Source organism: Endozoicomonas numazuensis, assembly GCF_000722635.1.
GTDB lineage: Bacteria > Pseudomonadota > Gammaproteobacteria > Pseudomonadales > Endozoicomonadaceae > Endozoicomonas_A > Endozoicomonas_A numazuensis.
The window spans coordinates 315,895-357,222 of the sequence record NZ_JOKH01000003.1 but is presented as its reverse complement, the minus strand read 5'-3'; the positions used below and the strand labels follow the sequence as shown (position 1 = coordinate 357,222).

The following is a 41,328-nucleotide window of genomic DNA, read 5'->3' as shown; positions in this document are numbered from 1 at the left end:
GATTGAAGATTACCTCATGGCTTCACCTGTACTGGAAGACCTTACTCAAGCCCGGGAAGACTAATTATGTGTGGTCGTTATACTTTGATGACCGATCAAATCGACCTGGGTTGGCTTGGAATGAGCCAGCCGGTTATTAATATCCCATCCTATAATGTGGCGCCGGGTGAACAGGTGCTCATTATCAAGAATAATGAGAAAGGCAAGCCAGAGGCCTTGCGGGTTAAATGGGGGCTGGTTCCTCACTGGCTGCAGGATTTTTCCAGAGCCCAGATCAATGCAAGAATTGAAACTGCTGCAGACAAACCGATGTTTCGTGATGCGATTCGTAAACGACGTTGTCTGATATTGGCAGATGGCTGGTTCGACTGGCAGAAAACCCGGGGGCGCAGTCAGCCATGGTATATACGTCCAAAATCTAGTGGTGTATTTGCTTTCGCAGGTGTCTGGGAATCTTATCCTGTTGATGACCAACTGAGTTTTGAGTCCTGCGCTATTCTTACCCGTCCTGCCATTAGTCATATCACGCCTTTGACCGAGCGAATGCCAGTGGTGTTACCACAGAAGCAGGCAGCTGATTGGCTGGGTGAAGATTATGAGGCAGTGTTAATGCATCAGGAGAACCCTGATCAGGTGATTAGCAACCTGTCGTTTTATAAAGTAGGAAGAACGGTGAATAGTGTTGCAAATAAGGGGGCTGACTGCGTGAAAAAACTGGTTTCAACATTTTAATAAAACGGTTTTTTATTGTTGGAAAATACTATTTCTAAGTCTAATCTTTTCCAGCTTTCCAGCTTTCCAGCTTTCCAGCTTTCCAGCTTTCCAGCTTTCCAGCTTTCCAGCTTTCCAGCTTTCCAGCTTTCCAGCTTTCCAGAAAATTGTATTCTCAAAATCTGTTCTGGTTTGATGATATACTGATTGGTCTTTACTTCTGTATTTAATAACCGTCGTTTAAATGTGTACTGGACTGTAATGACTGATCCTGCTCTGTCTGATTCTGCTTTAAATGTTCTGCAAAATACTTTCGGGTTCGAATCTTTCCGTGGTTTTCAGGGAGAGGTGATCAGAGAAGTCACAGAGGGGCGAGATGCACTGGTCCTTATGCCTACCGGTGGTGGTAAATCCCTCTGCTATCAGGTGCCAGCTTTGGTTATGGCGGGCACCGCCATTGTTGTTTCCCCTTTGATCGCTCTGATGGAAGATCAGATCAGTAATCTCAAACAGATCGGTGTTCGTGCCGAGAGTTTGCACTCAGGTGTTTCATTGGAAGAACAGTACCGCATTGAGCAGGAGCTGTTCACGGGGCATCTTGATCTGCTGTATGTTGCTCCTGAGCGTTTGATGACCGAAATGATGCAGAGAAAACTGGATCAGGTTCGTGTATCACTGTTTGCCATCGATGAAGCTCACTGTGTGTCCCAGTGGGGGCATGACTTTAGACCAGAGTACCTTCAGCTTTCTGTACTGAAAACAAGGTTTCCAAATGTTCCCCGAATTGCTCTCACAGCGACAGCAGACAAGCGAACTCGTCAGGAAATCATTGAGCGATTGGGGTTGGATCAAGCCAGAGTTTTTGTTGATAGCTTTAACCGGGCTAACATTTTCTATCGCATCAGCCAGAAGAAGCAGGGAAAGCAACAGTTACTGAGGTTTCTTGAAAAAGAGCATCCGGAAGACTCTGGCATTGTCTATTGTCTTTCCAGAAAACGGGTGGAAGACACCGCTGCCTGGCTAAATGCCCAGGGGCGAAAAGCGTTGCCTTATCACGGTGGCATGACGGCGTATGATCGTAAAAACAATCAGCATCGCTTTCTGCAAGAAGAAGGCATGATTATTGTGGCCACCCTGGCGTTCGGGATGGGGATCGACAAGCCTGATGTACGCTTTGTTGCTCATCTGGATCTGCCAAGAAGTATTGAAGCATACTATCAGGAAACGGGTCGGGCTGGTCGTGATGGTCTCCCGGCGACAGCCTGGATGGTTTACGGCCTGCAAGATGTCATGTTGTTGAGACAAATCCAATCCAACTCCATGGCTGCGCCAGAAATTCAGCGAATAGAACAGCAAAAGCTGGAGGCCATGTTATCTCTTTGTGAGGTAACGGGTTGTCGCCGGCAGGTGTTACTGGAATATTTTGATGAACCGCTGAAAGAAAAGTGTGGCAACTGCGACCTTTGCCTTGAACCTGTTACCACCTGGGATGGTACTGAAGCGGCTCGAAAAGCCCTTTCCTGCGTTTACCGAACGGGGCAGATGTTTGGTGTTTCTCATCTCGTAGACGTTCTATTAGGGAAAGAAACCGCCAAGGTCAGCCAGTTCGGCCATCGGCAGTTAACGACCTTTGGGATAGGCAGTGAATTCAAGCAAAGTGAGTGGCGTTCAGTTTTCCGTCAACTGGTAGCCCGAGGGTTTATTAATGTGGATGTAGAAGGGCATGGTGCACTCAAACTGAATGAAAAGTGCCGTCCTCTTCTAAAAGGCAATGAACGATTATTGCTCCGTCAGGATCGTTACGAATACGCTACTGAAAAAGCAGCCCGCAAAACCCGAAGTGTGGATCAGGGCAGAGTTATTATTGACGACCAGGATCGTCCACTCTGGGAAGCCATGAGGTCTCGCCGCAAAGAACTGGCAGAAGAACAGGGTGTGCCTGCCTACGTCATTCTCAATGATAAAACCCTTTATGAAATGCTGAAAATTAAACCCACCAGTCTGGAGGCTTTGTCTCATATTTCCGGAGTGGGTGAGTACAAGCTGGAAAAATATGGGCAGACTTTTGTTGAGTTGATTTCCGGGTTTGTTGTTTCCGTTCATTAGTAGATTGTGATCTTTGATAGAGTCACAAAACCTTGGTTTCGATACTCCAGCTTGGTAACTCTTGTTGTAAGTTCAAGTTTTGAATTTTGTAGGGTATGTGTTCCCACGCAGAGCGTGGGAATGAGACTAGTCAGTATCAGAGCATTAGTTTTCTTTTGTAAGTTCTATTCCTAAGTGGTAACCACTGCGCCAGATGATACCGTCCTCGGATCGAAAGACATTGCTAGTAGGTCCCGATCCACCATTTTGGCCACCAATTAACCATAAAAAATTATCTGCGCTAAATAGCTCGTGATATCTTCGACCGCTGACATATAATCCCGAAGGTGTATGGCTTGTCCAAGTCAAACCATCCTCAGAAGACCAGATAGAGTTGGTGTTTCCGACTAACCATAATCTATTAGAAAGCACAGACAGCTTATGGTGGTTTACCGGTGGGAATTCAGCACTTTCCATTTCAAGGGTCCAGTTGATCCCATCCATTGATGACCAAATATCATTTTTTGTTATCCTATTGGTTAAGTCGAAGCCTCCCACATACCATAGTTTTCCATTAAAAGATGTCATAGCGGCGTAAGAGCGTTGTCCAAAGCCCGGTAAGTCTGAAGACTGCCAACTTTTTCCATCTGATGAACGCCATACTTTTGATTCGGATCCTTGATTAATGAGAAACATTTGATCTTGAAATACATAGAAATAACCTCTGTAGCTATTGGCAAAGCTAGGGGTGTCAGTCTCTAAACGCCAATTAACGCCGTCTGAAGATGACCAGATATCATTTAAGTTTGAGAGAGACTCTGTTTTTCCACCGATCAACCATAGCTTGTCATTAAACTCCTGAATGTGATGCCCATAGCGAGGAGAGAAGTTGGCTCTATCTGTTTCTAATATCCAATTTAATCCATCTTTGGATGACCAGATATCATTTTTATACTCCCCATCTTTTCCCCCAATTAACCAAAATTTTTCTTCAAAATAGAAAGCTGCGCTTTCTGTTCGAGGGGAGAAGTCTGCTCTATGAGTGGCCTGTCTCCAGTTAATTCCATCACTGGAAAACCATGTGTCGAAATGGGAAGAGCCTGGAAACCCCTCATAACCAGTGGAAAGACCACTATTTATCCAGAGTTTGTCTTGATATACGGATAGTGCGAAATCAAATCTTGCAGGAAATTCTGCATCTTCGGTAGCTAGAGACCAATTTAAGCCATCACTGGATTGCCAAACATCTGACATAGGTTTACTACTAAATGCCCGGCTGCCGCCAATTAGCCATAACTGATTTTTAAAAGATACTACCTGACTACCATATCTTGCTCCGAATGGAGCATTTTCTACTTCCATGCTCCAGTCAATACCATTATCTGAGGACCATATATCTGTTAGATGGTCGCCTTTTTCATTTTGGCCAGCAAAAAGCCAGAGCTTATCTTTAAATTGGACAATACGGTGGCCAACTCTTGCAGGAAATGCTGCTGATTCAGTTTCCTGAAACCAATTAATGCCATCGATAGAAGACCATATATCATTGCGGGCTGCTTTAGGGCCTCGTGCTCCTACACGATCACCAAACATAAATAGTTTATTTTGGAACTCTACTACAAGTGGATAAATGATGTCTGGAAAGTTATCACTTGGAGTTTCTTCTACCCAGATCATTCCATCTGAGGTGGTCTCTATTTTTCCATTGGATATTTCCCATAACTTATTGTTGAATTTTACAGCTGACCCAATACGTTTATATAAGTGATTTTTCCAGTTTATGCCATCTTTTGTAGAGAGGCCTGAAACCCATAGTCGATCCAAAAAAACTACACTATTGAGATAAAAACCACCCGCTGGGCCTATATTACTTAGCATTCTTTGGGTTTTGTAAGAGCCATGATTCAATGCAGCGAAGTTAAGAGTGTTTCTCCTGAAAGCAGTATCAAGAATCGTGTTGCCGTTTAGAATATCCGATTGTCCATTATCACAAGCAGAATAATTCGTCAGGTCACAATCCTCCTGATTACTGCGAGCATACTCGATGCCCTCTGTACCTTCTGGAAACTCAACCAGAGCATCTTCCTGACCTACCCAGGCCTTAAGAGTGAACTGGCTATCAACGACACTCAACGTATAGCTGGCGGTACCAGCTTCATACTTTGATGTTTCTTCAATTTCAGCTGTGATGAGAGTAGAGCCTGGCTTGTGAGCAGAGATTACGCCTGTTTGGCTGTCTACTGAAGCTTTACTAGGGTCGCTGGAACGATAGGTTATAGTGCCGGTGCCTTGACCACTGGCTGTATTCGTCAGTACTTCCCCAGTGATGGCAGCAACGGTTCCAGACTGGTTAAAGCCCAGAGTCTGTGGATTAAGAGCAACATTCAAAGTGTAATTAGCACTGGCTGCCTGAAATTTAGCATCCTGCTCAACAAGCACACTGATGGTTGTGGTTCCAAGACCAACAAGGCTTACCTGGCCTTGCCTATCAACTGTTGCGACTGAAGTGTTACTGCTTAGATAGGATTCATCTCCGCTGCCTTCCTTAACTACTCTATTATCTAATGTTCTATCTATATATTCATTGACAGTGCCTGATTGACGGAAGCTCAGCTGTTGTACACGACGTTCAATAGTAATTTGATAGTTGGCATCTGCCGCAAAGTACTGGCCGCTTTGGGCTATTTCTGCGGTGATTGTGGTTGCCCCAGCAATTAGCAGTGTCACTTTACCATTAGCATCGACAGTAGCTACATCGGTATTGCTGGAGCTATAGCTGATTTCCCCGCTTCCTTTTCCAGTTGCGACGTTTTCAAGTGTGTCGCCTGCTGTAGCTGTTATAGGCCCACTTTCTGAAAAAGTAATTTCCTGAATATCGCGGGTCACAGTGAGGTTGTAACTCTGGGTAGCCGACTGAAATGAACTGTCGGCTTCGATAGTTGCAGTGATCACTGCTTCTCCGGCAGAAAGGGCGCTGACAACACCGGATGAATCAACAGTAGCAATCTCGGTATCGCTGGAACTGTAGCTGATAGCTCCAGATCCCTGACCAGAGGCAGTATTCGTAAATTGCTGAGTGGCAGGCAAGTTAAGTGAGCCACTTTGTTGAAAGGTTAACTGCTGGGGCTGAGGTGAGGTGTCCTGGGCAGCATCATTGCTTCCTCCGCCACCACCACCGCAGCCTTGCAGTAATAAAAAAAGGATAAACGGAACAAAAGACGGTCTCCATGATAACATCTTAATCAATCATCCATGCTGGTTTTATTGTTAGTACGTATTTGACGCAGCTTAAAAATACATCACGTGTCTTCTAATGGCAATGACATAGATGGACCATTTCTTTGAGATAGTTTGCATCTCTATGTATACAGCGAAGCTGGTTCAGTTGAGGCTATTAATTTCATAGAGGTTGGGGGGTGTTATTCAATAGGTCGAGATAGCAAGTACTGTTCATAATCCGGTACAAGCCGCTCATGATCCCTGCTCATAAGAGGGGACGAGATGACAAATTCAGCTGTACTCTGATTGCAGGCAAAGGGGATGTTCCAGACGGCTGCAATTCTTAGCAGTGCCTTGATGTCTGGGTCGTGGGGTTGGGATTGCATAGGGTCCAGGAAGAACACCAGAAGGTCGAGTTTGTTTTCCGTGATCATGGCTCCGATCTGCTGGTCACCACCCAGAGGGCCACTGACCAGTTTACGAACAGGCAGTTGAATACGTTTTTCCAGAATGGCTCCTGTGGTTCCTGTTGCATAAAGCTGGTGTCCTTTTAAGCTTTCCCTGAACCGGTAGGCCCAGTCGACCAGTTCTTCCTTTTTTTTGTCATGGGCTACCAGAGCAATGCTCTTGATCTCGGATACGCGCTGAGTTTTATTTTCCATTGGACAACCTTGCGAATGACAGTGTCATCAGCTCTCAGGGATAATTGGATTCAGGAAAGGGTCGCTAATTTACGATGTTAAATATGAATCTAAACAATGGATTTATTTAGATTGCTTTTTATAGTAGTCGATATCAATTGAAAGAATCCCTGTATCCCCTGTCAAAAGAGAATAAGTCAGTAAATGATTGATATACCCATCGCCTTTCAAGATGCTACGTTGTTGCCAGCGTTCGCTCACCCTGATCACCTACTACTTGTAGGCTCACAGGGCTTCGCTCACTTGTCGCCTGGTAGCATCTTGAAATCCAATGGGTATATAAAAGAATTTCCATTCTTTGTCATACGTTTTTCATTGAATACATTGCCTTATAAGGTTTAACCCCATTTTTATCCGCTTCAAAATGGCGGGTTGACGGCCGATAACCCTTCCAGTTCAATTCTCTGAAAAGGAATGCAGACGTGCTCCCATCATTACCCAAACTCTATGGAACGATCCGAGCCTGGCAGAAAGATTGTGAGAAGATCGAAGGAAAAAAGCTCGAGGCAGGGCTGCCTGATGTAGGAGAAAATGGTCATCTGAGAATGCCGGAAGCTCCCTCTGGTATGTTATGGAGTGCACTCTCATCGGCAGGCCGATATGTTGGACTGGTCGTTGAGGGAGAAGCAAGGAATCTTGCACCTTTAAAAGAACATCTCACACAAATGTATCGGGCTACCAAAGGGTTGTGCGAGCAAGCTGGTATTTCGACCCGTGGGATAGTAGCCGTGACGGATGACGATTTAAGTACCTTGACCGTGCAAAGCCTGAAAGAAAAAATGGATGGAATGGTCTATTCTCCCGGTGGCCAACTGGTGAGAATGCATGAGTATCTTGATGAAATGGTTCAGACAGTCCGGGAGGGCAATCCTGAAAGTATTAAGAGAGAAATTGATGATCTCCCAGAACTTCTAAGGGAAAGTTATAAACTGTTTGCTCTGCATTCTACAGATACAAAGCTTTTCAACCAGTTTTTACAATTCTCAACCTCCATTCAGTTCTGGCTTGAAGAGAACAGGCTAGAATTGAATGCTTTCAATCAGTTGGAGGGAGAGGTAGGGAATGCCTTCACAGTGATTAAAAAGCATTGTAATGATTATTTACAAGTTATTCGGCAAGAAATGGGTATTCCTTCCGACCCGACGCCACCCCCTCCCATAATGAACCCGATTAAAACGCCCGAAAACCTTGAGCATGCCTGTCAATTAGCCTGGCAGCATATTGTGAACCCCAGGCATCATGGCCCTCAGCTTAATGAAGAGTTTCAGCATATCACTGAGGCCTTGGTGAATTTGACGCAAAACGGAGATGGGCCGGATACCGAGGATCTTACAGCAAAAGCGCGTGAACTCTATAGGAGCCTCAATAGGTTTATGAGTACAGCCGGTGCGGGGCATCCTCTAAGAGAAACAATTCGCCCCTTTTCTGCCGTCATGAACCGGTTGAATAGCAAGCTGGCAGAGAGAAGAGTGGAGCAGGTAATAGAAGAAGAGGAACCACTACGTTCCCTGCACAGTTTACCCAGTCTTAATAATACCAGTCTGCAAATGAGTTTAAGGGGCGAGCAATTACCTGAGCGGCAGCAGTATGAAGTTCATATAGCTCCCAATGGTGACAAGTTTATTCCTTTGGAAGATGACAAGCTGACCTACAACCACCTGTGTAACGAGCCCAGGTTTGCTGAGAAAGACTTTGAATATCTGCGGGATGGTAGTTACCGCATCTATACCCGCAGTGCTTATGGTCCAGCGTTCAAGCATGATCGGATTATGGAAAAAGGTACCCAGAAATGGAAAATGCACCTTTCGATCAAGCGTGAAGATATGGACAAAGCGTTTCCCATCGTTAAAGACTGGATCATGAATCCGGAAAACCGGATGTACGCTGCCAAGGTTCTGGATCAGGAAAATCGGGAAAGTCCTGATCAGATGGGTAAAGAATTCACACTCTATCTTTATGAAGACGACGAGTATGGTAACCGGGATACATTGCACTGGCAGGAAAAACTGGCTGAGTTGGAAGAATGTCTGACTAAAGCGGGTATCAGACCAGGTCCCAGGCCCGCACCAGAGCGCCACAAATTTGATCGTCAAATCGATGGCAGCCAATTCCTCCACTATCGAAATGATTTTGTCAGGGTCGAGGATGATATCAACCACACTTGGTACAGAGAGCATAGGGACGAATTGTCAGGTGTTAGATACTTCAAGAACCGATGGGCTCATGGTGATGTCATTGTATTGCAGCAAGACTTTAATCAAGTGCCATCGAATATGAGGCATAATCTTTTGCCTCAGGACAGTGCTGATTTTCTTGCAGGTGTTCAATTAGGGCGTAAACCTGGATTGGTTGTTGGGGAAGAGAATATGTCCTGGCCCCAAGAGATTCCTCCCCCTAAACCCAAAGAAGTCAAAAAGTCTGTCCCACATGTGCCTAACAAATCCGCTCCGCTCAAACCTTTATCTGCAGGTCAGAAAGCAACGTTTGACACCATGCTGGCGAATGTCAGGAAGCAACATCCTCAGTTGACTGAAGAGCGTTTGCTGGTAATGCTTAGAGACCCTGAAACAGGGGACTACAAAGGTCTTGATGGTTGGTTTCCTCCTACAGCTGCGGTCATCGGATATCTGACTCTTGAAAAGGAAAAGCCCGGCTTTTTTCCTGATGAAGACTTCCAGGCGGCCTACAACGAACTGGGAGTAAAGTTCTACTATCATGACAGAATGCCTGAAGGTGCTGCATATCAGGATTGGATCAATGATGCAGTCCATCTGGTCGTAAGAGGAAGGGAAACTCGACAGGCCATGAGTGAGTGGGAGCCCGAGCTGCAGCATTTAATGCCAGAGAGTGGCAATTTTAAGAGTTATATCAGATCTAAAGTGCCTGGTAGACGCATTCCTGAAGATATTCCTGCAGAATTATTGAATGATTACCGTAATCATGTGCGGGAGGAACTCTTCCTGCAATTCAAGGCCTTCGGTCTTGATCAGGTGAATGAACTGACCCTGAATAACATTCTCATTGACTGCTGCGAGAACCTTTTGAGGCATTTTGAGCCGAATTATTCTCGAGAAAATAGCCAGTATAATAAATTCCGATACCAGCAATTTAATTGGCTTGATCCCAGTAAACACTCATACAGGGGTAAAGATGCTATGGGCTTTTTTGCTTATGCGGATCCCCAGGCAGATGCTGATTATGTTCCACGATCCGGTTCAGGAACAGAATATGCTAACAAGTTCAGGGTAAGTATTCATCCCCACGACTATGAGAAAGCCTGGCCTTTGGTTGCAGAGGTTTTGCACCGTAATAATTGTCCATTTCCTGCCTGGAAATCAACTTATCCCTGGTCTCGAAGCGTAGGAAAGGAGCATGAGCGTTTGAATATGGGTGGGCAATTCACCCTTTATTCTCTGGATCATCCTGATGGAAACAAACTGACCCGTTTTCAGGACAGAAATATTGCCAATACTCTCAGAGAAATAGAAGAAGTGCTGAGAAAAAACAACATTCGTCCCGGTCAGCTTCCTCATACCGATGTGTATTTTGGCGATCAGCACCCTTATGTCTCCTATCGCTTTGATATGGATAAAGATCGAAAATACTATGAACCCTCGCACTTAATTGGCCATACAAGACGAAGAGAGTATATGGGTGAGCCACGCTACCAAAACGTTGGAAGACTATTAGGATAAACTCTTAAATTAAAAAGCCGGTAGCATTCCAATTGATACCGGCTGGCTTCTCATTCTAGAATGCGCTCCTTTTGATTGATTCTTCGGTTAGATATGAACGCTGAGTCCCTGCCAGTACTCGAACAACATTTACTCTCTGCCTTATCTTCTCCTCCTCAGGAAATTCGACGCCTGTTTCATGGTCGGGGGCGTTGTTGGCCTGGACTGGAGCAGCTGACGGTGGACTGGCTACAGAATCAATTACTGGTTTCTCTGTTTAAGGAGCCTGATCAGGCGTTTCTTTCTGAACTCCGGGCTATGCTCGCCAGAATGACTGAGACTGAACAGTGGCAAGCTTCTGGAGCGGTATCCATGCTGTTACATTACAGGGATCGGGATGGGAGTCCATTGGAATGCCTGTGGGGGGTTATAAATGATTATCCACAAGTGAAAGAGAATGGACACAGCTATCAGTTGGATCTGGGAAGAAAGCAGAACAATGGCTTGTTTCTGGATATGCGCAATGGACGTCAATGGGTTCATGATAATGCAAAAGGGATGAAAGTCCTGAATCTGTTTGCTTACACTTGTGGTTTCTCCGTAGCGGCAATTGCGGGTGGTGCTGATAGTGTCGTAAACCTCGATATGGCCAGGGCTGCTCTTGAACGGGGTAGAGAAAGCCATAGGTTGAATGGTCATAATTTGAATCAGGTACGATTTCTTGGGCATGATCTATTCAAGTCTTGGGGCAAGGTACGCAAACTGGGTCCTTATGATATGGTGATTATTGATCCTCCTACCTTTCAGAAAGGCAGTTTTGCTCTGACCCGAGATTACCGAAAAATTCTTCGACGGCTGCCTGAGTTGTTGACAGAAGAAGGGCTGGTTCTGGCTTGTGTCAATGACCCGTACCTGACATCCGACTTTCTGATTGATGAAATGAACGAAGAAGCGCCGGATCTTAAATTTAGTGAGCGTCTGCCCAATCCGCCAGAATTTGAAGATATCAATCCGGAGTCGTCTTTGAAGGCGATGGTTTTCAGGCGCTGACTTTTTCAATAAATTTCAAGGGCTCCCGGCACTGGGTACAGAGATAAACGGTTCCCTTTATCGCTCTGTTGTGACGGATAGTACTGAGTGGAATGGTTTTTCCTTCGCAGCTGCAACGGTACAAAAACGGTCGTTTACTGGCGTTGTTGGTGTTGTAGCTGTGGGTTCTCTGGGCCGGCAGCCGGAATACGTCTTCCATAATGAATTGCCACTCTCTGCCATGGGGGCGAATCTTTCGGCCAAACAGCTGGTGGGCTATGAGGTGAGCGACTTCATGGCCTACGGTGTGTTCCAGGAAGTGGGCCTGGTTTTCCTTAAACAATTGTTTATTAAGACGTAGCAGATTTTTTTCTGTCCAGGCCTGACCAGCTGTTTCTCCCCTTAAGTTCAGGGTGATCTGGGGGCGTGGGAATCGTTTAAGAAAATGCTGTTCCGCCAGACAGTAGAGTTTACTGACCCGTAATTCAATGGCAGGTAAATAGGGACATTGTGTATTCGACATAAACAGACTGGCCAGAAAAAAATCCATAGAGAATAGTTGAAAGGGCCTGTGTCTGTACAGTAGGGATTAGCTGTCTTGAAAATAGGGGTCTTGTAATACTTCGGTTGCTGAAGGTCTTTCACTGGGGTTAATAGAAAGCCGTTTGCTCAATAAATGTTTGAGCTGGGCATTTTCGGGCTTTTTTAAAGTCTCGTGGTTTAATCCGTTACTGACAAAGCCTTCCAGAATAGAATAGCGCTGCCCGACAGGAACAGAGGGCAACATGGGGTTGTTTCTTAAGCTGCCTCAGGAATTCCAGTTCCCTGGATTGAATTTCATTGATCGTGGTTTTTAATGCTCTGATAGGTCTGGCTGAGCTCTCACTGTCAGGCAGTACTGTGGGAAGTGCCATTCTGACCGAGCCAAAATTACCTTCGCCTTGTGTTACGTCCGATATTTCCAGATGCAGATTTTTCTACAGAGCCTGATCCAGTTGATCTTTTGATACACGATCCGGAGTCTCGTTAAAACTTTTAAAGTCAGCTATTCAAAGTCAGCTATTCAAAGTCACCTAAAGGTTGTTCCTGCTTAAAAATGACGTTTACGTAAGGTGATGTTGCCTCTGCAGCAGGGACTGCTGCTGTGCTCAGTTGAATAGGTTCACTGCCTGGGTGTTGTGATTTCAGGGATGAGGGTGTTGGCTCAAGGTAACCGTCATCTTCAGGTGTGGAGAAAGAAGGCGAATACAGGTCGTCGTCATCTGGCTCTGAGTCGACATAAGGGTTTTCATTAGGGCTCGTAGTAGAGAGTGAGACCTCAGTCTCATCGATATCGGTATAACTATGATCTTGATGAAAGGGGGCAGACAGTGCGGAGTTATCGTCTATTTCTGAATAAGGGTTATGGGTAGCAGGACGGTTGAGGTAGGTGTTTGAAGCTTCAGAGGATCTTGTCTGTAAACGCTGTTCCAGATTCCGGGTAGAAGGTTGCCTGATGAATAATTTTCCCAGAAAGCTGTTTGCAATCCGATCTTTAAGAGATCGTGAATGGCGCGGGTGGGGATTGCCCGCTTCGCCACTTAATCCTTCCGTTCTCTGAGCCTCAGTGGTTTGGACACTTCGACCGGCCTGATTGCCTCGGGAGGACTCTCTTGGTGAGGAGGACAAACATGAGAAATCCACCCTCGCAGGGTTCTGGTGATGGGATTATTGGAATAGTCAGGCATGGCTCAAGGCACCGTTCCAGATGATAGTACTTAATTCATCTGGTCTCAGGGCTGAAGCTTTAGTGTATCTGTATATACTCAGGTCCTACACCCATGCCCCAGAATATAACCGTTGTGATCATAATAGAGACCAGAACCACGAGCCCGATGCACAGTACCGAACTGGCATAGATAAATCCTTGCTCCTTAGGTATCTGCATGAAAGTCGGTAGGCCGGAGTAAAGCAACCAGGCCGAGCAGGAAGAGGCAATGGTACCGGCAACAATCGTTAGCCAGATAGATGGATAGAGACCACAGAGGCCCGCCAGGAAAAGGGGTGTCGCTGTATAACAACTAAATGCAACACTTTGGGTCAGGGTGGGTTTGCTGCCAAAGGTTTCTGCCATCCACTGAATGAAAGCCCCCATGATGGCAACACCGGCCAGTATTGCCAGCCAGGCAAAAAAAGCCATAGCAGCAGCACTGGTATCGGTTAACTTGATCACCTGATCACTGCCTGGAACAGACCAGCCTGTGCGAGTGGTTCCCACATAAGTACATAATGCCGGCAAGGCTGCCAGCCAGATGATTTGCCCCAGATAGAGGCGGATAATGCCGGGTGGGTGTTCCCGGATGCTGATCCATTCTTTGTCAGGGTGAAAGAGAAGTCCCCAAAAATGGCTTAATATCATGGTGCAACCTCCATTTAGGGCTGTACACCAGTAGCTGGTAATCCTTACATTGTGTTTAGCATTCAGCTACAAAACAGCGGCTAATATGTTGTTATTATTATTCACTGCGATAGGAGCCTGACAGGCTCCGGGCTTCGGATTCACATGATTAACATGAATCAGGCACTTCCTGTTAAACAGGATCGCTTAATAGCCTTGATTTCAGTGTGTACATATTTATTTCATGAAGTAAAGTAATACGTTGGTATTTCGAGTAACCTTCATCATCAAAATCACAAAAAGTGCAAAAGTTTGGGGGTGCGGGCCAAGTTTGGAGTGAATCGGTCTGATCAGTCAAACCGGTTGCTGCTTGGGTGAGAAGGGTAGACCGTTTCAGGTTAATGCAGCTAAGGCCGGCAGGGGGAGTTCACTGAGGCTTTATTTCTTTTAGAAAACAGCCACCACAAAGGCAACCAGATTTCATGATTCGGTGACACTGTCGTTTTCGTATGAATGAAGCAGGTATTTGTCGTTTGTAACAGGGTAGGCTCAGGAGTAGTGCTGACACTATGATGACTAGAATAGATCGTTGTTTTCTGTTGCTGCTGGCGGGGACAGTAGCTGTGGCAAGCTGGTACAACAGGGATTTTGAGGCAGTCAAGGAACCCGCCGTAGCAGAGGTGAAAAAGATCAGCAAGGAAGTCAAGGTTGAGAAAAAAGTTCAAACAGACATCCCTGACTTTGCAGCCATGATGGACGTTAAAAAGAAGAAAAGCGAATTCTTTGCGTTCATGAAACAGATGATAGAAAACGAGAACGAGCGTCTGGCCAGTATTCGACAAGAAGTTGAGCTGCTCAGGACCAAGCCCGCCCTGCACGAAACCGAAGAAAAGTGGTTGCTGGATATTGCTCGAAAATTCAGAGTGAATGAAGAGCTTAAAGTCAGTGATGAACTTTATGATGATCTCTTGAACCGGGTGGATGAACTTCCGGTTTCACTGGCTCTGGTTCAAGCAGCCAATGAATCAGCCTGGGGAACCTCAAGGTTTGCTGTTGATGCCAATAACTATTTTGGTCAGTGGTGCTTTACTCCGGGTTGCGGAGTGGTTCCGGGGGCGCGTCCTGAAGGTGCAACCTATGAAGTGAGGAAGTTTGCTTCACCGGCTGCATCCGTTCGCTCTTATATGCATAATCTCAATACCAGCCATCATTATGAAGGTTTGAGAGAGTTACGCGCAAAAAGAAGATCTGTGGGGGAACCGGTCACGGGCCCAATACTGGCTCAGGGGCTTTATTCTTACTCTATTCGTGGGGTCGACTATGTAGAAGAGTTGATTTCAATGATTGAGAGTAATGGTTTACTGAAGTACGATCTTGAGAAGCCTTTGACAGAGCTCAATGAGGGGAAAGATGACCAGAGCAATCTTCTGGCTATTGATGCTGTTTATATTGCCGACGCCTCCAGTGCAGGCAGCCCCATCCAGTGAATACTGGAAACTGTGGGACAAAAGTAATGAACAATCCCTGAAGTCGGTTGATCATTCTGCCTGGGGACAATTTCTTGAGCGTTATCTCAAGGTGTCCCCTGATGTTGAAGGGCGTGTTCTGGCTTATGGCAAGGTGTCTGCTGAAGACAGGACTCGCCTGAAGGAATATATTCAATCACTCACTAAAGTAGATCCTCGCCAATACAGCAGAGCTGTGCAAATGGCTTACTGGATTAATCTCTACAACGCTCTTACTGTAGAGCTTATTCTCGAAAACTATCCAGTTAAATCTATTACCAAGATTGGTCCCTGGTATGCCTTTGGTCCCTGGGATCAGGAGCTGACAAAAGTCGCTGGCCAATCGCTCTCTTTGAATGATATTGAGCATCGAATACTGAGGCCTTTGTGGCAGGACAAGCGGATTCACTATGCAGTGAACTGTGCCAGTAAAGGGTGCCCGGACCTCGCCTCAGAACCCTACACGGCTGTGAATCTGGAGAAAATGCTGGCAGAAGCAAGCCGACGGTTTATCAACCAGAAAAAAGGGGTAGAGTTTGTTGGTGGCAAACTGGTGCTTTCCAGAATCTATGAATGGTATGGCGAAGATTTTGGTGCCCGAAAAGACTTGCTGGTTCATTTAAAGGCTAATGCTAACGAGAAACTCAAGAAACGCCTTGAGAAGTACACAGGTTTGATTGATTACCGCTATGACTGGTCTTTGAATGATTCGAAAGGCCGTTAAAAACTGATCCTTGGAATCTCCATAAATGACAGGGTGTATCAGCCGATAATTTTTCTATCCGCGCAGGTTTGGATAACCCGGAGGATTAATGAAGTCGGTTTGGATAGCGCTCTTTTTTGCAATACCCCTCTTTGTGGCGGACCCGGTGTTGGCTGCGCCGGAGAAGGAGTACTGGGCCTTCTGGGATAAAAGTGACGAGAGTAATCGACAGGAAGTCGACCATTCCCAATGGCAGTACATCATCGACAAATACCTGAGATATTCTGAAAAAGATAAAATGTACGTGTTTGTGTATGGAGGCGTCAGTCGGGAAAACTTCGCCAGATTACAAACTTATCTAAAAGGCATGTCGGGTGTCGACCCCAGAAAACTGAGAAAGAAAGAGCAGCTGGCGTACTGGATTAACCTTTATAATGCCTTGACTGTTGAGCTGATTCTCAAAAATTACCCGGTCAAATCCATTACCCGTCTTGGCAAGGGCTGGTTCAGAACAGGTCCCTGGAAAGATAAAGTCATTCAGGTTCAGGGGCAGCCTGTCTCATTGCATGACATTGAACACCGCATTATTCGACCTCTTTGGGAATCGCCCAGAATACACTATGCCATTAACTGTGCCAGTCTTGGTTGCCCTGATCTGGCACCCAAGACTTATAAATCCAGTGAGATAGAAGCTCAACTGGATGAAGCTGGAAAACGGTTTATCAATCAAAGTAAGGGGGTCAATTTTGTCGGTGGCCGCCTGGTGTTGTCAAAGATCTTCTATTGGTATGGTGAGGATTTCGGTGGCAAAGACGGTGTAATGAAAGAGTTGCTGTTGTTTTCTGAGCCCGGGACACGCAAGCGCATTGAAAACTATCAGGGCGGTATCAGCTACCACTATAACTGGAAGCTGAATGAATACCGCCGCTGAACTGGATGTTAGAGATTGACAATATTCACAATGGAAGCCTGATCGGGCTTTTCATCTTTATCATTGTCGTCTTTGAAGCTCAGAGGCACATCCACCGGGTCAAACGCGGTGTCACCGTCCTCAACAGGCTGGCCATTAGCCGTCAGGCCTTTGAAATCAAACAATGAAGTATCTGCCAGATGAGACGGAGCGACATTTCTAAGAGCTCTGAACATACTTTCCATTCTGCCCGGAAAACGCTTGTCCCATTCCGTGAACATCGCCTTGATTGCCTGTCTCTGAAGGTTGTCCTGAGAGCCGCAGAGGTTGCAGGGGATGATCGGGAATGCTTTTGATTCGGAAAAGCGAACAATGTCTTTTTCCCGGCAGAAGGCCAGCGGGCGAATAACAGTGTGTTGGCCATCATCGCTCACCAGCTTAGGTGGCATGGCTTTCATCTTGCCCCCATAGAACATATTCAGAAACAGGGTTTCCAGAATATCATCCCGGTGATGACCCAGAGCAATTTTGGTGGCTTTCAGCTCAGTGGCTGTGCGGTAGAGAATACCCCGACGCAGGCGAGAGCAAAGTGCGCAGGTGGTTTTGCCCTCAGGAACCTTATCCTTAACAATCGAATAGGTATCTTCTTCGACGATTCTATATTCAACGCCCAGGCTTTCCAGATAGTCTGGCAACACATGTTCAGGGAACCCCGGTTGTTTCTGGTCAAGATTGACCGCAATCACGTCAAAGTTGACCGGTGCATAGGTCTTCAGGTTCAACAGAATGTCCAGTAGGGTATAGCTGTCTTTACCTCCGGACAGACAGACCATGATGCGGTCACCGTCTTTAATCATGTTGTATTCGGAGATAGCCCGACCAACCTCACGTCTCAGGCGTTTCTGCAATTTGTTGAAGTGGCTCTTTTCGCTTTTTATCTGGCTCTGCATTTTGGTTCTGTCTTGTCTCTCAAAGTTCCCGTTTTCAAATCAGATCCTGACAGGGTCTGTTAAACCGGATGACTTTCAGCTTTTTAATAGGGTTGTAACGGGCAGGAACCCGAAAATTCAGCTCATTATAATCAAAGGTGTGAGTATAGGCATCAGGGATAATGACGGGCTGAGTTATAAAAATACGATGAGACTCCATGAACGGGTTGTTAGCAGCCCTGTCGGACGGCTCTAAATAAATGTAGTAGAAGGTTTTCAGATTAAACACTGGGTTTGCCCGTTATTACCCGGGGTGCTTTGTGGCTATTGTTAACCCGTTATCGAAATATGGCTAACTGGAGCTATGCTTAGCTTATGGACAGCATGCGTATGGACTCAGCATCAAGTCGTTTATACACAGAATAATCGTCGACATTTATTCAGGGGATTTCCATGGCTGAATACGAAAAACTGAAAGACTGGTTGTTATCTCGTAGAGATGAATTAAACGTTCGTCTTGGTCGTATCAAAAAAGATGTGACTCGCAGAGCCAATGCCGACTGGTCAGAACAGGCGCAGGAAAGAGAGAACGATGAGGTTATTGATCAGTTGGGAAACGAAGCTCAGGCTGAACTTAACCTGGTTAACAAAGCGCTTGATCGTATGAATTATGATGACTATGGCTATTGCATCGGGTGTGGTGGTGAAATTGCCGAAGCCCGTCTTGCCGCTATGCCTTATGCTGATCTTTGTATTAAGTGTGCTGAGAAAAGAGATCAGGCCAGCTAAAGCCGTCAGGGAGTCTTCAGACTCTCTGACAATGACTTTTCCATTTCAATAGAATCCGTAATTAACGCCTTATAGCTATCAACAAAGCTCTCAACAGGACCTGGATGGTGCCGGTGGTAGTAATTGTGCCAGAGCTTACCCATGGCATGGACATCATCGTGAGGGACTTTGTGGATAGGCTTATCGGTACGATAATAAATCATCCATGCAATGGCTGTGGCATAAGAAAGGTTGGTTGCCAGTTCCAGGTGCGGATGGGCAAGAAATTCTCTCTGGCTGGCCAGTCCCCGAATCAAACTTGAAAGGTCAGATTTTTTAGCCAGATAATGATCCCAGATATTGCGATGCATTCTGGGTGAGATTTGATAAATCCCCAGAGCCTGATGATGTTCCTGCTTGAGATGAAAACCCAAACCAGATTCTCTGGCAGCGGTCCCCAGCAAAAGATTTTCTGCAGTGGGACTCCACATTCTCAGGTGCTTTAAGGTAGGGCGAACAACATAATGGCGCAACTCCTTTGCACAAATTCCCATCGGACTTTCCTTTGCCTTAGAGCGTTGTTTTCTTTGAAAACCCAGCTCTTCCAGGTTTTACAGCCATTTAATGTATCAGGGTGAACCGTGTTTCTGGTTCATGGCTGTTTCATTACACAGTTTATCGTAGCACCCAAAAAATTCTGAAGTACAGCAGAATTTATGTTGTTGTCTGTTTAGCGGCAGAAGAAGTGGTTAAAGTTCAGGGTGACAAGCAGGGCATGAAAGAAGGGGATTATTCCCCTTCAAACTCACACAGAGAGAAGACAGGGATACCGGCATCTTTTAATTTCCTGGAGCCACCCAAGTCTGGAAGATCCATAATAGAGGCTGCTTCAAGAGTCTGTCCACCGAGCTGGCTGACCAGCTGGCTGGCAGCAAGAAGAGTCCCACCAGTGGCAATCAGATCGTCTGCCAGAATGACTTTATCACCTTTTTGAAGGGTGTCTGCATGAACTTCCAACGTTGCAGTACCGTATTCCAGTGCATAATCCTGAGCGACGGTATGGTAGGGTAATTTACCCTTTTTTCTGAACAGGATCAGGGGCTTGTTCAAAGCATAAGAAAGCGTTGAACCCATTAGAAACCCACGAGCATCCAGTGCGCCTATTCGATCAAATTCGATATTCATATAACGGTGAATGAGGCTGTCCATGACTGCGCGCCAGGCCTGGGGGTTTTCGAATATAGTGGTGACATCCCGAAACTGAATGCCAGGCTTGGGCCAGTCAGGTACCGTCCTAATCTGTGATTTCAGAAAAGCTTCATCAACGATCATATTTACGCCTTGCTGTTCGTCCTGGCTAAAAGTGATGTCACACAACCGGAGCAGACATTGTCTGTTCCGGGGAGATTGTCATGAAAAGTATTTTGCTTGGCCATTGTTTATATTCAAGGTTGCTGCAAAATATTTTTCTTTGCCCGGGGCTGTTTATACCGAGGAGATAATCTGTTCTATGTCTACAGCCTTACCACCGGCCAGCGAGCATAATTGAACCGGGTCCCGGATTTCAATCTCTTTGCCCACGGCGTAAATCAGACCGTTTTTCTGGAATCGGGTAAACACCCGGCTGACGGTTTCAACGGCCAGTCCCAGATAGTTACCCATCTCATTGCGGGACATGGATAAACGGAATGACTGGGATGAAAAACCTCTGCGACGAAAACGACTGGCCAGATTGATCAGGAACGTCGCAATGCGTTCATCAGCGTTTTTCTTGGAGAGCAGCATCATCATTTGCTGATCCTCCCGAATCTTTTTGCTCATCAGGCGCATCATGTGACGGCGCAGTTCCGGGAAATGGTCCGACAGTGTCTCTAGCTGATCAAATGGAATTTCGCAGATCATGGTCGTTTCCATCGCCTGTGCTGAGACAGGGTAGACATCGGTATCCATACCACTGAGTCCCAATATTTCGCTTGGCAGATAGAAAGAGGTAATCTGCTCTTCGCCTTCATTGGTGGCAGTGTAGGTTTTGATTGCCCCTGAGCGAACAGCGAAGACGCTGGTGAAAGGGTCTCCTTCCAGGAACAGGTGCTCCCCCTTCTTAAGAGGGCGGCCTCGCTTGATGATGCGATCAAGCTGGTCAATGTCCTGTAGACTCAATGCCAGTGGTAGGCAGAGGGAACTGAGACTGCAATCTCTACAGGCCACATGGCTCGGCTGTCGTACATTGGGCTTGGACGTCATTGAGTGGCCTCAAAGTCGTATTGGCGGAATCGGCGCCTATTCTATTGAAAATGTCACTAAAGTGTAAGTCTGTGCTTTCCGAGACTAAAGCGTAATCCCTTAATATCTAAGGGTTTTTCGGAAATTGCTTACAGGGTTTCGATAAATTCGTGGTAAGAATGTCGCAATTGAATGGCAGACAGCCATTTAAGTACTGAGTTTATCCTCTGGTTCCGAGATGGCCATTCATCATTATCGCGAAAGAAAAATATTTTTCTCATAAAATGGTCGATAACTGTTCTGAATACATTTTCGTAAATCAAGGAGATTTACGCTATGAGCCTGCTCAGCTCAGTGACAGGGATTCTATTTACGCCGACTGTACAAGAAGCGGAACCTCGCACATTTGAGGAACTCGTTGAAACAGTAGGTCTGACTTTCGACGACCTTACTCCTCGGGAAAAACAAATCCTGATGGCCAGAAAGGGTGAGCTTGGGCTCGATGAGCTCAGGGCTCTTAAGCTTGAAGAGAGCGAGTGTGTCGAGCTTGAAGAAGGGCATCGAACGCGGCTCAAGAAAAGTTCGATCTGGGATGGCCGAAGAATAGCGGTCACCATCGCCAAGGGAACTGGTGTTTTGGTCGCCGGTGGTTTTGCCGCCGGAGCTGCTACCGTCTCTATGCCCGTTGCTGCGGGTGTAGCTGTTTGTACAGGGGTGGGCTACCTGTTTTATCTACGAGTTAACTCCATTGAGCTTGAAAAGCGTTCCAGTCAGTTGAGCGACTTTGTTGTTACCCATGAACAACCCCAGAGAATCATTCGCGAGCAGCTGGAACTAAGGGAGTCTGAACGTGCAGAAGATCTGGACAGAAGGCTTCACGAGTCTGAAGAAGCGCTGGAGTTGGAAAGGCAGCGTCAAGAAGAGCTGGCCGATCAATTGTTCCCTCAAGGGCTGGATCTGGCTATTGGCCAAGAGCATTTTGAGGAGCTGCAGGCTCGAATTGAGGTCCTTAAACAGTCAGAGCGCCAACAAAAAGAATTGGGCACCGCGTTGAGAGAACTGACTGAACAGCACCGGAGCGTCAATCTTGAGGTGGTGCGAGAGCGTGAAGAGGTAGTCAGGCTGAGTGAAGAGCTCAAGAAAAGTCAAATGCAGGATTTTGACAAGGGCAGTGAGCTTCAGCAGTTCAAAGAACAGGATCTAAGGCTGCAAGAGTCGCTTCAGCTGTCTCAGAAGAGAATAGAAGAGCTTCAGAGTGCAGCAGATGAACTGGTTGCAAAAATAGAAGAAAAAGATATTGAGATTGAGAGAGTCGGGCGTCAGAAGAATCTTCAGGCCACTGAAATACAGGCATTGATTCTGCAAAATAAAGCCGTTCAAAGAGACACGGTTAAGCCACTGGAAACAAAACTCAAAGTCGCCGAGCAGATGTTCCAGGAAGCGCAGAGCACCCAGCAAGACATTCAACAACAGTTGTTTCAGGCCCAAAAGATAATAAGAGATATGAAGGCGGAGGTGAAAATCGCTTCAGGCGAAGCCGATGTCAGCAAGCTCAATTTGGAAAAGGCTTTAGAGAGGGAGGAACTCCTTGAGTCACAGCTCAGTCTGGCTGTTCAGACTAAAGATAAAAGTCATCGGGAATATCTGGTTGTCGTTGAAGAACTCAATGCCGTTCGAATGCAACTGGAAAGAACTCAGATGCTGCAGGATGAATTAGAAGAACAGCTGGAAAAAGATAAGGCGACTCAGAGCGCCCAGGTCAGGGAGCTGAAATCCAGTCTGGGACAACTGCGAAAAGAGAAAGGACAGTTGGTCGGCAGTTCGAAACAGTTAGCTGCAGAGAATAAGTTCTATCGTGAGCAGGTGAACCTTCTTGACCAGGAAGAGAAGCTGGTCAGGGCTCGTTGGGTAGAAGCTCTAAAGTCCTCTCAGCGTTTAAAAGAAGTGGAAGATGAGCTGAAGACTCAGGGAGATCAACTCGGAGAAACTCGCAGGTATTTGCAGAAAGAGGCCTCTTCCAGAGCAGTACTGGAAGCTGAGATGAAAGGGTTGAAGCTGCAGGAAGCCAAGGTTGCGAAGGAGAAAGGTCAGCTTGAAGTGCAGATCCAAACAATTCGGGAGCAGGAAAAGGCTGACCAAGATGCGATTGTCTTGAGAGAACGTCGGCTCAGTGCAAAAGAGACTGAACTGAAATTGTTGCAGGAGAGTCAGAACCGTCTTGATGAAAAAGTCAGGTCAGGTGAGCTGTCGAACCACCAGTTGAGGGAAGAGCTGGATAGGGTGAAACAGGAAATACTGGAAAGAAACAAAGAGATTCAGGAAGTTCGTAATCTGTTGCAGGAAACACAAAGTGCTCTCGATAAAGCCCAGCAGAAGGTGCTTGATCTGAATGAAGAACACGAAGCCATTCGCAGGCAAACTATGGAGGGGACAGTAGCCAGTGCCATGACTCACATGGATCAACTGACCGCTGAGCTTGTGGGTACCAAAGAGCATCTAAGAAAAGTTGAAGATCAAAAGCATAAGCTGAATCTTCAGTTTGAAAAACTCAAAAGCATGAATGAGGCACTGTCGGAAGAGGTTGCTCAGTCAGATAAGCAGTTGGGCTGGAAGAAAAGCAACTGGCAAAAGGAAATACGACTGGCTAAGTCGGAAGCCGAACAAAGTCAGCTATTGGCTAAAAAACTTCAGGAAGAACTGATCAGTAGGAGCTCTTCTGTCGGTGAGATGACAGAGCGACTTAAGCAGGTTGAAGAAGAGTTTGGAGTAGTTTCTGAAGAGTTGAATGTCCAAAAGCAGGAAGCCAATGAGGTCTCCGTCAAGCTTGCGTCCACCAGGATAGAGTCCGAAGAGCGCTGGTTAAGACTGGAAGAAGTGGAAGAGTCCAGGGCTAAACTGCAGTCCAGTCTGGAATCCCTGACGGGTGAACTTGTAGCTATCAGATCAAAACCGGAAGGCATTGATAATGAAGTTCATCAAAGAGTAGTAGATCAGCTTAAAAAAGCACAAGGCGAAGTTGAAAGCCTGGAGGAGCAGCTGAATGACTCCGAGTTTATTCTGGAAGGGCTTCAGGCCGATGTTCAGGAATTGCCGGAGCTCAAGGAGAAGCTTGCGGAAATAGAGAAACAGCTGATATTCCTCGAGGAACGTCTGGAGCAGGAAGCCGGTGAAAGGAAAAAGTTTGAGACGCTTTCCCGTAAGGAGGATGCTAGAAATTCAGAGCTGGAGCGTGAGTTCAAATCTCAGTTGGCAAAGGCGGAAGAGACTTTCCAAAATGAAATCGGTGAAATCACTCTAGCCTTGTCTCAGCTGAAGTCAGAATGGCACCAGATGGCCGTTCTGACGGGGCAGGAGATTACCGTGCTGAAACGTCAGGTTGTACAGCTGCATGATATGAATTATCTGTTAAAAGCCGGTGAGGTGGAGAGTCAGACAAAGGTTCTGGAAACCCAGGTCAAACTGGTTGAAGCGCTCAGAGCACTCAATGAGTTACAGAAGAGCAGTGGGCCCGAATCCGCTGAAAAGTTCGCTGAGGAGCTGGTGGCTGCAGAAACCCGGCTGCAAGCACTGAAGCAAGAAACTGAAGAGTTTCAACGAACCCTCAAGTCATTGGAAAATCATCCTGTCATTCAGGTTGAAACCGACCCTGTCGCCATGGAACTGGATCAGCTGCGAGAGGAATTGTTGCTGGAGCAGCAAAAGTCAGAAGACTATGCCGGACAGATCAAAGAACTGAAAGTTTACTGTGCTCGTCAGAATTCTGAAATCAACCCTTCTGGCCTTTCTGATGACGAATATGCTCAGAATATTCTGGATGTGGTAAAAAAATACATTACCCTTGATGAAAATGAAACCCGCCCCGGTTCCGGTCTGGAAACACTCATGACCGATCCACTGGATTATATATCCCGTCTGGATGACGATGTAGATGATGACAGAAACTGGGAAGTTGAACTGGCCGGCATTCAAGCGCCAGAAAGCTGGCATCTGGCTTTGCAAGAAGAGCGGCGAAGATCGAGGGCTTATTTCAAAGAGGTGATGGCCCTGCGAACCTATCTGATTGCTGAGCTGCAGTTGCGGGGAGTCAGCTTGAAAGAAATGAAAGACTATAAAGCAGACCTGGAAGCCAGAGTGGATGAGTATCTGTTGAGTCCGGTAGAGCTGATAGAAAAATCCCAGATACGACTGCAAGAAAAAATGGACGACGTGGGTCGTAAACAGTTTACGGTGGTTGATATTGAGAAAGAGTGGACTCCCTCATCCACCACATCCACCACGTCCACCACATCCCCCATACCCTCGGCATTGAGTTATCTTCCTTCTCATAGCCTTCCGTCCAGTGGATTCCCAAGCTTACAGTGGGATGACGGGGATATCCTGGCTTCTTCTAAACCGACCGCCAAAGTGGCGACTACTCCCCCTGATCTTGAACGCAGTATCTCTCCAGATTACGATCCTACCCGACCGGATAGCCGGAACAGTCTTTCGGATCTGGTTGAGAATGCCATGCTCCGGCAGCAGCATCGTGGTCTACAAAGAGTAGAGGTAGGTTATCAGGAAGTGCTCGGTGCACTGGATGATATTTCCTTAACGACGGGCGTTGGGTCTGTCCCTCCAAGGCCGGGGTCTGATCAGGATAATGTGCTGGATGAAGAGCTGAGTGCATCTGTCAGCGATCGATCAAAATCCAGTGATGAACTGAGACCTGAAGATGGCGTGCAGGGTTTTACACAACTGAGCCAGTTGCAGCAGGGGTTCTCTTTACTTCAGTCGCAGTCACTCAGCTATCAGACGGTATTGACCGCTCTGGAGAACCTGGATGCATTAGAGCAGCAACTTGATGAAATTAATGAGGACGATATCCATTCTGTTCAGTCTTCGGCATGGGCCAAACCGTTATTCAATGAACTTGAATCGCTAAAAAAACAGTATCGCGAATGGTTTAACAAACCTGATGTTTTCAGGATGTTAGAAAATATCCAGGCTGAAATTTTTGGCAGTGATGAACAAGAAAGCCCACTCTATGGGCTGATAAAGTCGGACAACAAAGGCGATCTATTCTCAAGAGTTGTAAAGCTTAAAAATTCATTGCCTGCTTCGGTTCAGGTTAATGAGGCAGAAGCCAGATTAAAAGAAGAGAGAGAAAGGCCCGCTCAGCTCAACCCTCTGGGGCCTGTGACCAGCCACATAGCCGAGAGAATCAAGGCGCACCCTGAAACTCCCTGGAAAGAATACATCAGGAAGTTCTTTGTCAGACGATTCAGAATTGAGTCTATTTCAGGGAATAAACTGTCTGACAACTGGTATCGAGAAGAAGTGCCTGGCCACAAAAAGCTGGGAGATAACCCGGCCACTATAAAAGCCAAGGTTCAGGAAAAGGTGAAAGATATTGCTTTTGCTGAGCAACCTGGCTGGCCCGGTGCCTGCAAACTATTTGGTAAAGGGCGTATCGTCAGGCAGCTGGGTGGACGCATGGGCTATGACGTGGTGATTCCTCTGATTAATCATAAAATGGTTGATGGTTCTTCTTTTGGCGCCACCGGTGAGGAGGTATCTTCTGGAGTAACCGAATGGCTGAAGGGCGAACTGAACAGCATAGCGGATGAAGAATACCAGTTATATCTTGAATGCGTTGAAGAACTGCTCACTCAAACAAGGGGGGCGATGGGAGCTGATCTTGGAAGAATGGCAATGGGGCAGGTACCCATTGAGCAAATTACCAAGAAACAGCATGGGAAAAACCATTTCAAATACGCTCGACTTACGGCTCTCAAGGAAATCCTGACTGAAGCGACCCCAATATTGCAGCAATCGGAAGACCTGATTGATAAAAAGGTAGGCAGTATTATTACCGTTGAAGCCTCCAGTGTGGATCAGCTTCAGGAAAATGAGAGAAAAGCCATCGCAGAGATGGACGAGCAAGAAAGAAAGGCCATCTTTCATGAGGCTCAAACCTTGCTTGCAAGGCATGAAAAACTCAATAGAAATCATTTTCCTCAAGAAGTGCTGGATGAATTAGACGGTAAGAAGAAGAAACTGAACAAAATTGCCAGGAAATTTGACCAGGCCACCTGAAGAAATGGCCCGTTGAAATAACAACGTTGTTAGTCTAATCCAGTAAATAATCCGTCATAGTCCTCCCCAGGGAATTGAATCAGTACTCCGGGGGGAAAAGGACTATGGCCGGAAAATCACTCAAATTATCATTGGTTTTGGCCATGCTGCTGGCAGCCGTTGCGTTGCCTGTGCCGGTATTGGCGATTGATCCAGCCATACTGGTGACGGGTGGCACAGCTCTCTTTGGAACGGGGCTGGGTACACTCTCCTACAAACTTGGCCAATGGCTGTTCAGCCCATACTCCACCAGTGAAGATCAACCCGAACCGGTCGTGGTTGAACCCGTGTCGATCTTCAACCCTGGGGAAGACCAGCCTTATGCAGTGACCATTAAGGTGAATGAAGATGACAATGGTGGAGGCGGTGAAGACAGACCTGTCGGGACAGAGAAGAAACCTGAGCCCGGTTCCAGTGAAGGCCCGGTGAGTTCAGATACGGAAAAAGACGCTAAAAACAGGAGTGAGTCCGAAAAGGATTCTAATGAAAAATGGGTTGTTATTAAAGTTGAGAAAGGCGAGGCCAGTCGTGAATTGCAGTCACTGATCGATCAACCTCTACCTGAGGTGGGTGAAGTCATTTATCATCTTACGCCTACTGCACAGGCCAGTTTGAATGCCACCCGACATCTTGAAATGGCTTCCGCTCAGGCTTTGTTTAGTCAGCTGAGTGATCTTCGCCAGATACTTGATTTTTATCGGACAGGACAAGCTTTTATTCTAAACAATGCCGCTCTGGATCGCAGTACGCTCAAAGGTGAGCAGTCCATAAACAGCGAAAGACGTCAAAGCCATGATAATGCGCAATGGCACAGTTTTGTGCAAACCTATGGTGCCCAGTCCCACTATTCTTCGCTCCCTGGATTACAGGGTATGAATGCCAGCAGTTATGGTTTGAATGCGGGTGTTTTCAGCCAGATCAGTGAGCACTCTATTGTCGGCATGATGTTTGGTACCCGAAAAACTTCGGCCGGCTTTCAGCAAAAGCTGGGGTCAGGTCGTGTCGAATCGATTCATTTTGGGCCTTTCCTTTCCTGGCAAAAAGATCAATGGCAGTTTGATGGAGCCCTCTCTTTTGCCACCAAGCAATACAGCAGTAAGCGCAAGGATTCGGATGGAAACCGTCTGTTGGCTCATCGCTCAGGTTTCGAATGGAATGCCTATGGTGCGTTGGGTTATGACATTGATATGGATGAATGGCTGAATGGGCTTACCGTCACACCAGTTGTGGCGTTTCTTTATCATCATACTGAGGCTGGCAGCTTTAGAGAGAAAGGTGTATCCGATGAGGCGTTAGCTGTGAGTGGACAGTCATTCGACCAGTGGATTGTGAGAGTGGGCAGTGACTTTGTTGTGTTGGATCAAAACGCAGAAAGGCCAGCGGCTCTGAAGTTATCGATAGGCTGGCAGCAGCAAACAGTTCTGAGCGGTAAGACCCAATACCGGGTGATGGGGTTCGAGCAACAAGAAGCGCCTGAGTTTCATACAGATGATATCAGCGATACCGGTTTGTATGTGAGCTTTGGATATAATGCCAAAATGTCAGAGCGATCCAGTCTGAGTATGAATTATACCGCTATTCGTTCCAGTCGCAGTCGCAGTGATGGTTTGCAGCTAAGCTATCAGCGTTCTTTCTAGCCCGCAATGTTGCGGGCTAGAAAACAGACCTCTCAGATGACTTTGGAGTAGAGCGCTTGTTGCTGCTGCATCTGTTGTTTGAAGTAGCCATCAAACTGCATGCAGATATTTCTGATCAGCATCTTGCCTCTGGGTTCGACTTTAATCCCCTGTTCAGTCAAAGCAAGCAAGCCATCGTTAGCCATAGGCCTGAGTGCTTCCAGCGCATCAGAGAAATAGTCGCTGAACTTGAGTTCGTAGCGTTCTTCAACTTCAGCAAAGTCCAGCTTGAAGTGACAAATTAATTCATTAATCACAGCCTGACGGATTTCGTCGTCACGGTTCATGGTCAGGCCGCGATAAGCAGGCAGTTTACCCTCGTCTATAGCTTTCTGATAGGCGTCCATGCTGACGTGATTCTGGGTGTATACACCGCCTACTTTACTAATAGACGACACTCCCATTGCTATGAGGTCGCAGTGACTGTGCGTGGTATACCCCTGGAAGTTTCTGTGCAGTGTGCCTGTTTCCTGGGCAATGGCCAGCTCGTCATCGGGCAGGGCGAAGTGATCCATGCCGATATAGACATAACCTCGTTCAACCAGTTTTTCGGTAGCCTGGTGCAGAATGTCCAGTTTTGCCTCCGGGCAGGGCAGATCTGCTTCATTGATGCGTCTCTGTTGTTTGAACCGGTGTGGCAAATGTGCGTAGTTAAACAGTGAAAGTCGATCCGGTGCCATATTAATAATACGATCTACCGTATTCATAAATCCGTCCACTGTCTGATGAGGCAGGCCGTAGATCAGATCCATATGCACTGAGTTAAAAGCCATGGTTCTGGCTGCATCCAGAACAGATTGAACCTGTTCTTCAGGTTGTACCCGGTTGATGGCTTTCTGAACCTTTTCGTCCAGATCCTGAACTCCAATGCTGATGCGGTTGAAACCCTCATCTCGAAGGTGGGACATCATGACCCAGTCCACTTCACGGGGATCCAGCTCAATGGAAAAGTCAGAATGATTCTGGGAACCAAAGTTAAACACGGATCTTAGCTTGTCCATCACCGCAGAAATCTGATCCGGACTCAGGAAAGTCGGAGTGCCTCCACCCAGATGCAGCTGCTCTACTCTTTGATCACGACCGAACAGGCTGGCCTGCATATCGATCTCGCGAAACAGGTAGTCGAGGTACTCTTCGGCTTTGGAACGGTGTTTGGTGACGATCTTGTTGCAGGCGCAGTAGTAGCATACGTGGCTGCAGAACGGGATATGCACATAAAGCGACAGCGGGTTATTGATAGCACTGCTTCTCCAGGCACTGGATTCATAATGCTGAAGATCGAAATCCTCCTGAAACTGAACTGCAGTCGGGTAGGAGGTATATCTTGGGCCACTCAGGTCATACTTTTTAATCAGACCTGTATCCCATATGGGGGCTGTACTCATGTTAACTCTCGAATTGGTTACAGGTCATATGGCTGGATCCTAATTGTTATTATCCAGGTAAACTGCAGGGTGACCCGATTCTTCTGTTAACAGTTTAAAGATTTCGCGAGAAAATATATTTGATATATGTCAATAAGTAGGTGGCGCAATTTAAGGCGGGTTTTTTTACGAAGTGTAACGGGTGAAAGTTAATGTCTGAATTATAAGGAAGCGAAGAGGTGTGTGAAATCAGAGATTGTCTCTATAAAGCAAACTGAAACTGTAAATCGGCTTTACAATTCAATAGTATTCATACTACTGGATTTTTTATTTTTAATTCATTTGTAAACTAAAAAGCCGGTCATTATAAAATAGCAGTCGCACTCAGCTGCAGATTGTTTTTAGAACTCTTTTTTTTAAGAAGTAAAAAAGTATGTCTTCAGATAACCTTTCTTTCGGGGGAGCAACGGCAGATTCTGCTGATGCTGGAAAGAGCAGTAAATGGTCTGCATTAGGTCCGGGTATTATGGTGGCTGCCGCAGCCATTGGGGGTTCACACATTGTGGCATCGACTCAGGCCGGGGCTCATTATGGCTGGCAGCTGGTCGGTCTGGTTATTCTTGTCAATTTCTTTAAGTATCCATTTTTCCAGTTTGGAGCTCGTTATACTGCAGCAACAGGGGAGTCCCTGATGGCTGGCTATGGTCGTTTGGGTAAAGGCTGGTTGAGTCTTTTTCTGGTGCTGAACAGTTTTGCCGGTGTCGTCAATATTGCAGCATTAATGGGATTGACAGCAGCACTTTTGACCTGGGTTGCACCCGGAGTATCCAGCCTGGTTCTTGTCTCGTCCGTAGCGGCGATCAGTCTGATGATCATTCTTCTGGGTCATTATACGTGGGTGGACAGAGTCACCAAACTGATAGTGGTTCTGCTGTCAGTAGTGACCGTTCTGGCTGCCCTGCTGGCGTTTGGTCAGGGGGCTGTCGCTCCGGCAGGTTTTGTGAGCCCCAACCCCTGGACCATAGCATCGGTTGGTTTTCTGGTGGCTTTGATGGGGTGGATGCCTGCACCGATTGAAGTGTCGGCCATGAATTCCGTCTGGAGTATGAGTAAGAAAAAAGAGCGTGGTCATCTGAGTGTTAAAGATGCCCTGTTTGATATGAATATTGGTTACGTGGGTACGGCCATTCTTGCCCTGTTTTTCCTTGGTATGGGAGCCACCGTATTACACGGCAGTGGTATTGAACCGGCCGCCAGTGGTGCAGCCTTTACCAAACAGCTGGTTTCTATGTACTCCTCTTCCATAGGTGGCTGGAGTAGCTGGCTAATTATTATCGCTGCTATTTGCTGTATTTACAGTTCCACTTTGACCTGTATTGATGGCTATAGTCGAACTACGTACAGCGCTTGGTTGAATCTGCAGCAGCGGGATACGGATCAGACTGAAAAGCCGTTACTGATTTTGGTGGTGACGGGTCTGGCCCTGACGGTGGTTTTGATGTTCCCGGGCACTATGCTGTCTATGTTGAACTTTGCCATGATTGCAGCTTTTTTAACGACCCCCATTTTTGGCTGGCTTAACTATCGTCTGATCTCTTCCGAGCAGGTGCCTGAAGAACATCGTCCTGGAAAAGTACTTAACTTTTGGGCGCAGCTGGGCATGGTCTTCCTGTTTGGTTTTGCCGGGTTCTTTGTCTGGTGGCAGTGGCTGATGTAATGCTTTAATGCGGTGCAACATTAAAGTGGGTCATGAAGCTATTGCATATAAGTAGAAGTGATATCTCCCGTCGGGGATATTACTTTTCAAGTGAGCGTTTGAATCCTCTCAGGAGATCCGTCAGACTCATAAGAATTGCTGGCAAAAAATAAAAGCGAACCTGACATGACTGATCGATTCGACCCTCACACGCATCTATCACAAGCGGAGACTCATGAGGTCTTCAATCAGCCTGCGCCATTGGAGCAATACAATACTTATACCAGCGACCAGCCCCTTCAGTACTGGGTGGGTGTGTATGGTGCCGGCTGGGCTAAGAGTCAGCTGCAGAGTTTTGGTCTGCAGTGTGGAGGTGATCTGCTAGAGGCCGGTTTTATGGCCAATGAAAACAAGCCTGAATTTCATACCCATGATCGTTTTGGTAACAGGGTCGATCTGGTTAAGTTTCATCCTTCTTATCATCAACTGATGGCTGCTGCGATTGAAGCCGGCATGCACTCTTTGCCCTGGGAGCAGCCCGGCCCGGGGGCCCAGGTGGCAAGAGCGGCTATGGAGTATCAATATTTTCAGACCGATGCAGGGTCTGGCTGCCCATTGACCATGACCTTTGCGGTGGTTCCTGCTCTCAAGCACTCACCGAAGCTGGCTGAAGAGTGGTTGCCTCGAATACTTTCTCATCAATACGACGAACGTAATGTACCTTACTTTGAAAAGAAAGGTGTGACTCTGGGGATGGCCATGACCGAGAAGCAGGGGGGGTCAGATGTCAGGGCCAATACTACCCGTGCCTATCCTAAAGCCGAAGGTGGAAACGGTAGCGAATATGAAATCGTAGGCCATAAATGGTTTTGTTCAGCACCCATGAGTGACGCCTTTCTGGTGCTGGCGCAGACAGACAGTGGGCTGTCGTGTTTCCTGCTGCCACGCTGGCGAGATGATGGCAGTAAGAATCAATTCTTTATCCAACGTTTAAAGAACAAGTTAGGCAATGCTTCCAATGCGTCCTCTGAAGTTGAGTTCAGAGGGGCTCAAGCCTGGATGATAGGAGAAGAGGGAAGGGGCGTTCGAACCATTATAGAAATGGTGGCAATGACCCGTTTTGATTGCATGGTTGGGTCTTCCGCCTTGATGAGAGCGGCTCTGGCTCAGGCCATTCACCATACTTCCGGGCGATCTGTTTTTGGTAAAAATCTGCATGATCAAAAGCTGATGCAGAATGTTCTGGCTGATCTGGCCATTGAATCTGAAGCTGCTCTGGCGATGAGTATGCGAGTCGGATTTGCTCTTGATCATCTGGATGACGAACAGCAATCATTATTTGCAAGAATTACGACAGCGGTTGGCAAATATTGGATCTGCAAGCGAGCGCCACAAATGATCGTTGAAGCCATGGAGTGTATCGGAGGTGTTGGATATGTCGAAGACAATATCTTACCAAGGCTTTATCGCGAAGCACCGGTTAATGCGATCTGGGAGGGGGCGGGTAATGTTCAGTGCCTCGATGTCCTGCGGGCAATCAATAAAGAGCCTGCTGTCTTGAAGGCTTACCTGTCCGAGTTGGATAAGGCTAAAGGTCGTTATCAGGCCTATGATAATTTTCTTATGGCTCTGACCGAAGAGCTTGGGAATCATGAAACAATAGAATACCGCTGTCGAACAGTGGTAGAAAAAATGGCTCTGGCGCTTCAGGCCTGTGTCTTGATCTGTGAAGGTAATAAGGAAATTGCAGAAGCTTTTGTCCAGTCTCGAATTGCACGGCAAGCGGGCTGCCAGTTTGGCACTTTGCCCGAAGGGATAGACTGTTTCAGTATTCTAAAACGATCACAGCCTGTCATCTGAATGGAAGGGGGGCTGCCCCCCCCTCGTTACTGGCCTCTGATTTCTGTCACCGTTTTCCCTCCGATACCCCAGTTATCCGTATCAACTTCCTCTATGACGACAACGGTCGTCGCCGGATTTTTATCCAGCACATCGACCAGTAATTGAGTTACCCCTGATATAAGTTCTGCTTTCTTTTCAGGGGTGACTTGTTCATTGGTGATCTTGATATTGACGTAAGGCATGGTGTTTCCTGATGTTTTTCTTGTAGAAGAAATGGAGTGGGTTGAGGAGGCCTGAGCTGATGACTGTGCCAGCGCTGACCAGGATGAGTCCGGATATCAGTATGGAGGTTACTGGTTCAGAGAACAGGGCAATGGCTGCTGCACCAGAGATAAGAGGAACCAGTCCCATCATGGCGCCCATGTTTGACGCCCCTATCTTTTCTACTGCTTTCACAGGTTGCCCGAGAGCTGGGAGTATTCGCAAACCTGTCTGCTGGCGCAAGGGGGCTCGGACAGCAAATCTCAAGGCATTCACTGCAGTATTGGTAGCAGATTCAAATCAGGAAGCTATGATAGAAGCCAATAAAAAGTTTTTACTTAGGGTTTGTCCCAAAATAACTTCCCGAGTTTCACCCGGACTCCGTTCGCCCTGAGCTTGTCGAAGGGTTATGGCATTGGGCTTCGACAAGCTCAGCCCGAACGGATTTTGAGCAGACTTGAATAAGGACGTTATTTTGGGACTACTTCTCAATAGGGGAGAGCAGGTTTTGAGAGCTATTGGTGTTTGTGGTCTTGTGCTACTGATGATTTTTTTTAGTGCTGTCACTCGATCAGAAGAGATGACCTGGGAAGAAATCCAGTCAGACCCGCTGGATCCCCGACGAAGCCCGATTCAGCAAGAAGGTTATCTTCTTTATCTGGCTCAATTGAAACAGAGTGGGAAGTCGCCTGAAACGACTGTTCTGGAAGATATCTTTAAATTGTCTCCCGAACGAGCGCGAGAATGCAGTGATGGGCACTGCAAATTGAAAAGCAGGCTTGTGATAAGCAGTTTTTCTTATTGGCTGGAAAGGGATGTAGTTCACCTGCTGGTGTTTGTTTCCAGTAAGGACTGGCAGGAGAAATTTTTACGGGAAGAGTCAGAGCGCCTGTTGAGGGAGAAGCTGGGTGAGCTGCAAGGACAGTACTCTCTGGAGTGGCAGGTTTATGTTAATCCGCCCCATAAAAGAACCGTAGGTCTGGCTCACGCTCACATCTTTCTGAAGGGGGTCAGCTCAGAAGAGATTGCTGATCAGGTTAAACGTATTCTGCCTTTCAGCAAGCCAGGGCTGGAGCCCTGGTAACGCATTTGACTACATCGAATGACCACCATGCCCCACGGAGAGCACGGACATCACCCACATCTGATGAGGGCCGGGGATGGTATACAGGCCGAAGAGAATCATCATGATGCCGGCAATGCTTCGTGTCAGGCTGGCCTGAATGATAGAGGTCAGTTGTCTGGCAAAAAGCCCCGTCAGAAAAGTAGTGGGCAGAGTGCCCAGACCAAAGGCTGCCATTAACAGGGCTGATTGTCCGGGGTGGTTCTGGCTGGCAGACCAGATCAGGGTGCTATACACCAGTCCACAGGGCAGCCAGCCCCATAATACCCCCAGAGCAAGAGCGTTCGGGGTGTTGCGAATGGGGAGTAATTGACTGGCAATGGGCTGAATGTGTTTCCACAGATGTTGCCCCAGCTTCTCCATTTTCATCAGGCCTTTCCACCAACCGGTGATATACAGACCCATGGCAATCAGCATGGCACTGGCAATATATCGAAGTGAGATCTGCAGAGGTTCGCTGACATCTCCCAGATACCAGCCTGCCAAACCCAGCAAAAAACCAGCCAGAGCATAACTGCTGATCCGGCCAAGGTGATAAGTAAGCATCAGCCAGGTGGTTTCTGCTTGTGAGCGTCCCTTGAGTGACACGCTCAGAGCAGAGGTAATGCCTCCGCACATGCCTATGCAGTGTGTTCCGCCCAAAAGGCCAATAGTAATGGCGGCAAGAAGAGTTGGCGCTTCGGTCATGATTGTTTGGGCGCTTGTGCTGTTTCTGATGAGTCTTTATTGGATGGGCGACGTGCTTTCGGCTTGTCGTCATCAAATAGAATGCTGTGGGCGGGGCCTTCCATATCATCAAACTGGTCATTATCGACAGCCCACAGAAAAATCCTGACGGCAATGGCAATCAGAAGAACGGCTATCGGGATGAGAATGATCAGGCTTTCCATAACGTCACTATACCTTTACTGCGTCTTGCAGGTTATCCGCATTTTCCCTGCCTGCATTCTGGCTGGCTAAACGTTCATCTGGGCTGACTGGGATAGGGTCTCTGTTAAGGCGCATGGCATTTCCGACAACTACCAGAGAGCTTAAAGCCATGCCAATTGCTGCCATCCAGGGAGCAATCATGGCGGCAGCGGCAAGCGGCAATGCGGTCATATTGTACCCCAATGACCAGGCCAGGTTCTGTCGAATAATCCTTCGGGTTCGCTTTACCAGTTCAAAAGCATCTGTCAGGCGACTAAGGTCGTCTGACAGTAATACCGCATCGGCACTGGTCTTTGCCAGGTCAGAAGCGTTGCCCATGGCCAGAGAAATATCAGCACCGGCAAGTACGGGCACATCGTTTATGCCGTCGCCCACCATCAGAACATGTTCACCTTTGGCCTGGTGCTGGCGTATGAATGCCAGCTTGTCGTCCGGGCTGGCCTGGGAGTGCCATTGCCTGATGTGTAACTGCTGGGCAACAGAAGCAACAACCGGTTCCTGGTCACCACTGAGCAGTGTGATTTTAAAGCCTGCTTCTCTGAGCTGCTGAATGACGGTCGAAGCTTCGGGTCTCAGGCTGTCGGTCACCTTGAACCAGCACAGGGGGGTGTTATTCTCGGACATCAGCAGCCACTGGCCTTCTTCCTCTGGGCGTGCAGGGATGGTTCCCTGACAGCAGAAATCCGGACGACCGATCCTGTAGTGATGTGTGCCGATTCGGGCTTCGATCCCTTTTCCGGTATGGCTGACCACGTCTTCTGCCTTGAGCGCTGTCGAGGCTGTAAACGCTCTGGCAATGGGGTGTTCGGAGTGAGCTTCAATGGCTGAGGCAATTGCCAGCAGGGTTTTATTGGGTATGGTGCAATCAGAAACCGGGTATATGCCTTCCAGAGTTAAACGACCTTGAGTCAGAGTGCCGGTTTTATCGAAAACAATATGAGTGATTTTACCCAGCCCTTCAAGAACATGGCCACGGGTCACGAGAAAACCCAGCTTGTGCAGATAGCCGGTAGCGGCGGTAAGGGCTGTTGGGGTCGCCAAAGAGAGGGCGCATGGACAAGTCACCACCAGTACGGAAAGAGTGATCCAGAATGCATCTTCTGCGGCTACCCCGGACCAATACCAATAAACGACTGTGGCAGTAATAAGTACGGAGGCGACAAAATAACTGGCAACACGATCTGCCAGTTTGGCAATGGCAGGTTTGTCCTGTTGGGCGTGTTTAAGCAGTTTGAGAATGGCGGACATTTGGGTTTCTTCACCCACATGAGTGATTTCAATGTCAATGGCGTTATCAACATTGAGGCTGCCTCCCATGACCGACTCACTTTTACTTCGGGCAATAGGCAGATATTCGCCGGTCAGCATGGACTCATCTACACTGCTATTCCCTTTCAGAATGACCGCGTCGGCCGGAATGGAATCGCCCGGCAAGACTCTGACCTGATCCCCGGGTTTCAAATCTTTCAGTGGCACACGAATATAATCATTGCCCTCTTTTTTCAGGCAGCTGGATGGCAGCAGGTTTCTCAAAGCACGTGCAGCACGAGAAGTGGAGTGTCGTGCCCGAAGCTCAAAGTATCGACCGGTCAGCAGAAAGAAGGTAAACATGGAGACTGAGTCAAAATAGACTTCGCCGCCACCGTTTACGGTAGCCCATAAGCTGGCTACATAGGCACCGCCAATGGCAATAGAAACAGGTACGTCCATGCTCAGGTGACGGGTTTTGAAATCTCGCAGTGCAGCTCTGAAAAAGGGCGCTGCGGAATAAAAGATCACTGGGGTGGCCACCAGGGCACTGACGTATCGGATCAGGTCGCGATAGGGGTCGGTCATATCGTTGCTGATAGCACCAGAATACAGAGCGATGGCGTACATCATCACTTGCATGGTACCGATACCGGCAATGGCAAGGCGTCGTATGGAAACCCTGTTTTCTTCCTTGAGCATGGCTTCCTGGCGATCTGCTCTCCAGGGGTATGCCTTGTAGCCAATCTGGTGGATGGCCATCAGAATCTGGCTGAGTGGTACCTGCTCATTATCCCAGCTGATTTGGGCTTCGTGGGTGCTCAGGTTGACGCTGACTCTTTCTACACCATTAATCAGACCAATGTGATTCTCAAGTAGCCAGATACAAGCCGCACAGGTGATCCCTTCAATCAATAAACTGGCCTGTCGTTCAGACGACTGGTTACTGATAACGAAGTCCTGCTGAATATCATCCCGGTCGTAAAGTCTCAGTTCTTCTTCTAACTGTTTGCTGAGCGTATTGGCCTGCAAACCCGGATCGGTTCGGTGCTGGTAATAACTGTCCAGGCCACCCGCTATGATGGCTTCAGTCACCATTTTGCAGCCCGGGCAGCACATAGGCTGCTCGATATCTTCAACCACTGCCGTATAGGGAGGCGTGCCTTCTATAGGAAGGTGGCAATGGAAGCAATGGCAGCTTTCAGAATGTTTACTCATCCGGTCAATCCGAAATGCTTAAGGTTTTATGAACCCGGTTCATGGCGAATATCTGTAACAACTGTGAATGCACGGGAAGTCAGACTCTCGGCTGGATACAGGCATGTTCAGGGTTGTTTCGAGCTGCCACGAGGTAAAAGTTCACTGGTAACTCCAGTTTTCAGAACCAGTGGTTGGTTCAGTCGCCAGCCCGTTTCATAGCCAACTTCAGGGATGTGCTCATCCAGAGTTTCCAGCTGGACATAGGTTTTACCTTCAACCGCTTCGTCTACCTGACCCACATAAATCTGAGTCGATTCATCCCGGGTGATGGAGCGATTGACAAGAATGACCTTGTCTCTATCGGCAAAAACCGGAGAAAGCAGGCTCAGTCTTAATTGTTTGGGCCAGTCACTGATATCCCCTTGCAAGGTGATTCTTACCTCACCCGTCAGGTCATCAATCAGCATATTGGCGCGAATTTTCAGGTCTTGGGCGTTGGTGTCACGGGTCAGATCGGTATTGATCAATTTACCGGTCTTGTAGTAGTCATCCACGACCACGCTGTCCTGAATCTGGAAGGCGTAGTAAATTCGGTAACTACCCCAGATAAAGGTGACCGCCAGTACTCCCAGAATTGCCCAGACCCAGGGCTCCTGGTACCAGCGGGTAATGGGTTCATTCTTTACAAGGCTCATAGTTGTTTTTACCTGTCTTCAGTTTGGCTGGAGGCTGGTCAGGTTATACCCGGTCAGTCTCCTTGATGCCAGTCTGTCCTCTTCATTGCCTGCAGGGTAACCCGGAATAGTGCTCAACCTTTCTATTCTCGGTCTGACTCCTAAGGGGCAATAAATCGACTTTCGGCTGTTACAGGCGGGATATCCGGCTGATCAGTACTGATTATAAATTCAATGTCTCTACTGCCGGAATCGAGAGATTCCGCAGGAAGAGCCAGCCGGACTACGTGTTGTGCCACTTCTCCGGCATTGACCGTAAAGTGCATATCGCTTCTGGAACTCAGGCTTCCCATATCTTTTACCTTGACGGTCATGCTTAATGGGCGCTGATCTTTGTTGGCCAGTTTCAGAGTGTAAGTATTCTCAATGCTGCCATCCGATGAGGTGCGATATAGCTGGTTGCGATCTCTGAGAACATCCAGCTCCAATGCCGAGCGACTGCTCAGACTCCAGATAAACAGACCTATCATCGCTACTAGCAGACCGGTATAAATCAACAGCTGTGGTCGCAGGAAATGCGTTTTCTTTCCTGACAGCTCACTGTCAGTGGTGTAGCGAATCAATCCTTTCTCATAATTCATCTTGTCCATGATGTCATCACAGGCGTCAATGCAGGCCGCACAGCCAATGCAGCCAATCTGCAGGCCATTACGGATGTCGATACCCGTAGGACACACCTGAACACAGACGCTGCAGTCAATACAGTCACCGAGCCCCTGACTTTTTGGGTCTACACCCCGTTTGCGTGACCCCCGACTCTCGCCACGGTTGTAATCGTAGGCTACAACCAGTGTGTCCCGGTCAAACATAACACTCTGAAAACGAGCGTAGGGGCACATGTGCAGACAAACCATTTCCCTTAACCAGCCCGCATTGGCGTATGTGGCAACGGTAAAGAAACCCAGCCAGAAAAGGGCTGAGGCATTCACCTGCCAGGACAACATATCCGGCACAAGGTCCCTGATTGGGGTGAAATAACCGACAAAAGTAATGGCTGTGGCGACAGAGACTCCGAGCCAGATACCATGTTTGGCGAGTTTTCGCAAAATCTTGCCGACTGATATAGGCCCTTTGTCCCGACGCATTCTCTGGTTTCGGTCACCTTCCGTGATTTTTTCTGCCCACATGAATACCCAGGTGAATACGCTCTGGGGGCAGGTGTATCCACACCAGATACGGCCGGCAAAAACGGTAATGGCGAAGAGGCCAAAGGCACAGATGATCAGCAACCATGACAACAGAATAAAATCTTGTGGCCAGAATGTGGCGGAGAATATGTGGAACTTTCGCTCAGGTAAGTCAAAAAGAACCGCCTGGCGGCCCCCCCAGTTCAACCAGGCTGTACCAAAATACAAGAGGAACAAAAAAGCCCCGCCTGCGAGCCTGAGATTACGGAAATACCCCTTAAAACTGCGTGTGTAAATCTTGTCCGGCTTTTGATACAGGTCAATCAGTTCCGGTTCATTGGAATAGTTTGGTTGGTCTGACTCTGGCATATCACGTCACTGCCCTGATTGTCGTTATAGGTCGTCCATTGAACTGAATTCTACCCCTGAATATGAGAATCGGTCCTTCGAACTGCATCCGTTATCGCTGCTTTTATAGGATGCTATTGGGAAATCGCCGCTATCTTACCTTTTTTTACGGTAAGTGTCAGTGATTTGGCCATGACATAGCGGGATAGCCCGATCAAAAAAAGTGAACCAATCTATCAATATTTTTTGTGTAACCAGGTTAAAAATTAATGTGAATAAATAATCATTTTAATTTTTCTTTTGAATAAAGCTGCGGGAACCATTTGTTTCTTAGTGGTTTGTTACTGCGGCAATACAGAATGATGAGTTTGGTGTAGAGGTTTAAGCTAATTAGAATATATATTTATAACGAATTTTATTTGCCATAGTTTACTTTAATAGAGTAAACCATGGCTGTTCATTTAAATGCGATATGTCGTTTACAAAAGATTTTAAGTGGATTTCTTGTTTTAGAAAATAACTTGTTTTAGAAAATAAAGGGGTATGCTCTAAAAAATTAACCGTCAGTTTTATAATAGTTCTTATGTTTATTCTGTATTTACAGTTAAATACTATCTATTTATTCAAGTAATTATTCATGGTTTGTTGTCGTCTATATATATTTACCAGCGAGGGTTTTTTTGATGGTGTCTGGTTCATGAATAAAAGAGCACGGCTAAATGAATAATCTCTAACTATACTCTTCTCTCTTCGTGTGATTACAAAGTAGAGACGTCCAGCCGCATGAAAACTGTGCTCTTGGCAGCGCTGCTGCTTGTCTGTGGTGTCAGT

General features: G+C 47.2%; 32 protein-coding genes (1 of these 32 only partly in view). 14 read left to right on the top strand and 18 right to left on the bottom strand.

Annotated features, from left to right (window positions below; translation table 11 throughout):
• Positions 1-66: 66 nt before the first annotated feature.
• Together GZ78_RS14400 and recQ are read left to right on the top strand one after the other, a co-directional pair.
• Positions 67-732, top strand: coding sequence for an SOS response-associated peptidase (locus tag GZ78_RS14400; RefSeq protein WP_034835037.1), 666 nt, complete (start codon positions 67-69; stop codon positions 730-732).
• A 240-nt stretch (positions 733-972) separates the two neighbouring features.
• Positions 973-2,817 (top strand): DNA helicase RecQ, encoded by a 1,845-nt coding sequence (gene recQ, locus GZ78_RS14395; RefSeq protein ID WP_034837356.1) that lies wholly within the window; start codon positions 973-975, stop codon positions 2,815-2,817.
• A gap of 144 nt (positions 2,818-2,961) precedes the next feature.
• On the opposite strand, the gene GZ78_RS27560 is transcribed toward recQ, so the two are convergent.
• On the bottom strand, positions 2,962-6,033 hold the full coding sequence (locus GZ78_RS27560; protein WP_051786195.1) for an Ig-like domain-containing protein: 3,072 nt from the start codon (positions 6,031-6,033) through the stop codon (positions 2,962-2,964).
• 182 nt (positions 6,034-6,215) lie between these two features.
• A complete protein-coding gene (locus tag GZ78_RS14385; RefSeq protein ID WP_034837353.1) occupies positions 6,216-6,677 on the bottom strand; it encodes a methylglyoxal synthase in 462 nt (153 codons plus the stop codon).
• Between the two features lie 461 nt (positions 6,678-7,138).
• Here GZ78_RS14385 and GZ78_RS14380 point away from each other — a divergent pair, with 461 nt between their 5' ends.
• A complete protein-coding gene (locus tag GZ78_RS14380; protein WP_034837351.1) occupies positions 7,139-10,411 on the top strand; it encodes a hypothetical protein in 3,273 nt (1,090 codons plus the stop codon).
• Positions 10,412-10,504: 93 nt separating this feature from the next.
• Complete coding sequence (locus tag GZ78_RS14375; protein ID WP_034837349.1) at positions 10,505-11,440, top strand: class I SAM-dependent methyltransferase; 936 nt, start codon at positions 10,505-10,507, stop codon at positions 11,438-11,440.
• Here GZ78_RS14375 and GZ78_RS14370 read toward each other — a convergent pair.
• The 4 genes from GZ78_RS14370 to GZ78_RS14355 form a co-directional block, all read right to left on the bottom strand.
• Positions 11,430-11,942, bottom strand: coding sequence for a SprT family zinc-dependent metalloprotease (locus GZ78_RS14370; protein WP_034838327.1), 513 nt, complete (start codon positions 11,940-11,942; stop codon positions 11,430-11,432). The genes GZ78_RS14375 and GZ78_RS14370 overlap by 11 nt on opposite strands.
• Positions 11,943-12,008: 66 nt before the next feature.
• Positions 12,009-12,206, bottom strand: coding sequence for a protein kinase family protein (locus GZ78_RS14365; RefSeq protein WP_034837347.1), 198 nt, complete (start codon positions 12,204-12,206; stop codon positions 12,009-12,011).
• 272 nt (positions 12,207-12,478) lie between these two features.
• Positions 12,479-13,087: a hypothetical protein gene (locus GZ78_RS14360; protein ID WP_034837345.1), complete on the bottom strand. Its 609-nt coding sequence runs from the start codon at positions 13,085-13,087 to the stop codon at positions 12,479-12,481.
• Between the two features lie 118 nt (positions 13,088-13,205).
• The gene (locus GZ78_RS14355) at positions 13,206-13,817 is read right to left on the bottom strand and encodes a Yip1 family protein (RefSeq protein WP_152558739.1); all 612 of its coding nucleotides are present in this window, start codon (positions 13,815-13,817) and stop codon (positions 13,206-13,208) included.
• A 548-nt stretch (positions 13,818-14,365) separates the two neighbouring features.
• On the opposite strand from GZ78_RS14355, the gene GZ78_RS14350 reads away from it, so the two are divergent.
• From GZ78_RS14350 to GZ78_RS14340, 3 genes are all read left to right on the top strand, one after another.
• Positions 14,366-15,283, top strand: a complete 918-nt coding sequence (locus GZ78_RS14350) for a glucosaminidase domain-containing protein (RefSeq protein WP_051786194.1) — start codon at positions 14,366-14,368, stop codon at positions 15,281-15,283.
• Complete coding sequence (locus GZ78_RS14345) at positions 15,207-16,025, top strand: DUF547 domain-containing protein (RefSeq protein WP_034837342.1); 819 nt, start codon at positions 15,207-15,209, stop codon at positions 16,023-16,025. The genes GZ78_RS14350 and GZ78_RS14345 overlap by 77 nt, the downstream gene beginning before the upstream one ends.
• An 88-nt stretch (positions 16,026-16,113) precedes the next feature.
• Entirely contained in the window at positions 16,114-16,935 is an 822-nt protein-coding gene (locus GZ78_RS14340; protein ID WP_034837339.1) for a DUF547 domain-containing protein, read from the top strand.
• An 8-nt stretch (positions 16,936-16,943) separates the two neighbouring features.
• Here the strand turns inward: GZ78_RS14340 and ttcA are convergent, their stop codons facing one another.
• Both ttcA and GZ78_RS28950 read right to left on the bottom strand, forming a co-directional pair.
• The gene (gene ttcA / locus GZ78_RS14335) at positions 16,944-17,864 is read right to left on the bottom strand and encodes a tRNA 2-thiocytidine(32) synthetase TtcA (RefSeq protein WP_034837337.1); all 921 of its coding nucleotides are present in this window, start codon (positions 17,862-17,864) and stop codon (positions 16,944-16,946) included.
• 34 nt (positions 17,865-17,898) lie between these two features.
• The gene (locus tag GZ78_RS28950; protein WP_152558738.1) at positions 17,899-18,132 is read right to left on the bottom strand and encodes a hypothetical protein; all 234 of its coding nucleotides are present in this window, start codon (positions 18,130-18,132) and stop codon (positions 17,899-17,901) included.
• A 164-nt stretch (positions 18,133-18,296) separates the two neighbouring features.
• Between GZ78_RS28950 and GZ78_RS14330 the strand changes: the two genes are divergently transcribed.
• On the top strand, positions 18,297-18,632 hold the full coding sequence (locus tag GZ78_RS14330) for a TraR/DksA family transcriptional regulator (protein ID WP_034837335.1): 336 nt from the start codon (positions 18,297-18,299) through the stop codon (positions 18,630-18,632).
• A 5-nt stretch (positions 18,633-18,637) separates the two neighbouring features.
• Here the strand turns inward: GZ78_RS14330 and GZ78_RS14325 are convergent, their stop codons facing one another.
• From GZ78_RS14325 to fnr, 3 genes are all read right to left on the bottom strand, one after another.
• Complete coding sequence (locus GZ78_RS14325) at positions 18,638-19,165, bottom strand: hypothetical protein (RefSeq protein WP_034837334.1); 528 nt, start codon at positions 19,163-19,165, stop codon at positions 18,638-18,640.
• Between the two features lie 235 nt (positions 19,166-19,400).
• Positions 19,401-19,943, bottom strand: a complete 543-nt coding sequence (locus GZ78_RS14320; RefSeq protein ID WP_034837331.1) for an adenine phosphoribosyltransferase — start codon at positions 19,941-19,943, stop codon at positions 19,401-19,403.
• Positions 19,944-20,096: 153 nt separating this feature from the next.
• Entirely contained in the window at positions 20,097-20,855 is a 759-nt protein-coding gene (gene fnr / locus GZ78_RS14315) for a fumarate/nitrate reduction transcriptional regulator Fnr (protein WP_034837329.1), read from the bottom strand.
• A gap of 315 nt (positions 20,856-21,170) precedes the next feature.
• Between fnr and GZ78_RS14310 the strand changes: the two genes are divergently transcribed.
• Positions 21,171-26,909, top strand: a complete 5,739-nt coding sequence (locus GZ78_RS14310) for a hypothetical protein (RefSeq protein WP_034837325.1) — start codon at positions 21,171-21,173, stop codon at positions 26,907-26,909.
• 104 nt (positions 26,910-27,013) lie between these two features.
• Positions 27,014-28,585, top strand: a complete 1,572-nt coding sequence (locus GZ78_RS14305; protein WP_034837322.1) for an autotransporter outer membrane beta-barrel domain-containing protein — start codon at positions 27,014-27,016, stop codon at positions 28,583-28,585.
• 32 nt (positions 28,586-28,617) lie between these two features.
• Here the strand turns inward: GZ78_RS14305 and hemN are convergent, their stop codons facing one another.
• On the bottom strand, positions 28,618-30,009 hold the full coding sequence (hemN, locus tag GZ78_RS14300; RefSeq protein ID WP_034837319.1) for an oxygen-independent coproporphyrinogen III oxidase: 1,392 nt from the start codon (positions 30,007-30,009) through the stop codon (positions 28,618-28,620).
• A gap of 412 nt (positions 30,010-30,421) precedes the next feature.
• On the opposite strand from hemN, the gene GZ78_RS14295 reads away from it, so the two are divergent.
• Both GZ78_RS14295 and GZ78_RS14290 read left to right on the top strand, forming a co-directional pair.
• Entirely contained in the window at positions 30,422-31,705 is a 1,284-nt protein-coding gene (locus GZ78_RS14295) for an NRAMP family divalent metal transporter (protein ID WP_034837317.1), read from the top strand.
• Between the two features lie 165 nt (positions 31,706-31,870).
• Positions 31,871-33,544: an acyl-CoA dehydrogenase family protein gene (locus tag GZ78_RS14290; RefSeq protein WP_034838320.1), complete on the top strand. Its 1,674-nt coding sequence runs from the start codon at positions 31,871-31,873 to the stop codon at positions 33,542-33,544.
• A gap of 26 nt (positions 33,545-33,570) precedes the next feature.
• Here GZ78_RS14290 and GZ78_RS14285 read toward each other — a convergent pair whose 3' ends face one another.
• Positions 33,571-33,768: a 2-hydroxymuconate tautomerase family protein gene (locus tag GZ78_RS14285; RefSeq protein WP_034837314.1), complete on the bottom strand. Its 198-nt coding sequence runs from the start codon at positions 33,766-33,768 to the stop codon at positions 33,571-33,573.
• A gap of 494 nt (positions 33,769-34,262) precedes the next feature.
• Between GZ78_RS14285 and GZ78_RS14275 the strand changes: the two genes are divergently transcribed.
• The gene (locus GZ78_RS14275; RefSeq protein ID WP_236631575.1) at positions 34,263-34,871 is read left to right on the top strand and encodes a hypothetical protein; all 609 of its coding nucleotides are present in this window, start codon (positions 34,263-34,265) and stop codon (positions 34,869-34,871) included.
• Between the two features lie 9 nt (positions 34,872-34,880).
• On the opposite strand, the gene GZ78_RS14270 is transcribed toward GZ78_RS14275, so the two are convergent.
• The 5 genes from GZ78_RS14270 to ccoG form a co-directional block, all read right to left on the bottom strand.
• The gene (locus tag GZ78_RS14270) at positions 34,881-35,597 is read right to left on the bottom strand and encodes a sulfite exporter TauE/SafE family protein (RefSeq protein WP_034837307.1); all 717 of its coding nucleotides are present in this window, start codon (positions 35,595-35,597) and stop codon (positions 34,881-34,883) included.
• Entirely contained in the window at positions 35,594-35,800 is a 207-nt protein-coding gene (gene ccoS / locus GZ78_RS14265) for a cbb3-type cytochrome oxidase assembly protein CcoS (protein ID WP_034837304.1), read from the bottom strand. The genes GZ78_RS14270 and ccoS overlap by 4 nt, the downstream gene beginning before the upstream one ends.
• A 7-nt stretch (positions 35,801-35,807) precedes the next feature.
• Positions 35,808-38,306, bottom strand: coding sequence for a heavy metal translocating P-type ATPase (locus tag GZ78_RS14260; protein WP_034837301.1), 2,499 nt, complete (start codon positions 38,304-38,306; stop codon positions 35,808-35,810).
• A gap of 107 nt (positions 38,307-38,413) precedes the next feature.
• Positions 38,414-38,983 (bottom strand): FixH family protein, encoded by a 570-nt coding sequence (locus tag GZ78_RS14255; RefSeq protein ID WP_034837298.1) that lies wholly within the window; start codon positions 38,981-38,983, stop codon positions 38,414-38,416.
• Positions 38,984-39,123: 140 nt separating this feature from the next.
• Positions 39,124-40,518 (bottom strand): cytochrome c oxidase accessory protein CcoG, encoded by a 1,395-nt coding sequence (ccoG, locus tag GZ78_RS14250; protein WP_051786192.1) that lies wholly within the window; start codon positions 40,516-40,518, stop codon positions 39,124-39,126.
• Between the two features lie 762 nt (positions 40,519-41,280).
• On the opposite strand from ccoG, the gene GZ78_RS14245 reads away from it, so the two are divergent.
• On the top strand, positions 41,281-41,328 hold the beginning of the coding sequence (locus GZ78_RS14245; RefSeq protein ID WP_034837295.1) for a hypothetical protein. The gene runs 2,436 nt beyond the window's last position; 48 of the gene's 2,484 nt are visible here — the first part of the coding sequence; it begins with the start codon at positions 41,281-41,283; its stop codon lies beyond the right edge, outside the window.

Excerpts from the sequence above, each read along its gene's own strand:
- fnr (WP_034837329.1), bottom strand. The coding sequence starts at position 20,855 with ATGACGTCCAAGCCCAATGTACGACAGCCGAGCCATGTGGCCTGTAGA.
- ccoS (WP_034837304.1), bottom strand. The coding sequence starts at position 35,800 with ATGGAAAGCCTGATCATTCTCATCCCGATAGCCGTTCTTCTGATTGCC.
- recQ (WP_034837356.1), top strand. The coding sequence starts at position 973 with ATGACTGATCCTGCTCTGTCTGATTCTGCTTTAAATGTTCTGCAAAAT.
- ttcA (WP_034837337.1), bottom strand. The coding sequence starts at position 17,864 with ATGCAGAGCCAGATAAAAAGCGAAAAGAGCCACTTCAACAAATTGCAG.
- GZ78_RS14370 (WP_034838327.1), bottom strand. The coding sequence starts at position 11,942 with ATGTCGAATACACAATGTCCCTATTTACCTGCCATTGAATTACGGGTC.
- GZ78_RS14375 (WP_034837349.1), top strand. The coding sequence starts at position 10,505 with ATGAACGCTGAGTCCCTGCCAGTACTCGAACAACATTTACTCTCTGCC.
- GZ78_RS14255 (WP_034837298.1), bottom strand. The coding sequence starts at position 38,983 with ATGAGCCTTGTAAAGAATGAACCCATTACCCGCTGGTACCAGGAGCCC.
- hemN (WP_034837319.1), bottom strand. The coding sequence starts at position 30,009 with ATGAGTACAGCCCCCATATGGGATACAGGTCTGATTAAAAAGTATGAC.
- GZ78_RS14385 (WP_034837353.1), bottom strand. The coding sequence starts at position 6,677 with ATGGAAAATAAAACTCAGCGCGTATCCGAGATCAAGAGCATTGCTCTG.
- GZ78_RS14355 (WP_152558739.1), bottom strand. The coding sequence starts at position 13,817 with ATGATATTAAGCCATTTTTGGGGACTTCTCTTTCACCCTGACAAAGAA.
- GZ78_RS14350 (WP_051786194.1), top strand. The coding sequence starts at position 14,366 with ATGATGACTAGAATAGATCGTTGTTTTCTGTTGCTGCTGGCGGGGACA.
- GZ78_RS14310 (WP_034837325.1), top strand. The coding sequence starts at position 21,171 with ATGAGCCTGCTCAGCTCAGTGACAGGGATTCTATTTACGCCGACTGTA.
- GZ78_RS14345 (WP_034837342.1), top strand. The coding sequence starts at position 15,207 with ATGACCAGAGCAATCTTCTGGCTATTGATGCTGTTTATATTGCCGACG.
- GZ78_RS14260 (WP_034837301.1), bottom strand. The coding sequence starts at position 38,306 with ATGAGTAAACATTCTGAAAGCTGCCATTGCTTCCATTGCCACCTTCCT.
- GZ78_RS27560 (WP_051786195.1), bottom strand. The coding sequence starts at position 6,033 with ATGTTATCATGGAGACCGTCTTTTGTTCCGTTTATCCTTTTTTTATTA.
- GZ78_RS14330 (WP_034837335.1), top strand. The coding sequence starts at position 18,297 with ATGGCTGAATACGAAAAACTGAAAGACTGGTTGTTATCTCGTAGAGAT.
- GZ78_RS14290 (WP_034838320.1), top strand. The coding sequence starts at position 31,871 with ATGACTGATCGATTCGACCCTCACACGCATCTATCACAAGCGGAGACT.
- GZ78_RS14285 (WP_034837314.1), bottom strand. The coding sequence starts at position 33,768 with ATGCCTTACGTCAATATCAAGATCACCAATGAACAAGTCACCCCTGAA.
- GZ78_RS14320 (WP_034837331.1), bottom strand. The coding sequence starts at position 19,943 with ATGATCGTTGATGAAGCTTTTCTGAAATCACAGATTAGGACGGTACCT.
- GZ78_RS14400 (WP_034835037.1), top strand. The coding sequence starts at position 67 with ATGTGTGGTCGTTATACTTTGATGACCGATCAAATCGACCTGGGTTGG.
- ccoG (WP_051786192.1), bottom strand. The coding sequence starts at position 40,518 with ATGCCAGAGTCAGACCAACCAAACTATTCCAATGAACCGGAACTGATT.
- GZ78_RS14295 (WP_034837317.1), top strand. The coding sequence starts at position 30,422 with ATGTCTTCAGATAACCTTTCTTTCGGGGGAGCAACGGCAGATTCTGCT.
- GZ78_RS14325 (WP_034837334.1), bottom strand. The coding sequence starts at position 19,165 with ATGGGAATTTGTGCAAAGGAGTTGCGCCATTATGTTGTTCGCCCTACC.
- GZ78_RS14270 (WP_034837307.1), bottom strand. The coding sequence starts at position 35,597 with ATGACCGAAGCGCCAACTCTTCTTGCCGCCATTACTATTGGCCTTTTG.
- GZ78_RS14340 (WP_034837339.1), top strand. The coding sequence starts at position 16,114 with ATGAAGTCGGTTTGGATAGCGCTCTTTTTTGCAATACCCCTCTTTGTG.
- GZ78_RS14305 (WP_034837322.1), top strand. The coding sequence starts at position 27,014 with ATGGCCGGAAAATCACTCAAATTATCATTGGTTTTGGCCATGCTGCTG.
- GZ78_RS14365 (WP_034837347.1), bottom strand. The coding sequence starts at position 12,206 with ATGTTGCCCTCTGTTCCTGTCGGGCAGCGCTATTCTATTCTGGAAGGC.